Origin of the sequence: Exiguobacterium sp. R-39, assembly GCF_049942815.1 — a bacterium.
Taxonomy (GTDB): Bacteria; Bacillota; Bacilli; order Exiguobacteriales; family Exiguobacteriaceae; genus Exiguobacterium_A.
The window spans coordinates 2,681,549-2,739,219 of record NZ_CP187965.1; the positions used below are offsets into that span (position 1 = coordinate 2,681,549).

The window sequence follows — 57,671 nt, forward strand, 5'->3', positions numbered from 1 at the left end:
GATTTTTTAAGGATCGCTTCCACTTCCGACGCTTTGATCGTCGGCTTCAGACTGTAGAGGAGACTCGCGACACCGGCGACGTGTGGGGCTGCCATCGAAGTTCCGCTCCAAAAGGCAGAGACTCCGTCACTGAGGTAGCTCGGGATATCTTGTCCCGGAGCGACTAAATCCAGTCCCTTGCCATAGTTTGAGAACGACGACCGTTTATCGAACCGGTTCGTCGATCCGACTGAAAACGCATACTGGGACCGGGCCGGATACGACAATTTACTTTGTCCTTCGTTCCCGGAAGCGACGATGACGAGAACCCCTTTTCGCTTCGCATAGGCGAGAGCGTCTTCGATCGCCCGGGATGAGAACCCACCGCCGATACTGATATTGATGACTTTGGCTTTTTGTTTGACGGCATGTAAAATCCCTTTGGCGATATCCGAGTTCAACCCGTAGTTGTCTTTGCCGAGCACTTTGATCGGAATGATCGAAGCCTTGGCATTGATGCCGGACATGCCGTACGTGTTATTGCTGTTCGCAGCGATGATACCAGCGACGTGCGAGCCGTGCCCGTGATCATCGATTGCCTGTTGACGGCGGTTGACGAAATCGTAGCCGAGATCCATCCGGACACGTCCGGCAAAGTCCGCGTACGTCGGATTGATGCCAGTATCGATGACCGCGACGAGCACCGTCGATTGTTTCTTCCCTGCAATCCGCTTCTTCATCACATCGAAGTTGATGTCGGCGCCTTTGACGCCACCTCGTTGTCCTGTATTGTTCAGTGACCACTGATACGATTTGAAGACGTCGCCTCCGAGTCCATGCATGGAGCTGTCGAGCTCGACATACGCAACACTGTTCGATTTTGCGAGTTGCTGTTTCGCCGCCAATGCCTGCATGACCGTCCGGTACGTGAACTTGACGAGGCCAAGTTCGGCATCAATTGTTTCGTGCTTGACGGCTGCCGTTTTCACGGACAGTTGTTGTTTCTGGCTGTTCTCTCCTGTCATCTTGACGACGAGGCTGCTTGACTTCGCAACCGTACCCGATTGACCAATCGATTCCCGAAGCGGGTGCAACCGTTCAAGCTTAAACGGCACGACAAACGACGCATTTTTCTTCCCTTCGATTTCTATGTACTGACGACCACTCCAACTGAGCGGGAAGACGAGCGACTGATCCGTAACTTGATCATATCGTCCGTAAACCAGTTGTCGTTTGTAGTCGGATTGTGATTTATAAACGGTGACGGCTTCTGTCTCGTCGGCAGCAAATTTCAGATGGGTTCCGCCTGTCAGGTAGGTTTTCGTATCGAAATAAAATAATGCTTTTCCTTTACTGTCAAACTTGCCTTTGATATAGGCTTTCTTTGTTTTCGCGTCCAGCGTCGGTAATTTCTTTGCCCCGGTACCTGCTGCTTCTATTTGAGTCGGGATCATCGTCCCGAGAAGACCTGCTACTGTCAATCCTGCGATCCATTTCTTCATTTCTCCACTCCTTCATCCACCTTTTGACCTACAGAACCAGTATAATGGAAAATTTTACGCTAAACACCTAATTTTTACGTTTCGCGTAGATTTTTTTCTGTTTTCAAGTCACTTCACACAAAAGGTGGATCCGGCGTCAACCGGATCCACCTTTTGTTTCATTTAATGTAACTCGTCGCCCGGTCAGCATTCAGACGACCGGAACCATAGGTCGTATCATATCCTTTCGAACCGAGGTCCTTCGCTGATTTTTTGAGGATACTTTCGACGTCCGCTGACTTGATCGTCGGCTTGAAACTGTACAAGACACTGGCGACAGCGGCGACATGCGGCGCGGCCATCGATGTTCCGCTCGCAAAGGCAAGTTCTCCGTCTGCGAGATAACTCGGAATCGCGACACCTGGTGCGACAAGATCGAGTCCCGTTCCGTAGTTCGAGAAGGACGCTTTTTTATCCGTCCGGTCGGTCGCACCGACTGACAGTACATATTTCGAACGAGCCGGATAAGACAATGCCTTTTTTCCAGCATTGCCGGAAGCGGCGACAATCAACACGTTTTTACTTTTCGCATAAGCCAGTGCCGACTCGACCGCCTTGGAAGAGGTATCGCCACCGAGACTGAGGTTAATGACTTTGGCACCTTTTTTCACCGCATGATTGATTCCACTGACCAAGTCCGACGTATAGCCGGCACCGTTCTCATCGAGGACCTTGATCGGAATAATCGAGGCTTTGGCATTAATCCCTGTCATCCCATACGTATTGTCACTTCCGGCTGCAATGATACCGGCGACATGCGACCCATGCCCGTAATCATCCCACGCCGTCTTCGAACGGTTGACGAAATCATAACCAAGATCCATCCGGACTTTCCCCGCAAAATCGGCATAACTCGGATTGATACCGGAATCGATGACCGCAACGAGCGTTGTCGACTGTTTTTTCTTCGCAATCCGTTTCTGCATCGCCGTCAGACCGATATCCGCTCCTTTCAACCCTTTTTTCTGACCGGTGTTCAGGAGCGACCATTGATGATGCTTGAAAGCGTCCGTTCCGAACGCTTGAATCGGCGTATCATATTCGACGTAGGCCGTCGCACTCGACTGCTCAAACTTTTGTTTCGCTAATTTCGCTTCCGCCGCTGAACGATACGTCAATTTTTCTAAACGCAATTCCGGAGCAAAAGCTTCGACAGACTTGGCACCAAGACTGCTGCCGCGTACCATACCCGCTTTTGTCTGGATGATAAGAGCCGTTGTCGTACTCGCTTTCGTTTTAACAGAGGAACTGCTCGTCGCATCAATCGGTTCGTAACGCGAGACACTGAACGGGACGGAATATGTATCGCCCGGGTAACCTTCTAAAATCAAGTACTGCCGTCCACTCCAGCTGAGCGGGAAATACATCGTCTCGTCGTTACGCTGGAAATAACGATTGTAGACGCGTCCCGCATCAATGTCTGCCTTACTTGTAAACATCGTTCCGTAGACATCCCAATCCAGGTCAAATTCAAGATGAGTTCCGTCCTGAACAAAGTCTTTGGCGTCCATGTACCAGATAGCAAATCCGTCTTCATCGAAACGTCCTTTCATCGGCGCTCCGACATAACTGCCGTGGAATGTCGGCAGTGCTTTCGCTTGATTGATTTGTTTGGTACTGACAGTTTTTTGTTTTGCACTGACCATTTTTTGCTCATTCACCGCTTCCCCGTTCATGCTGAATCCGATGAATAAACTGACTACGAGACTTCCTGCGACGATTTTTTTCATTCCTTCACCCTCCAATTGTCTTAGGTCCTTACACCTATATACCCGTAAATTTTGGAATAATGTGGGATATTAAAAATCATTTACCTAATTTATTTATTTTTAAATAAAAAATCCACCACCTCAACAGGTGATGGATTTTTGTTTTACTTCACGATGACTTTGAAGGTTTTAACGACCTTATAATTTCCAACAGTCGTATAGGTAACGCGAATTGATGTTGTTCCTTTAGTGACTGCTTTAACTTGTCCTTTTGTGTTCACCGTCGCGATTTTTTTATTGAGCGAAGCATAGCTGACAGATTTGATTTTATCGGTTGCTGACGCATAACCGATTGTCGTTGTTTGACCTTTTTTCAATGTTTTTTGCGTAGCTTTTAGCTTCACTTCATTGACTTTCGTTTCGATCGGTAATGTAGTCGTCAGGACGAAACCGTCTTTTAACGTCACGGTTGCCGTCACAGTCGTTTTGCCTGATGCTTTACCCACGAGACGTCCCGTAGTATCCACTGTTGCTTTTGACGTGTCCGCTACTTGATAACGAATCGATGATACAGCTGATGACGTATTCAAGACTTTTGTTTTCAGGTTGATACCTTTTCCTTGGTAGACACTTGCTTTCTCGATTGTTGCCGTCGGTGCTTTTGTTGTTTGTGGAACGAAGACACCGAGGTATCCATTTACTTCTGCCGTTCTCATCCCTTTAACCGGAACTGTCAGGATTCCATTTTTGTCTGTGACAAGTTTCGTTTGGGTTACACCACTCGCATCGACAAAGACTTGGTTCGTATGTTGTTTTCCCATATCGACTTTGATTGTCGTGTTAAGTGTTGATTTCTTCCCGATGACTGTCGCAACACCCGTGTTACGGTCTTTACCGAGTCGGACGCTTGAAATCAAATGACTGCCGGCGACTTTTGAAGTGTTCGTTGTATGATATGCCACTTTTTGAGCACCGTATGCATATTGTTTACGGACTTTCAGTAAGTTCGTGATTTCGTCATAGTATGGCGTTTGCTTAGACATATATGAAGCATCCGTCTGATACAAGTCACCGTAGTAAACAGTCGGGACCGTATCTTTGTTCGTCAGCAAGAACGCATATTGTGAGACGACGTTATCGACTGAATACTTTTTCTTTGTGCTTGCGAGTTCTGCATTGTAGATTGCGAGTGCTTGTTTTTCTGTATCTTTATCGTACATTTTTTCAAAGGATTTCGGCTCTTCGCCTGCTTTGTACTGAATACCTGTTTTGATGCCGTACAGATCGAGCATGATCTGGTTGACGCGGTTCTTCTCTTGATCGTGGTTATTAACGAATGACCAGTTAGCTGATACATCTGTTGAAGTCGCTGCACGATTAACAGTTGAACCTGTCACGATGGCACTCAATGGACGTTTCGATGCTTCATTTCCAAGGGCATTCCGCATCGTGAAGTAAAGTGGTGAATCCATGATCAACTGCTCATCGTTATTAGCTTTCATGTATGCTTTTTGCTCTGACTTATAGCTCTCGATGTAGCTTAAATGCTCTTTTTTACCGAAGTGTTCTTTCGCAACTTCTGCTTCCGCTTTTAAAATCGCCGTATCGTAGTGTGACGCTGCATCAATCCGGAATCCGTCGAACTTGTATGTTTCAAGCATCCACTTCATCCAATTCTTTTGTTCTTTGATGACTTCTGTGTTCGAGTTGGCCAAGTCTACGCCAAGCAAGAATTCGTCATTGTTTGTCATTGTCTTGTTATAAGCTTGAAGCGGGAATCCTGTTTCATCTACGAAGAGGAACTGATCCTCGATATCGATGCCCGAGTTATCATTTTGATACGAACGTTCTTCTGTTCCGTATCCGTAAGTTGCTTGTGTCTTCATGTATTCTTCCGTCAACTTCGCAATCGTTCCATTGTCCGCTGACGCGAGGAGTGCTTCTTTTGTCTCGAAACCATTTTCTTTCATATAAGCAAGGTAACCCGGATCCTTCGCGTATTGCGATAACATCGGTTTCCAGTTCTGCGGTGAAACTTCATACCAACCGTCAGCCGCGAGATAAGTATCGACGACATTCAAGTTTTGAGTTTTAGACGCTTCAATCAACCATTCAGGTAAATAGTTTTTCTCATTCTCCGGTCCAAAGTAACGGTACGGTTTACCGTCTTTGTCCGTCATGACACGTCCTGTACCTTGACCTTGAAGCGATGTTCCATTTAAGAAGGTTTTGTTCCACTCTTTGAGGTACCCGTATTTTTCTTGTCCCTGTCCGCCGCCTTTTGTATAGGCGAGGTAAGGTGTCGCGAGCGTTTTTGTTGTCTGTCCGCCCGTGTATGGATTCGTGAATAACTCACCTGAGCTTGTCGCACGACGTACGAAAACAGCTTCCCGCTTGTTTAATCCAAGCATCTGGTTTGGAACCAAGTCCATTTGAACTTTGATGTTATCATCATGCAACATGTCGACCATCATCTCGAGATGACTGGCTTTACCGTATTTCGTTGCCGTTGTCCCGCCTGGTCCTTGTGGGAATTCACCTAAGTCATACCGATCGGCAATAGCATACCCTTCCATGTAGCGCGCCATATCAAACGAACGATACGCAGGCGGCATCCATACATCTGTTACTCCCCATGAGTTTAACAGGTCACCTTTTTTAGCAAGAGTCCGGTACATATTGCTGTCATATGGTTGGTAGAGGCTGAAGCTCTGGAAGATGACATGGTTATCCAATTTCTCACCTGACGTATAAGCTGCTGCTTGTTTTGGTGCTACACCGAAGCTACTTGTTGCTACGAGGGTAGCAAGCAGTCCAGCCGATACTTTTTTGGTATTCTTCATCAATATAAGTCTCCTTTACTATCTGTATTTAATTGATTATTTTTTCCTTTAATTACTAAACAACATCACATAATTTAACATCTTTCTTTCAAGATAACACCTTCTATTTTTCAAAAAAAGTCAATATATTTAACAAAATGCAATCGATTGCACTAATTGTCATAAAAAAGAACACCTTCCATCCATTTCCGGACGAAAGGTGTTCGAGGGAATTAGTTTAATCCGAGAAGAACTGCTTTCTCGTAACCGCCAGTCAAGACTGAGTTGTCGTATGACTGAAGATCTTTGTTGACGACAATGACGTTCGACAACGTTTTGAGTGTACCAGCCGGGACTTTGATTTTAACGATATCAAGTCCGTTCGATACGATGTCATCTGAGTCAGCAAGCGAGATACTTGTTCCGACCGGAAGTGATTTTCCGTTCAGGATGTAGTTCGCTGTGCTTGTCGCATCGTACATACCAGAGTATTGAACGCCCTCTGTGAACTTGATGCGGATGACGTCTTTCTCGTTTTTCTCGTTCGCTGATACTTTAACGATTTCGAACGGCGTCAAGACTGGTTTAACAGGCGTTTTCATGAGTTTGAAGTCATGTGTCGCTGTTGCAACCGTGTTACCGACATCATCAGACAATGATTTGACGACGACTTTCCAGTCTTCGCCGTACCCTTCCATGTCGACGAGTTTTTGCAGGCTCTCGTTTGCTTTGACTTGGAAGTTTTTGTCCGTTGTATCCGTGTACTTGACGACAGATCCGTCGATTGTAACGATTTTTCCATCTTTGTTCTTACCGATGAATTCAACTGTCGTTTTCGGAGGCAAGACGATACCGTCCGCATTGATGAGTGGCGTGTTGTACTCATCGAGGTCACGGATTTTCACCGGCTCGCTCATCATGACAACGAAGTCGTTTGTCATTGGTACGCGGTCGATCGTGTTGATTTCAGCACTCTTCAGGTCCGGCGTGTTGAGCGGCGATCCTTCATAGCTGAGGTCAAGGATTAACGCATCGTTCTTCTCACCGTTCGCTTCGGCCTGGATAGCACCTTTGTCGAGCGTGATGCGGAACTTATCGTTGTAGTAGTTTTCTTTCGTGTTGACTGTATCGTAGATTTCCGTCCAGTCTTTCATCAACTCGATGACAGCTTCGCCCGTCTCTTTGTTATAAGACGTGACATTGACATACTTGCTGAAGTCTTCGTATTTCTTCGTGTTCGAGTTGTAACGCTCAAACTTCAGTTCGTTATCAAGCAATGCAAGGATATTCGCATTTTTGAGGCCTTTGCTGAACATCACGCGGAATTGCTCAGGTGACTCAACAACGACGCCAGCTGTCGGTTTGACTGTGTCAGCCGCAACCGTGAAGTCGAGGTTTTGTGTCGTTCCAATGTTGCTTTCATCTGAAAGTGCTGCGAAGTCCATTGTATCCCAGACTTGAAGCGAGTGTTTACCTGCAGCGAAGTAACCTTCTTTGACACCTGGATAGTTGTCATCGAGCATGATACGGACTGTATCGCGGCGATCGACACCTGTTTTGTTGTCAAATCCGTAATGCGTGACTTTGAAGTACTTCTCTCCGTATTGACCGTCGATTTTGAATTTCGCAGAATCGACCGCTTCAGAGAATTTCACTTCGAGTTGGTTCAGACCGACTGCTTTAACAGATGTTACTTCAGCAGGACGGGCATCCGTCAACTTGAAGCTTGCTTTTGATTTCACTTCTGTATCCGTGCTGCTCGTGATTTTAGCGACGAGCTTAACGACTGCGTTGTCTTGGAGTGGTGTTTCTTTGTCCAGGATCAATTCGAATGCTTTTGGATTCGAAGGAATCGCTTTAACACCGATGACGCGTTTCATGCCGTCAAACTGTTCGATCTGGATGTTGTCGTTTGCGAGGTAATCTTCTTCGTGAAGACCTTGCATGACTTTATCAAGTCCGAATGATTTGAGTAAGAGTTCACGTGAGACTGCTTTATCGAGGAAGACCGTAACGCGATCTGCTTGGTTCGATTCAGCTGCGAGCACGTTAATCATCTCGATCGGAGCCGGAGTAACAGCGATTGTGCTGAACTTGACTTTCGTCTCTCCTGAAATCTTACCGATGAGGTTTTTGTAATCGCCTGCTGCCGTTTCGATGATTTCTGCACGGATCATAGCTTCGAGGTCCGTATTGCTGAACTCTGAAGTGAGGATGACCGTTGCTTTTCCGTCTTGAATTGTCACGCGGTCTTTTGCCAGGGCACCGAATGATGTTGATAATTTCAAGACGATATCGTCTGCATTTTTGTCGACTTCACCAGTTGCTTTGTCCTTGAGTAAGAACGTCACTTCTGTGTTGTCAGCTCCGTTTGCGACGATTGTCGATGCTTTTGGTGAAACTTCCAGCATCCAGAGGTTTTCAACGCCTTGTGTCATGAAGCTCATTGAACCGAGGTCACGAGCGACGCCGCCGATCATGATACCTTTCGCTTCCACTGTGTAGTCTTTATCGTACTCAAGACCTGACACGTCGAGGAGTGCTGATTTTTTGTCCGGGCTGAGGGTAACAGCTGTAACTGTTCCGCCTGCGATTTTGAAGTTTTCGACTGAAGCGCTATCAACCGCGCGTGAGAACGAGACTTCCACTTTTTTGTTGCCGATTGCTTTTGCTGACGTCAACATCGTGTTCGCTACCGTGAAGTCCATTGCTGCTGATTTCACATCGCCGATTTTCACGACATAGCTGTGTGTACCTTCAGGAATTCCGCCTTTCGAAGCCATGAATTTCCCTTTTGAAAGCGTCCCTTTGACGACGATTGGTGCTTTTGACATATCTTTACCTGGGTAAATTAAGAGTTCTGTCATTGCGCCTGTCGCTGCGTACATGACGTCCGCTTTAACAGAAAGTGTCTGATCATCGACGCTTCCCATGACGTTCGTGATGTCAGCTGCTTTGACTTCATAGCTGATTGAACCTGTTACAACAGAGTTCGCACCTTTGTATGAGTAAGCAAGTTTATATTTGCCGGCTTTTGAAGTGTTCGGTGTTTTCAGGTTGAATTTGCTGATCGGGCGTTTAACGATGATACCTGATTTGTAACGGATGCTGATTGTGCTTGGAAGAACAACTTTTCCTCCGACTGCAACTGGTTCGAGGACTGGTTCGAGGACATCAACCGGATAGTTCTGAAGTTCTACTTTGAGGATTGCTTTTTTCGAAGTACCAGAAACTGTTCCATACAAGACTTGGAACTTGTTAATGTACTTTTTCTCGAACTTCACGGTACCGTTCCACTTCACTGAACGCATTTCGTACTTGCCGTTTGTGAGCTTGACTTTGACTTTCGTCGGTAACATCAATTTCTTAACAGCGTACTTATCACCGCCTGCATGTTTCATCAAGATCGGTTCGATGTATTTGACAGAGACCTTCGAAGCCGCGTCAGCAGCAACCGGTGCGACGACAGATGCAGTGACTGCGAGTGCAGCTGCAGCAGCGTACAATTTGTTTGATTTTTTCGTGTAAGCCATGTTTACAATTCCTCCTCTTGTCTTTCAAAACTAAATGCGACAATCCCAACCAGATAACCTACACTTAAAGTAAAATATTTGTAAATATTTACTTTAACCATTCAACTGATTTTCTGTCTTCTTCGGAGGAATACGTTCTGTTTCACACGCCGATCCATCGCCTATACAGTAGACGATCGTCAGTGATCCATTATGTATCCAGTTTGGGATGAACAGAAAAACGTTGTCGAACGCCTCATTCACAAAGCATTCTGTATGTTGTAGGTTCGTACCAAGTCTCACTTCGAGATAAGTGAATCACTCAGCTACAGCTCAAATATACAAAACTCAGAAACTCACGACAATAGGTTTTTTGTAAAAAATAGGTGAATAGTAGTAACTAGTAAAATATATTTACAGGTTGTATATGGAAATTGAAAAACTGGTCATACCTTTTTAAGAGAACGCTTACATTTATATATAATTTCATTTAAGTCAATATTTTTCTGAAATATAATAAAGCCACCACGCTTTTGAACGTGACGGCTTCTCTCTCAGGATATACTCTGATTCGCTTGATCGACTGCCTCTAAAAACGATTCGCGCTGAAACCGGTGATCGGCATCCGCCGTCAGTTCAATCATGTCGCCCAATCGACGCAATTGAATCGGCAGACCACGTCCGATCCATTCGAGTTGCTGCTGGAGATGTCGTCTGGCCCGGTCAATCGTATGTCGTTCTGCTGCTGCGAACTGCCGTAAGTACTGCAAGACGTAACCGAATCCGAATTCAATCGGAATCCGTAATTCGGCGCCCTTGTCCTTGATCCGAATCAAACCTGCTCCATAATGAATCGCCCGTTCCCATTCTTCACTGATTCGTTCGTACCAGTTTCCATTCGTCAGACAATGTGTTTCCAGTGCTCCTTTAGGACCACTCGGCATGACGCTGAAGTAATCGATTTTCATCCGCCTTCTCCTTTTCCACAAAAAATAGAATGAATCCTTGATGGACTCACCCTATATGACAGGTCAAGAAGTGGGATTGTTCGAAAATCATGCGGATAAAAAACACATCATTCAACATCGAAAAAGCTTTTCGAATACGCTATACTGAATACGGGAATGGGAGGAATGCTCGTGGCGATTATCATCTTTTGCCTCGTATGTCTCTTCGCATATCGTATCCGCAAGCTTCCCGAAGCGATTCGGACGATCTTACTCATCCTCGGTTTACTCAGTGGATGGTTCGCGCTGTTTGAGATCATCAGTTATCTAGAAGCGAATCCTTACCTGGCCGCTATCCCGATTGCACTCGGGCTCGGCTACTGGTTTTGGCGCCGCAAGAAAAAACGGACAACCGATTCTTCCTCAGTTTGAGGTCGAGCGGTGTCCGCCTATCGATCACATAAGACCAGTCCGTTTGACGGAACTGGTTTTTTTTGTCGTCACAAGACGGCTGGCGGTCCGAACTTCCCATCATGGTAATCCCGGTACGCCTGACGAATCTCGTCTTCCGTATTCATGACGAACGGTCCGTAGGCAATCGTTTCTTCCCGGATCGGTTCACCCGAATAAATCAGCACCTTCGTCCGACTGACAGCCGTCAACGCGAATGCACTGTCCCCTTGAGCCTGTTCGTCAAACGTCAATGTCGCTGCCATCGTCTTCTTGAGGCGGGTCCCGCTTGTCCCGGCTTCCAGTTCGCCTGCCAGGACATATAGAAAAGCGTTATGATTCGCCGGTAAGACATGCGAATACGTCGCTCCGGGAGCCAGCGAAATCTCACTCATCGTAATCGGCACCAGACTCTCGAGCGGTCCCGTCACGCCGGCAATCGCACCGGAATAGACCCGGACGTGTCCTCCATCGAACGTCACGACCGGTGCCTGTTCCAGCAGGACGTTTTGATACGATGTCGTCGTCTCTTTCAAACGTTTCGGCAGATTGAGCCACAGTTGTAACGTATGAATCAAATCGTCATCAACCGCTTCTTCGGCATGCCGCGCTGCCCAGCCGGCATTCATGTACTGGACGTCCCCGGCGTCTAAAATCGAGTGTCCGCCATGATTATCGATATGTTCAAGCCGGCCATCGATGACATAGGTAATCGTCTGGAAGCCGCGGTGCGGATGATCGGAAAACGTTCCGCGTTTGAACCAATCTTCCGCCATCAGGATAAACGGATCAAACTCGTCCTTCCGCTCCGGTGACAGGACCCAGCCTTGCTGCACATGAGGGTAGCCATTTTGTTGATACGTCACTTGCCAATGGTTCTTAACATCCCGTTTGAACATTTTCCCAACCCCTTCGTTCATTATATTTTCATTGTCGCACAGCCGCGGCCGGAAGCCGAACTCTTCTGCTTATCAGGGCGTTTCCATACAAAAGAAAAACGACTCCGATTGACGGAATCGTTTAACGCTTGAATTAAAGACGTGATGCCTTTTGTTCGAGAATGGCAATCTTCTCTTCGATTTCGAGCAGCTTCAGTTCGTGTTCGAGTTCGAGGCGACGTTTTTTACGTTTTAATTGGCTCAGTTCTTCTGCGACCGACTCCGGTGATGCTTCCGGACGTGGCGGTGCTGACTGATCCATCGACTGACGGAGCGGGTCAAACAGATTCGATTTGGCGAACTTCGCTGCTTCCGGACCAAACAGGTCGTTGATGATCGGCAAGACTTTGTTCATCGCGTTGCCTGGAATCTGTGACTTCTCGTCGACGAGACGTTTGAGTGCCAGTTCATCGACCAAATAGCCTTTACCGTCCTGTTCAGCGTGCAGTTCTCCCGTACGGATCCAGCGGCGGACCGTCTCTTCTGATACGCGTAACAATTCACTGATCTGTTTTGTCGTTAACATCGTTATCCCTCTTTCCCATTCATTTGATACCCTTACTATACACACGTGTGTGCGTGTGTGTCAATTGATACACACATCAAAAAGCCCTCCGAACCGGTGTGGTCCAGAGGGTCGTACTTATCCTGCGCGTCGTAACAATAACCAGAGTCCGACAACAGCCAGTCCTGCTCCTGTCGCAGCATATGGGAACGGTTGATCTTCCCCTGCTTGCGGGAGACGTTCGTTTGACGTCGTGTTCGTTGTTTGTTGATCCGCTACGTTCGTCGCCGGTGCTTCGACCGTCTTGACCGATGTTTTCGTCGGTGTCGGTGTTGGCTTCGGTGCTACGACCGGTTTTGCTTTCACGATTTCCGCGACGAGGAAATACCCCATCGTGTCTTCCGTCAATATGATCGAATCGGTTGTTGCTTTGCGTTCGAACAGTTTCAAGAACTCATCGTATTCCGGGAATTCTTCTTCCTCTTCATCCGCCATGCCGACTGCCAATGCTTTGACGCTGGCTTTCGTCATTTCAAAATCAAACGAATCCATCAAGTCGTCCAGTGAGATGTGGTGCATCGCTTCAACCGTGTATCCGGAAGCGACTTCTGTTTTGACTGTGTACGTACCAGGTGTCAATTCAATCATCAATGCGTCGTCTTTCCCGACTTTCTCCGTATAGACGTCGCTGCCTGTGATTGCATCCGTCACCGTATACGTCGCAGGAAGTGTTTGCTCCGAGTAACCTGGAATCTTGTCGGCGTTCGCATCAAAGAAGTTCGTGACGAGCAATAAGTTTGAAAAATCCATCTCTGCTTCTTCATCATAACCGTATAAACCGGCATCGATTTCTACATTCTCACCGGCTGTCAGTTTAACTTTCGCCATATCATCCTCATCAAGGTCAGAATCGATTGTCGGGTCCGTCCCCTCGTGTTGCGGTGACGTGGAGTAGTATCCGATGTCCATTCCGTAGACGTCGATGTAGTATGTGCCCGGCTTCAGGTCCTTAAACGAATAAAGACCGTCTTTTGTATAGGCTTCGTCGACAACGTCATATTCCCTGTCCAAGAGGTAGACCGGCACATCACTGATGCGCGTTTCTTTGTCTTGACGGATTCCGTCTTCGTTTTCATCGTACCAGATCGTTCCGCTGATCGTTCCTGTCGTCGCGACCGGTTGTTCCGTCTCCGGTTTTGGTTCTTCCTTAACCGGCTCTTCTTTAACTGGTTCTTCTTTAACTGGCTCCTCGGCAGGAGGATCTTCCTTGATTGGTTCTTCTGCCGGTGGTTCTTCCGTCACCGGTTCTTCTGCCGGTGGTTCTTCCGTCACCGGTTCTTCTGCCGGTGGTTCTTTTGGTGTCGGTTCCTCTTTGACTTCACGGCCAAACTCAATCAAGACCGTTTTCGTTTGATCGCCTGAGACGATCTTGACGACTGGTGCCGTCTCTGCTGTAAACGTCACGATCGGTGTTTTCGCGATATCGATGTCTTGCCCTGTCACACCTTCTTCAAAAACCAATGCAGTTTCCGATTCGAGGTTGACGACTCCTTCTCCCGTAAAGGTTAATGTGTAAGGATTCGTTCCCGTTCCTTTGACGTCCCACGTCAATGCTGTTTCAGCTTGTGCCGGTGTGATGACACCCAAAACAAGCAAACAGGCTAGTATGTACATGCCTAATTTTTTCATTCTATTCATTTCGCCCCATTCTTTAAATATGTTCTACCTAGATTTTAAACAATAAAGGAAAAATAAACCACATTAAATCTTAAATTCAATTGTTTTTCATTAAAAAAAGTCGCTTTTGCTCAAAGGAACAAAGCAACCTGGATGGATTTTATCGGTTTTGTTAATCAGATCAATGCTTCACAAGCTGTCGCACAAGCTTCACACGCTGTCGCACATTTTTGGCAATGATCGTGTTCATGTTTGCCGCATTCTTCTGCACATGCTCGGCAAATCTCCACACACGCCGCCGCCAGAGCCGCGATGTTCGGACTGTTTCGGACAATCGCTTGGCTGAGGAGACTACAAATATCGGCACAATCACGATCAAGACGGATACAATCTGCCATATGACCGACATGCGGCTCGTTTAGACAAGCGTTAAAACAGACATTACAGGCTGTGATGCACTTTTGTAATTCGTTTAATGCATCTTGTTGATGTTCAGACATTGTTTTTTCCTCCCTCGATTTTTTTGATTAAGTATTCCTTTTGAGAAATTCCCTCTTTTAGCTATCAAAAACATAAAAAAAGAAGCATACGATAACCGGGAACGATTGGTTATCGTATGCTTCTTTTTTTTATCGCACGACTTCAAGCGGAATTTCAATTCCACGTCCGGCGCCGGCATCGATGATTAAAACCGGCAGACGGTTTTCATCGAAGACTTCTTTTTCAATCGTCGTATCCGAGGTATATGTTCTGATTTCCCCCATTTTTTTCGCCGTAAACGAAACGAATGGGAACGGAATCGACTGATTGGCAACATCCAGTCGAATATCGACCTGTTGGTCATCCAGCCGGATGTCATTTGCCGTCCGAATCGTCAGACGCATCCGATCATTTTCCGTCGCTGAAATCTGAGCCGAGATGTTTTCCGTTTGTCCAGCACGTGTGACAGGATCGATGATGACCGTCGGGGAAGCAGTCTCCACCTCGTCAGCATGCTGACAACCGGTAATGACAAGCAGCGAGATTGCCAAAGGAATCAGCACACGCTTCATCACGGATTCACTTGATTGCGAAAGTCAGTTCAGCAGTACAGGCGACTTCCCCATCGACTGTTGCTGTGGCACGTCCTTTACCAATCGGTCCACGCAGTTTCGTCAGTTCGACTTCCAGTCGGAGCTGGTCACCGGGAACGACCTGACGTTTAAAACGACAATTCTCGATGCCGGCAAAAAAGGCCAGTTTGCCCTGGTTTTGTTCCATCTTCAAAACAGCAAAGGCACCTACTTGCGCCAATGCCTCAACGATCAAAACACCAGGCATGACGTTGTAGTCCGGGAAATGGCCATTGAAGAATTCTTCGTTTGCCGTGACATTTTTAATGCCGACAGCACGTTTTCCTTCTTCGACTTCTAAAATCCGGTCGACGAGTAAAAACGGGTACCGGTGCGGAATCACTTCCTTGATTTGTTCAATCGTATACATATCACACAGCTCCAATCACTGGTTAATTTAAGATTGTGTCCAAAAATCGGTGATGCGGGTCCATGTGTCGAGCTTGAGGACATCCATCGCTTCGCCACCACCAAGTGTCGCATACCCAACCATGGCACCGATCACTAACGCAAGGACAATAAGAAGAACAATGATCAATAAACGAACAAGGATGGGAACGCGGCGTGAAGAATACTGACGCAGCTTTTTACGTTGTTTCGGTTCCTGCTCCTGTTGCTCTTCGTTTTTGATCTGTTGATTACGTTTCAGACGTTCACGGGTCGGTTGGTCCGTTCCGGCTTGATTTTGTACCATCTTGATCACCTTTCATTGGTTCAGTCTAAAGAACAGTATAGCATATTAGTACCTGGTATTAAATAGTTGCAGTTTAGCTACAAAACGGTTCTTTTTTTTAGTGTAACATGCACAAACGATGAACTTGTAAAAAAAGTTCCGTATTTTGTATATAAGGAAGAAACCGAACCGTTCATACTTTTTTTAAAAAACTTTTTCAATTTTCCAATCCAAACAAAAACCAGGTGCGTATGCTGTTCAGAACGATACAGACAACAACTACCAAATACTAACTAGATATCACCCAAATTTGAGAGGATGAGACAAGATGAAAAACACGAAAAAATTCGCAGCAACAGCAATGGCAGCAGCACTCGTATTACCAGGAACGGCAGCATTCGCTTCCGGTGGCGGGGACGACATGAAACATGAGGAGAGCGCGAAGAACGTCACGGTCAAAACAAAAGCCGCTGACCTCCGTGCAACACTCGATCAGTTACTCTCGGAGCACTTCGTGCTTGCTGTCATGGATATGAAAAAACAATATGACGGATCAAAAGATGCGAAATATTATGAAGCCGCTCTTAAACAGAACGCACTCGACATGACACCGGCAATCGCTTCTGTCTATGGCGACGAAGGCGCAAAACAATTCGAAAAAATCTTCGTTGACCACAACAAATACACAACGGATCTCGTCAAAGCCGTAAAAGCCGATGACCAGGACGGCATCAACGCGTCGAAAGCAGAAACAGAAGAGTTCGTCCAGGACCTCTCGAGCTTCCTCGACACTGCAACGGAAGGTAAACTGCCGAAGGCAGCAGCGGAAGAAGTTCTCCGTGCCCATGAAGCGGACGTCTATAAAACATTCCAACAATATGCAGCCGGTGACTACGAAGGATCGTACAACACGTTCCGCGAAGGTTACAGCCGCATGTATGATATCTCAAAAGCACTCTCCGTCGCGATCACAACACAGATGCCTGAGAAGTTCGACAACACGAAAGCAGACACAAAAGCAGCTGACCTCCGGTCAACACTCAACAGCCTCGCAGCTGAGCACGTGGCACTCGCGAACATCAGCATGACAGCCGGTGTCGATCAAGCGAAAGACTACGATGCAGCAAACTGGGCAGAAGACATGCACACAGCTGACTTCAAAGCGGCTATGAAATCGGTCTACGGTCAAGCGGGCGCGGATCAATTCGAGCAAGTTTGGACGAAAAACCACATCGAAGCGCAAGCAAACCTCGTCACAGCAGCGATCAACGACGACAAGAAATTGATGGGTGACGCGCAAGACATGCTTAAAATGTTCTCGAATGACTTCGGTGCGTTTCTCGGAGCGGCAACAGAAGAAAACCTTCCGACAAAAGCAGCACAAGAAGCGGTCTCTGGTCATGAAACATACGTCCAAGATACGTTCATGCAGTATGTCGAAGGCGACTACAAAGGATCAGCTGACACATTCCGTGAGTCGTATGCTTACATGTACGGCGTCGGTGAAAACCTCGGTGAAGCGATCGTCAAACAATCACCTGAGAAATTCATGGATGGTACACCAGGTTCTATGCCGAACACAGGTAACGGCGGCATGAGCGACAACAATACAGCAGGTACGACTGGTGCGATCGCACTCTTCGGTCTCGCACTCGGTGCAGCCGGAATCGTCCTCGCACGCAAACGTCAAAACGCATAAGATTTCGGGTATACTAAAAAGGATAGCGCCTCGGCACTATCCTTTTTCTGTGTAAGAGGCTTTGTCTCGGAAAGGAGTGACGTGTCATGAAAAAATGGTTATTACCGTTCAGCATCCTCTTGATGCTCGTTTCAATCGGTACGTTAATTTTTCTACTGTTTGGAAACACGAATGAACCGGAAACGAATATTACGCAAGGCGATACAAAAACGGACGCTGCGACATCTTCCGAGACAAAGGAAGATCCACTCAAACCGTCCGAAATCTTTAAAAAAGAATTTAAAAATCTCTCTACGAATCAAGTAGAACTGCCAAAGACCCTGACGATTGATTCGCTTAAAGTTAAAACCAACGTGGAACAGGTTGGCCTCGATAAAAAAGGCGCCATGGGGACGCCGAAAAACGAACAGCAAGTCGGGTGGTATAAATTCGGTCCCCGTCCGGGTGATGTCGGAAATGCCGTAATCGACGGACATACCGATACGAAGACCGGTCCCGCCGTCTTTTATCAACTGCACGAACTCAAAAAAGGCGATACGGTCAAAATCAAGGATGAGTCAGGCCGTAATCTCGTCTTCCGGGTCAAAAAACTGGTCGAGTACGGTCATCTCGATGCACCGCTCGAAAAAATCTTCGGGACCTCTGATCAGCGTAACCTGAACTTGATCACGTGTATCGGTACGTACGATGAAAATGAAGGCACGTACGACAATCGGCTCGTCGTCTTTACTGAATTAGATGAGAAGGCATCCGATCCCGTCAAAACACCACCAAAACCAGCGACGAACGTCCGCGTCTCGGGTGGGTTCGTTAACTGGTATGCATCGACTGATGATGAAGTCGTCGCGTATAACATCTATCAGGAACAAAACGAAAAACGGAAAAAGCTTGGTTCGACGGAATCGATCGAACGAAAAGCCTTCCCGTTACCAAAAGATAAGACCGGACGTTTTATCATCACGGCTGTCAACAAAGCCGGGATTGAATCAGAAGAAGCATTCAGTGCCGTTCAAAAATAATCCGACTGACCGACTCCAGCAGCTGCCTGCAGGGGTCGGTCAGTTTTTTGGTTGATTCAGCGGTACACGCAACTGTTTCTCACCCGATTGGGTTTGATAAAGTAAATCAAGATGTCCCGTCGTCAGCTGTTTCTGCTCCGTCCGGATGAACAGGACTCCCATTCGTTCTTCTCCCGCCCGGTACGTGCCGACGAGCGGATGATTTTCATGTAAAATCGATGTTCTTTTCCCGTTCGTCTCATACTTGCCAAGTTTTTTGGACAAATCAATCGGATCGTCCGATTGATTTTGAAGCGTTACGGTCAAAGCCAGTAACCGGTCCGTTCCTGTGCCGACTTGCACTAGTTTTTCTTTTGAAACTATCACCCGTAACAAAGGGGTCGCCCGAATCGTATTGCGTTGCTTCATCGCTAACGTCTCGACCTCCAATCCGCCGAGCGTATACCGGGTACCGACCCGGTTTTCCCGGTCAAATTGTTTCAATTGATCTTCATCCCATTTTTGCATGACAGGAATGGGATTCGGCTTGACCGGTTCAGAGTCTGCTCCCCACCCTGAGACGGGAATGATCCACTTGACGATCACGAAAATGACGCATACCGGTATCAGGACATACAACAGGATTGTTTTCACACCGATTCCTTCTCTCCTACTCTGACGTCAACGTTCTTCCCCTCATTATGTCGGTTTCAATTCAATAATTATACATTTTTTCACAATTATAATAGCAAAAACCCCCGAGCAACTGCTCGAGGGGGCAGACTTCCTTAATAGGTGATGTGCTGCTTGCTCCAGGCAATCGATTCCTTGAACTGGCGAACGAGTTCTTCCGCCGGACTGGTCAAGGAATAGGCAAGTCCATGGACCTTTTCCGACATCTGTTGCAAGACGAGTCCGTCTTCAATCAATTCCTGCAATTGTTCGAGAATCTGACCGTGCGACTGATCGAGACGTTGTTCAATCTCACCAATCGTCAGCGCCCCATCCCGCAGGATATAGATGACACTCGACTTGAGACTATTTTCGAAATTGTGCTGAAACTTTTGGAGGGCCAATAAATCAGCCTGTTCTTCTACGTGACGTTGATCCATCTGACACATACCCCTTTCGTGACACAATCGACTACTCTTTCAGTATGACCGAACTGTCATGAAAATTCAAAGTCAGTCTTTTGTCGTCACGATTGTATTAAACGTCTTATCGTCTTCTGCGATAACCATCTTCTTTTGCGACCGCAGGTGATATAGACGACGGATGTTCAGGATGACGACCTTCATGACCGCGTAGAATGGAACACCGAGCAGGACACCAAAGAATCCGGCGATGTTTCCGGCGACGAGCAGAACGATGATGATTGTCAACGGGTGGACATCAAGCGTTTTCCCTTGGACGAGCGGTGACATGATATGCGAGTCGATCTGTTGGGCGACCGTCATGACGATGACCGCATAGACGGCAAGAATCGGATCCTGGATGAACCCGACGATCAAGGCGGGTACGACGCCGATGACCGGACCGAGGAACGGGATGATGTTCGTCAATGTCGCAAACAACGCGAGCAACAGCGCGTAATCAATTCCGATGATCAAGTAACCAATATAGGCGATGATCCCGACCCCGATACTGACGATGACCTGGCCACGGATGTAACTCATGATCGTTAAATGGACATCATGCAGAATCTTTTTCGTTTCCTTATGGTATTCAAACGGCATCATCTTGACGAGGTTGCCTTTCAACTTATCTCCGTCTAGTAGCATATAGATCAACATGATCGGAATGATAATAACCGTCACGACCGTCGTCGTGATGACGCTGACGACACCGCCGACACCGGTTCCGATATTTTTCAGGAACGATGACGCATATTCCGAGACGCTTCCGGAAAACTTATTAAACAGGTCATCTTGTCCGCTGAGGAAACGTGAGAAGAAGGCACTGTTTTCAAGTTGATCCCGGACATCAACCAGTTGACGCTGAAACTGGGAAGCGAGTGTTGGAATCGAATTGACGAATTCCGTAATCTGATCCGACAACATCGGACCAAAGATGAATCCGAGCGTCGTCAGGATACTAATCAAACCTATCAACACAATGATGACAGCAGGACGCCGTTTCATCCTCTTCTCGAGCAGCTCGACAATCGGCAATAGGACATAATACAGAATACCGGCAATCGCGAGTGGTGGAACGACCATCTGCAATAAAATCGCAATCGGTCGGAACAGGAACGTCACGTGGTTGCCGATCCAGACGATGATCAGCAGTGTCATGATCCACCAGGCACCGCGGTACCATTTGTTCTCAAACATTTTTTGCATCTTGTCACTTCCTTATGATTAAAATGAGGGCTTCTCCTTCATTAGATTCCCTTTATCCCGACTCTTCTAATCCTTATTTTCAAAAAATAGTTGAAGGGTTGTTTATTCGATTTCTTCCATAAAAATTGATTACTTTTTTATTCATTCTACAAATCTAGTAATTAAAATATCTTTTTTGCATCTTTGCGTGTTAAAGTTTGATGAATGCCTGTTTTATTAAGTAAGATAAAAATGCTGGATTAATTCTTTGAACCTTAGAAAATAATATACGGAGGATAAACAAGTGAAATGGATTAATCAAAAAATCGGTCGCCAGTTGATGTTTGCCTTTTATATGGTTTTCATCGCGCTCAGTCTGACATCAGCTATCGTCTATAACTATACAGAACGAAAGATCGACCAGACGAATGCCGCGTTCGATGATTTACGGGAACGCCGAACGAATGCCAATACATTAGCCAACGAATGGACACTTGTGCAGAGCAATGTGAAATCGTATGTGCTGTTCGGTACACCAGAAATACTCGATACGATCAAAGCGAACCAACGGGAAATTAATCGTTTGACGACCTGGTTCGAAAAAAATGCGATTTACGAACAAGGAAAGGAATACGCTATTGCGACCCGAACACTTTACGACGATTACTTCGGGACCGCCCTCCCCTTGTTGACGGAATATGTCACCGGGAAAAAACAAGGTTCAATCGACGAGACATTCCTCGATCCGAAAACACTTGCTTCCTTATCGAATGGTGAAGATTTATTTAATGAGAACGGCACATTAAAAGGATCAAACAGTCAATTGACGACAAATACGGATGCAGCCGGTATCGAGACGTTACTCAGGGACTACTTGACGTTGATTCAAAACAAAGAGACGGAAGCCAAAACGAACCTGCTCGGCGAAATGCGGGTGGCCCAGTTCATCTGGCTGTCGAATCTCGTGGTTCTGATCATCATCTTGTTACTGCTCGTGCGTCCATTCATCAGCCGGGTGACGAAGCAGGTCAATACGTTGTCCCGTGACAGTTCCCTGCTCGCCAGTGGTGAAGATATCAATAACATTCCTTTACCAAAGCGTCATGATGAACTGTATACATTAACGACATCATTTAACCGGATGGCAACATCGATCGCCGACAATAAAGTCCATATGCTGTCGAAAAATGAAGAGCTACAAGCGCAGCAAGAAGAGCTCGTCGCCCAGCAGGAAGAGTTGCAGGCGCAGCAGGAAGAGCTCGAAGAAGCACTCGAAATCACATTGCGCAGCGAAGAGCATCTTAAATACCGCAACGAACTGACGGAGACACTTGCGTCACGCGAGACATTGACGGCGTATCCGGAAATCATCGAAAAGCTCGTCGCCATCACGCACTCGGAAATCGGTGCCCTGCTGTTCCTCGATCAGCATGACGTCCGCTCGACGATTGAGTACGGGATGACGGAAGAGATGGTCGGTCAGCTCGTCAAGGACGATCAGTCCCTGTTCCACCGGGCCCGCGTCCTGAAACGACCGGTCCATTCGTCGAAACAAGTTGCCCACGACAGTCCGTTGCCGTATCCGTACTATATGTATGAGGTCGCCGTTCCGATCCTTGATCCGAATGAAGAACAGATCATCGCCTGTGTCTACCTTGTCCGTTACCGGGATGCGTTCACACCGGAACAGATGGGTGACATCCTGTCGTTCTCGCACCAGTTGTCGCTCTCGCTGATGCGGATGGGGATTTATGAAAAAATGATGCACGAGAAAAATAAGACCGGCCAACTCCTGAACTCGATTCGCGAAGCCGTCGTCTACATTGAACATGAATCAGATGAACTGCTCGTCAATGAACCATTGATGAAACTTTTCCCGGAAGTCCAGACGGAATACCAGGACGAAAGTAATCTCTCGTCGTTCCGCCAGGCGATGTCGGCCCTCTCTGCCATCATCGATGAGCCGGAACCGTTCGAACAGTATATCGAACAAATCGTCGAACAGAATCTGCCGAAAGAGAGTCTTGTCGTCTCGATCCGCTCGCAAAGTGCCTACATCCAGATTTATGCGGAAAAAATCCAGATCAATCAGGTCTGGGTCGGCACGATGCTCGTCTTACGGGATGTCACGAAGGAAACGGAAGCGGACCGGATGAAAGAAGAGTTCGTTTCGACAGTCTCCCATGAACTCCGGACACCGTTGTCCTCAATCTATGGTTTCACGGAACTGATGCTCAACCGGGAAATCGATTCCCTGAAACAACGGAAATACCTGACGACGATCCACTCGGAGACGGGTCGCTTAACGACACTCGTCAATGACTTCCTCGATGTCCAGCGGATGGAGTCGAGCGAACAACGGTATCAGATGGCGACGTTCGATCTCGTCCAGCTCGCAAGCGAACTGATTGATTTCCACGACGCCTCGCACACGACGCACCAGTTGTCCTTTGAAGCGGAAGGTCCAATCATGATTGATGCCGATGCGGAAAAAATCAAACAGTTGCTGAACAACCTGCTCAGTAATGCAATCAAGTATTCACCGGATGGCGGCGATGTCGCCATTCAAATCGAGAACAACGACGGCTTCGCAGAAATTACGATTCGGGACCAGGGAATCGGGATTCCGCAAGAAGCGATGTCGAAGTTGTTCGATAAGTTCTACCGGGTCGACAATTCGGAAACCCGGAAAATCGGTGGAACCGGACTCGGTCTATCGATTTGTAAGGAAATCGTCAAACATCATAACGGGACGATTGATGTCGAATCGACGATTGGTGCCGGATCGACGTTTACGATCCGTTTCCCGATTGCGGTCATCTCGACCATCCTCACGTACGAAGAATAAGCTGACGTGCCTTTGTCATCAGACAGGGGCACGTTTTTTTGTCAGGTTACGGACCGCTGCAGGACGGGTATTGGGAGAAAGAGCTGAAAAACGAAGGGAGTTTTATTGATGGCATTAGGATGGATTGGATTAGGTCATATGGGAGTACCGATGGCGTTACGTCTCAAACGGGCCGGACACCCGGTCAACGTCTATAACCGGACGGTCGAGAAGACAGCGTCCCTCGTCAAAGAAGGGGCCGTCGCACTGAAGTCGCCCCGCGCCGTCGTCGAACAATCGGAGATTATCTTCGTCATGCTGGCGGATGGTCCTGCCATCACTGCAGTCTTTGAACAGGAAGACGGTCTGCTGACAAGTGCGCTGTCGGGGAAGACCCTCGTCAACCTGAGTACCATTTCACCGGAACAATCGACTTCATTTGCGGAACGTGCCGAACAGGCCGGGGCGACGTATATCGAAGCACCGGTCTCAGGATCCGTCGGGGTCGCTGAAGCCGGTCAACTCGTCCTGTTACTCGGCGGAGATGAACAGGCGATCGCCGCATGTCGTCCCTACTTCGACATTCTCGGGAAGGAAAGCATTCACTTCGGAGCACATGGAACCGGGAGTTCAGCAAAACTTGCCATCAATCTACTGCTGGGTCTAGTCGGTGAAGGAGTCGCCGAGACCTTATTGCTCGGCGAACGCGCGGGACTCGACAAAGAAAAGCTTCTCCAGCTGATTGGTGCTTCCGGAATGAACACACCGCTTTTCCAGGGCAAACAAACGATGTACCGGGACGAACAATTCCCGCCTGCGTTCCCGCTTCGCCTGATGGCAAAGGATCTCGGATTGATCACGGAAGAAGCGAAACGATTGACGCTCGACCTGCCACTGGCCACGACGGCAAACAAGCAGTACCAACATGCTTTAGAGGATGGTCACGGTGACGAAGACATGGCGGCGATTTATCTCGCGTTGAAAAAAAACTAACAGCATCTACTGAGATCATCAGTACGCACAGAAAAGAGGGGGACGGATTTTTAACATCCGGCCCCCTCTTTCATCTATCCAAATATACAATTTCCGCTTATTTCAGCGACGTCACGATGCCCATCATCTGGTCCGATGTCGTCAGGGCTTTTGAATTGAACTGATAGGCCCGCTGAATCTGCGTCAAGTTCGTCATCTCCGTCGCCATATCGACATTCGAGGTCTCAAGTGTTCCGACCGTCAACGGATTCACGGTTGTCGTGTTCTGGTATTGTCCCGTCGCGGTAAAGAGTCCGCCTCCGACATCCGTTAATTCCCCGTGGTTCGGAATATCAGCGACGCCAATCCGGGCGAGTACACGCCGTTCCCCGTTCAGGACACCGGTGATGTTGCCATCCTTGTTCAGTTCAATCGAAGTCGCATTGTCCGGGAACGTGATTGGTTCGTTCGCCTGATTGATGACCGATCGTCCGGCATCATCCGTCAACAAGACTTGACCGTTTGCCTGCGGTGACAATTCAAAATTGCCGTCGCGTGTAAATTTCGTCACGCCGTCCGCATCAATCACGCCAAAGAAATGATGGGGATTGCTGAGGGCCGCATCCAGCTTGCGCCCGGTATTTTGGAACGTCCCGGTTGCGAAGCGTGTCGCTTCATTGGCGACGTATCCGCCGACACCGAGTCGGAGACCAGCAGGTGTCGTCAGCGGTCCGGTCGTCAGTCCCGCCGGTTGGTTATTCAGATTCCGGACGAGCAGTTCATTGAACTGGGAATCCCGTCGTTTGTATCCGTTCGTATTGGCGTTCGCCAAATTATGCCCCGTCGTATCAAGCTGTTTTTGAAGCTGAGCCATCGTACTGGCCGATGTATAAAGTGATTGCATGAATTTCCTCCTTGATTAACGGACGCGTCCGATTTCCGAGACTGCTCTTTCAGCGGTCCGGTCATAGGCCTGGATGACTTTCTGATTGGCTTCGAATTGACGGAGACCGGCGTTCATCTCTGTCATCGTCTGTTCGACTTCGACATTCCCGAGTTCGAGCACTCCTTGATCGACTTTGACGGCACCGGCGTTTAACGCGTCCGGCGAACGGAACAGACCGTTCCCGGTCCGTTCAAGCGTCTCCGGCTGATTCGTCACGACAAGACCGAGGTTACCGATGGCTTGACCGTTCCCGTCCGTGACGGCACCGTCCGCACTGACAACAAAATCTTCATTGACGACGTTCAGCGGTTGACCGTCTTCACCGAGGACAAGATCATTTTCCGTCGTCCGCAGGAGACCGTCCTGTCCGACGGCGAACTGACCGTTCGTCGTATAGAGTGTCTCTTCTTCACCGGTCGCAGGATCGGCATGCCGGATCGTAAACAGGGCTGCTCCTTCAAGCGAACTGATTTGAATATCCGTTGCGTTACCTGTCTCTGTAATCGAGCCGAGAGCGAAGTTCGGTGTCGCGGCCTGCATGAAAACACCGGTCGCAAGTTTCCCGACTGTCCCGCGAGAGCGGACACCGGATTGTTCGTTGACGCCCGACTGCTGGATCATCATCTCCGGAAAGGTCCGGAGGGACGCCTGATCGGCCCGGAAGCCCGGCGTCCGCGCGTTGGCCAGGTTATTACTTAACATTTCTTGTTGCCGTTGTAACGCCTGCATCGCACCAGACGCCGTATACATTCCTCGTAACATATGTGTTGGCTCCTCATTGACTTATTGTTCAATTCTGTTCCTTAAGTATATCGGTCAATTTTTTGGAAATTCGATGTTTTTTTCAAAATAAGGCAATGAATCTCGTAGATGCATCGAAAGGCCTACCCCTGTTGTTCAAAAACATTTGCTTATTTTTCAACAGACACGATATGTCTAAATTCCATAAATTGTTATAATCGACCTATAACGACACTAATGAGGTGAGTTCATGCCTTTCTTCAAAAAGAAGAACACAGAATCCTTCATCAACGGCTCCTTGGATTTTAAACAATTGGTCGACGCGACCCACTTTCTCGAAAATCATCCGGATGCGGTCTATATCTTGAATTTAGAAGGAGAAATCGTCTCTTACAATCAAAAACTGTCCCTGCTTCTCGGCTATGGTGGGAAACAACTTCACCATCAACATTTCAATGAGTTCATCACACCGACCGAAGCGAAGCGGAGTACGCCGCTTAAACAACGGATTTTGACGGATATCATCCATCTGAAAACACTGATTGAACCGCTCGCCGTGACCGAACTCGAGAACGGACTGTTTCACTACTCGGCCGACTATAAAATCCGCGCCCAGTCGGGACAAATCATGAAGGTGCTCGAAACATCCGAACAACTGAAGCTGGATAAATTCTTCATGTTATCCTGACGTTGCTACATCAAAAAGGCGGTCCCGATGCAGAATCAGAACCGCCCTTTCGTATGCTTTAAGAATGTTTTTTACTGAGGACAGCCGTTTGCGTCCGTTCGAGCACCGCGTTCGTGATGACAATCAGACCAGTGAACAGGAACAACGCTTCAAAGCCGAAATGACCGGCAATCTGGCCACCGGCAAGTGGTCCGAGGAAGTTCCCCATGAACTGGGCCGACTGGTTATATCCGAAAATCCGACCCGACGCATTCGCCGGCGTATGTTTCCGGAGAAGCGCCTGGACCGACGGCATCAAAGCGGCAGTCGCAAAGCCGATACCCATCCGTAAAATGATCAATTGACTCGTATCCGTAACGAATGCTTGCGGAATCAGGAAGGCGGCGAAAATCAGTAAGGCGAAGAACAAGACGCGTTCCGCCCCAATTTTATCCGACAGCCGACCGAGCCGCTGCGCGGCAATCAAGGCCGCAATCCCTGGAGCCGACGCGACGATACCGGACAGTAAGGCCAATCGTTCCGTACCAGGACTAAGTTCCCGGACGTACAGCGATAGAATCGGACTGATCGATTGTGCTGCGAACTGAATCAAAAACGTCGTCAAAAAGAGACTTAAAATCAGTTCCGGATGACGTAACGACTGGATGATTTGTTTCGCTGACGCCATCTGCTTTGTCTGAAGCGGCACGAATTCTTCTTTGACGAAGAAATACGTGACGAGGAACGTCAGGAAGAGCGGAATGCTCGTAAAGAGAAAAACGGGTCGAAGCCCAATCATATCGGCAAGGAATCCTCCAATCAGAGGTCCGAGTAATCCACCGGCAATCCCACCGGTCGATAATGTACCGAGCGCCCAGCCACTTTTCTCTTTTGGGGTTTGTGACGCAATCAAGGTTATTCCGGCAGAGATGAATCCGGAGACGGCTCCCATGACGAGTCGTAAGAAAACGAGTTGATACACATCTTGAACGAAGCTGATTAAGAACATGACGATCGACATACCGAGACTTGCCCGCAGTAACATCAACTTCCGGCCTTTTTTATCGGCCAAACGTCCCCAAATCGGTGAGACGATTGCTGCGACGAGGAAAGTTGCACCAAACGCTACGCCGGACCAGGTCGTGATTTCCTGGCGTCCGTGGACACCAAGTTCTTCAATGAATAAGGGCAAAAACGGTAAGACTAAACTTAACGCGGCAGCAGTCAAAAAACTACCGATCCATACGACGACTAAATTTCGTTTCCACAATGGCATTGTGGCATCACTTCCTTTTTAATGGTAATTCCGTTTCAATTCAACAACTTCTAATATACACTTCACAAAGTGAAATGTCTAGGATTTGAACTGATTCTTAGGACTCTCGTACTTTCGGCTTATATCCAAATTGCACCGGACAACCGATAATAAGATAACTTAAGTATAGGGAGTGAACGATATGAAACGCCTCATCATCAGTTTGATTTGTCTTACGATGGCCGCTACACTTCTACCTGCCAGAACCGAAGCGGCCGTTACCGTAACGCGTCATACCGTAATGTGGTCCATTCCTGAAGCGAAACAAATTTCAACGAAAGTCACACAGCTGGCAAACAGACAGATGAAACGTGTCTACCTGCATGTCGCTGTCGAGGGTGACCGAACTCTCTACCGCACATTCGTTGAAAAAGCCCATCTTGCCGGGATCGAAGTCTATTTCTTGTTCGGTCAGCCTGCATGGATTACGAATGAAGGGACGACGAACCGGCCGAACGTCGAAGATCCGTTAGCCTGGATCAATGTCTATCTTCAAGAAACAATGGAACGTCCCGATGGCATCAGTGTCGATCTCGAGCCTTATGCCTTACCGGCCTGGGAAACGGATCAAGCAGCCGTTATCTCCTCTTATCAACGTCTGTTGACAGCTTTTCACGATGTCAGTGCGTCGAAACGTCTTCCGTTGCAACTGTTCCTGCCGTTTTGGTTCCATACCGTTCCGGATGCTTCCGGACAACCGCTTAGCGAATGGGCAATGGAACTGGCCGACGAAGTCACTTTAATGAGTTACCGGACCGTCTACGGCGGCGGAAACGGTCTCGCTGCGATTACGATGACCGACGCGCTCTACGCCGCCAGTCATCAACATCGTCTGTCGTATGCTCTGGAATTCACGGAACTGCCGGACACACCAAGTATCACGTTTTACGGACAAACGCGGACCGCCCTCAATCAGCTCGTCAATCAAACGATGAACAGTTCACTGCCGCCAAGTGCGATCGTCTATCATGATTTTGATGCGTATCAGGCCTTCATGCGCAGTACGCAGTGATTTTTACTTTTCGCTCCATTAAAAAAAGGTTCATTTCCATTTTGGAATGAACCTTTTTGATTCGTCTTATTTCCCTAAATGATCAAGCATGATCCCTGTCCCGCGTGCAACGCATAACATCGGATCTTCTGCGATCAAGACCGGAAGTCCAAGCTCTTTCGCCAGCAACTGGTCGATGCCGTCAAGTAATGCTCCGCCACCCGTCAGGATGATCCCGCGGTCGATGATGTCTGCCGCAAGTTCCGGTGGTGTTTTCTCGAGGACACGTTTTGTTGCTTCAACGATTTCCATTGCGGCTTCCGCCAATGCTTCATGCATCTCCTGCGATGAAATCGTGATGTTGTCCGGGAGTCCTGTCACGAGATTCCGGCCACGAATGTCCATCTCTTCCTGACGCCCCTCATCTGAAACGGTCGCGACCGTCATCTTGACGTTTTGAGCCGTCCGTTCCCCGATGATGAGTTTATGGTTATCTTTGATCGCACGGATGATGTCGTGGTCAAACCGATCCCCTGCTACTTTGATCGTTTCACCGCAGACGATATCGCCCATCGATAGGACCGCGACATCTGTCGTCCCGCCACCGATATCAATGACCATGTGTCCGGCCGGCATCCAAATGTCCATACCCGCTCCGACGGCTGCGACTTTTGGTTCCACTTCAAGGAAAACTGTTTTCGCGCCTGATTTTTCACCTGCTTGACGAATCGCTTTCGCTTCGACCGTCGTGATGCTGGCCGGTGTACAAATCAACATCCGGACTCCGCCGAACATACTTCTCACTTCAATTTTATCGATGAAGTGACGTAACATCGCTTCCGTCATCTCGAAATCAGCGATGACCCCATCGCGTAATGGACGGATGGCAACGATGTTACCCGGTGTTCGGCCGACCATTTGGTGGGCTTCCGTTCCGACCGCATGAATTTTGCCTGTTACTTTATCAATAGCGACGACTGACGGCTCGTCGAGTACGATTCCCTTACCTTTTACGTGAATGACGACATTCGCCGTCCCTAAGTCAATTCCGATATCCTTTGTCAAAAACATCTCGCGTGATCTCCTTTATCCACTGGCTATTATTCCAAAATTTAGAACGTCGCTTGGACGTCTAACCCATTTATGTATACATACCTTTCAATTCTAGCACAGGGAAACAAAAAGAGACGACTTTCTTTTTGAGAAAGTCGTCAAGAATGTATTGGAATGAAATAATAGCTTAAAGCTTCGTCGCTGCTGTCTCTTCGATGGCGACTGTTTCTTCCGTGATGCGTTCGACATCTGCGCCGAGTGCTTGTAATTTAAGATGGAAATCAACGTATCCGCGATCGATGTGATGCAAGGCACCAACACGTGTTTCGCCTTCTGCAATCAATCCTGCCGTGACAAGTGCTGCCCCTGAACGAAGGTCCGTTGAAAGGACTTCTGCGCCTTGAAGCTGGATGCCGCCTGTGATGATGGATGAACGTCCTTCGATCTTGATGTCAGCGTTCATACGACGGAATTCTTCGACGTGCATGAAACGGTTTTCGAAGACTGTTTCCGTGATGACAGAAGTGCCTTCTGCTTTTAAGACCAACGCCATCATTTGCGCTTGAACGTCTGTCGGGAAACCAGGGTGTGGCATCGTTTTGACATCAATCGCAACGAGTTTCTTCGGTCCGACGACACGAAGTCCTTCTTCTGTGTCTGAGATTTTAACACCCATCTCTTCCATTTTCGAGATCAATGGACGAAGGTGTTCACGCTCAGCACCAATGACTTCAACGTCACCTTCCGTGATGGCAGCTGCAATCATGAATGTACCGGCTTCGATCCGGTCTGGAATGACATAGTGGTTGCCACCGTGAAGTTTTTCGACACCTTCGATGCGAATCGTCTCTGTACCGGCACCGCGGACTTTTGCGCCCATTGCGTTCAGGAAGTTTGCGAGATCGACGATTTCCGGTTCTTTCGCGACGTTTTCGATGACTGTCGTACCTTCAGCAAGTGTCGCTGCCATCATGATGTTTTCTGTTGCACCGACTGACGGGAAGTCGAGGTAGATTTTTGCACCTTGCAGGCGACCGTCAACGTGTGCTTCAACGAATCCGTTGCCGATGATTGTTTTTGCGCCCATCGCTTCGAATCCTTTTAAGTGAAGATCGATTGGACGTGAACCAATCGCACAGCCACCCGGCATGGCGACACGTGCACGACCGAGACGCGCAAGGAGTGGTCCCATGACAAGAATTGACGCACGCATCTTCCGAACGTATTCAAGTGGTGCTTCGTCTTTCAATTCTGCTTCTGCATTGACCGAGACTGTGTTTGCTTCAGCATCGAATGTTACTTCTGCGTTCAAGTTCCGTAAGACGTTATTGATGGTATAGACGTCTGCCAAACGGGGAACGTTTTGAAGGACCGATGTACCTTCTGAAGCCAGCAATGTTGCGACCAATGTTTTCAAGACTGCATTTTTGGCACCTTCTACTTTTACCGTTCCAGCTAATTTACGTCCGCCACGGACAACGATTTTTTCCATTACTCATACTCCTCTGCTTTCGTTTCTGTTCTATTATGTTCAATTCGCGATTGGTGTGCATCATAGTTGAAGACCAACGCATGATAGAAGAGAAACACCCTATAGTTAATCTCTCATTCCAAATCCAACACGACTTTTCAGCTTTACAATGGTTACGTTTCTTCATTATAAGAATACTATCCTGTTCCATACTAAATCAGATTGATGATTTAGGGTTTACAACGAAGTTACAAGTTCACCCGACTAAGAACTGGAGACGCTGTGCGAATCCTGAATAGTCGAGCAAAAAGCGAGCGATCAGCGAACCGAGCGCAACGGCAAGCAACACACGTAAGACGACAGCCTGTGGTCCTTTCGGATGCTGCAGGAACTTCTCCCACTTGACTGGAAGGAGTGCCCACCAGGCGAAGACAATCGCCGTTAAATAAACGAGCATACTGATTAATGCACTTAAACCGATTGACGTCACTGCTACTGCACCTCTTCTGTTAAGGTTTTTCCAACCTTACCATGATTTCATACAATGAATGATTGCGCAAACAAAAAGGCACAAGATAATTTATTTTATCCTATAAAATATATTATGAAAAGATGATTATGGAAAATTCCACATAATAAGATTGAAAAATGTGTGAAGAGGACACATATATGTCCTTTTACTTTTTTTAGCGTTGTTAAACCTGAATCACCCAACAGATTTGTGAAAGCGATTGTCCTGCAGGAAATCATTGACCTCTCCTCAAAAAAAGACCCGGCTTCCATGACGGAAACCGGGTCTTTTAACTTGGATCAATCGCGACCGTACTCTTTTAGGTTGAGACGGTTGATTGCGCGTTTCAATGAAAGCTCAGCGCGTTTGAACTCAAGATCTGATAATTTCGTGTCCTGGAGGCGACGTTCTGCCCGGACTTTCGCAGCCGAGGCACGGTCGTAGTCGACCTTATCCGCTGCTTCAGCCGTTTCAGCAAGAACCGTCACTGTATCCTGGCGCACTTCCATAAAGCCACCGCTGATAGCGATCAACGTGCGTCCGCCATCTTCGTGGCGCAACTTCAAGATGCTGATGTCGAGTGGTGTTACGAGTGGTACGTGGTGCGGGAGAACCCCGATCTCACCAGATATCGTTTTCGCAACGACCATACGGACATCGCCATCATACACTTCGCCATCCGGGGTGACGATATTGACATGAAGTGTGTTCATCTCAAGTCCCCCTTATGCTTTGTCACTTAGACAAGCGTCTTCGCTTTTTCAATCGCATCTTCGATCGGACCGACGAGACGGAATGCTTCTTCCGTCAAATCATCGTGTTTCCCACCGAGGATTTCTTTGAAGCCGCGGATCGTGTCCTTAACCGGGACGTACGATCCTTTTTGTCCTGTGAACTGCTCAGCTACGTGGAAGTTCTGCGACAAGAAGAACTGGATACGACGCGCACGGTGTACAGTCAATTTGTCTTCTTCAGACAACTCGTCCATACCGAGGATCGCGATGATATCCTGAAGTTCTTTGTAACGCTGAAGTGTTTCCTGAACTTGACGAGCTACGCCGTAATGCTCTTCGCCGACGATTTCCGGTGAAAGGGCACGTGATGTAGAAGCAAGTGGATCCACGGCAGGATAGATACCCATCTCAGAGAGACGGCGCTCAAGGTTCGTCGTTGCATCCAAGTGGGCAAACGTCGTTGCAGGAGCCGGGTCAGTATAGTCATCGGCTGGTACATAAACCGCTTGGATTGATGTAACCGAACCTTTGTTTGTTGACGTGATACGCTCTTGAAGCATACCCATCTCTGTAGCAAGTGTCGGCTGGTAACCAACGGCAGATGGCATACGACCGAGAAGGGCCGATACTTCTGAACCTGCTTGTGTGTAACGGAAGATGTTATCAACGAAGAGAAGAACGTCTTGTCCCTGCTCATCACGGAAGTATTCCGCCATTGTCAAACCAGTCAAGGCAACACGAAGACGTGCGCCCGGCGGCTCGTTCATCTGACCGAAGACCATCGCTGTTTGTTTGATAACGCCTGAATCCGTCATCTCGTGGTACAAGTCATTACCTTCACGCGTCCGCTCACCAACACCTGCGAATACCGAGATACCGCTGTGCTCTTGCGCGATGTTGTTGATCAGTTCCTGGATGAGGACGGTCTTACCTACACCGGCACCACCGAAGAGACCGATCTTACCACCCTTGATGTAAGGAGCGAGTAAGTCAACGACTTTAATTCCTGTTTCGAGGATTTCAACTTTTGTTGAAAGGTTATCAAACGTCGGTGCTTTTTTGTGGATCGGAAGACGTTCCACGCTTGCATCGAGTTCTTTTTCATCAATTGGGTTACCGAGTACGTTGAAGACGCGACCAAGCGTTGCTTCTCCGACAGGTACCGAGATTGGAGCACCAGTGTCCAGTACTTCCACTCCACGGCGTACACCATCCGTAGAATCCATCGCAATGGTACGGACGACGTCGTCACCAAGGTGCAAGGCGACCTCAAGCGTCAAGTCGATAGCCACTTCTTCTACTGTTTGCGGCGTATATTGAATACGAAGCGCGTTGTAGATCTTCGGCAAGTGTCCGTCGAACTTAACGTCGATGACAGGTCCCATGACCGCGACGACGCGGCCTTTTAAACCGAGTTCGTTCATCGTGTTTCCTCCTAGCTATCATTACGCCGAGTGGATTACTGCTGGGCAGCGGCTCCACTGACGATCTCTGTGATTTCTTGCGTGATTGCAGCTTGTCGAGCCCGGTTGTAGACGAGAGTCAATCGACCGATCAAGTCATCTGCGTTATCTGTCGCACTTTGCATTGCTGTCATACGTGACGCATGTTCTGCTACTTTCGCGTCAAGAAGCGCACCGAAAATCAAGCTCTCCGCATAACGCGGAAGGAGTTCAGCCAGGATTTGTTCCTCGCTTGGCTCGTACTCATAAGTCGTCGAAGACGAAGCTTCGATTTCTCCGAGCGGGAGAAGGGTTTCGACTTTCACTTCCTGGCTGATGACAGACATGAAGTGGTTGTAGCACAGCTTGAGTTCGTCGATTTCGCCGAGCGTGAACGCACTCACTGTACGCTTCACGATTTCTGCGACATCGACATACGAAGGAGAATCGTTTAGTCCTGTGATCGCATCCGTGACCGTGATTCCGCGTGAACGGAAGAACTGGACACCGACTTTACCGACCACGAACAAGACGTAACTGTCCGTAGTATGCTTTTCATTGATTTCCCGGTAGACTTCACGCAGCACGTTGGCGTTATATGCACCAGCTAAGCCGCGATCCGATGTGATGACGATATATCCTGTCTTTTTGACAGGACGTTTTTCGAGCATCGGATGGCTAGCACCTGTCGTGCCATTCGCAATGGTTCCGAGCACTTCCTGCATTTTCAGCATGTAAGGCTGGAACTTCGCGCTATGTGCTTGAGCGCGGTTCAGTTTCGACGCCGAAACCATGTTCATCGCTTTCGTGATCTGTTTCGTACTTTTCGTCGAGTTGATCCGCATTTGTATCTCGCGCAACGATGCCATTTCGATTCACCACCTTGTTAGTATCAAGAGTGTTCCGCCGAGTCTAAGAGAAATCCCTTAGACAGTCGGCTGGAACGTTTTCTTAAATTCTGAGATTGCAGTAACGATTTCTTCGTCAGCTGGAAGGTTACCTGTTTTACGGATCTCGTCGCAAAGTTGTTTGCGGTTTTGATCGAGCCAGAGGTTGAGTTCCTTTTCAAAACGACGAATATCTGAAACGGCAACATCATCAAGGTGACCACGAGTCAAGGCATAGATGATGATGACTTGCTTATCGACAGTCAACGGTTGGTTAAGGTCCTGTTTCAGAACCTCTACTGTCCGCTCACCACGGTTAAGCTTCGATTGTGTCGCTTTATCAAGGTCAGATCCGAACTGTGAAAAGGCTTCGAGCTCACGGTAAGAAGCGAGGTCAAGACGGAGCGTACCCGCTACCTTCTTCATCGCTTTCACTTGAGCCGAACCACCTACACGCGATACCGAGAGACCCGGGTTGATCGCTGGACGGACACCTGAGAAGAAGAGATCCGATTGAAGGAAGATTTGACCATCCGTGATCGAGATAACATTTGTCGGGATGTAAGCCGAGATATCCGACGCTTGTGTCTCGATGAATGGAAGAGCTGTTAAGCTACCTGCACCAAGTCCGTCGTTCAATTTCGCTGCACGCTCAAGGAGACGTGAGTGAAGGTAGAAGACATCACCCGGGTAGGCTTCGCGGCCTGGTGGACGCTTCAGAAGAAGCGAAAGCTCACGGTATGCCGCTGCTTGTTTTGAAAGATCATCATAGATGACAAGAACGTGCTTGCCGAGATCCATGAAGTGTTCACCCATCGCTACACCAGCGAATGGTGCGAGGTAAAGAAGTGGCGCCGGCTGTGAAGCTGCTGCCGAAACGACGATTGTGTAATCAAGTGCACCGTTTTTACGGAGTGTTTCAACAACACCACGGACTGTTGATTCTTTTTGTCCGATTGCGACGTAGATACAGATCATGTTTTCTTCTTTTTGGTTGATGATCGTATCGATGGCGATTGACGTTTTACCCGTCTGACGGTCACCGATGATCAACTCACGTTGTCCACGACCGATTGGAACGAGGGCATCGATTGCCTTGATTCCCGTCTGAAGTGGTTCGTGAACCGATTTACGTGCCATAACACCAGAAGCTTTACGCTCGATCGGGTTATAGTGTTCTGTTTCGATTGGACCAAGACCATCGATTGGCATACCAAGCGGGTTGACGACACGTCCGAGGAGTGCGTCTCCTGTTGGTACTTCCATGATGCGGCCCGTACGGCGAACAGAGTCGCCTTCTTTGATTTCAAGATAGTCACCAAGAATGATGATACCGACGTTGCCTTCTTCTAAGTTTTGCGCCAAGCCCATTGTGCCGTTAGCGAATTCTACGAGCTCTCCCGACATGACGTTGTCGAGTCCGTGTGCACGAGCGATACCATCACCGATTTGGATGACTGTACCTGTCTCGTTCACTTCCATCGTAGAACCGTACTGCGCGATACGCGCTTTAAGCAGGGCGCTGATTTCTTCAGCTCTAATGCTCATGCGTTTCACCCCTATTTTCTTACGCTTTTAACAGCTCACGCTCAAGTCGCGTTAGTTTCGTTTCGATCGTGCCATCATATGTCGTGTAACCGATTTGAACACGAAGTCCGCCGATTACGTTCGTATCAACAACATTTTCTACTTCAAGCGTTTTTCCTGATTTTTGGCCAAACGTTTCCTTCACGTTCGTGAGTTCTTCGTCCGACAGTTTGTATGCACTTGTCACGATTGCTGTTGCAACGTTACGGTGCTCATTCAACAACGCGATGAAATGCTCCGGCAATGACAATACTTCCGGTGCCCGGTCGTTTTCGACCATGACGAGGATCGTATTTAAGACAATCGTATTGAAGCCTGTGAAGCTCGTATGAAGGACTTGCTTCAGCTCTTCTGCAGAAATCGACGGGTTTCCTAAAACCGATGCGAGCTCTGGTGTTGCGTGGAGCACTTCGCCGAGCGTTCGCACATCAGCTTCTGCTTGTTCGAGCACATGGTGCTCAAGTGCAAGATCGAAGAGCGCTTTTGCGTAGCGTCCCGCTACGTGGTCACGCATTAGTTCGTGCCCTTAGTGTCAGCGAGGAATTGGTCGACGAGTGCACGTTGTGCCGCTTCGTCTGTCGCAAGCTGTGTTTTCATGACGTGGCGTGCTGCAGCGATTGCTTGAAGAGCAACATCGTTCTTCAAAGCAGCTTGTGCTTCAGCGCGTTCACGTTCGATTGCACGGCGAGCTTCTTCCTTGCTCAATTCTGTTTCGACACGTGCCTGCTCCATCGCACGTGCTTGTTCCGCCTCAGCTTGACGGCGTGATGCTTCTAACAGGTCACGTGCTTCCGTACGTGCCTTGTTGAGTTCTGCTTGTTGTTGTTCTACGTAGACTTCAGCGTCTTTCCGGCTTTTTTCAGCCGAATTGATCTCGCTAGCCACATGCTCTTCCCGCGCTTTCATCATGTTGACGAGCGGGCCCCATGCGAATTTCTTCAAGAGGATGAGGAGCAAGAGGAAAACGACGATCGTGACGATCATGTTAGCAAGTAAGAGGTGACTACCTTCGCCGCCTGCTTCTGCCGCAAGATACGTGAGATTCATTCGATTACACTCCCCTCGTGGTTGGTCCTACTTCTAATATCTACATAAGGGAGCCGCAGCCCCCATGACGGTTCACTCTAGTGGAACGAATAACGCCCTATGTAGCTCAGTTCTTGGTACGTAAAATTAAATACGGATTAAGAGTTGAGGAGAAGGAAACCGACCGCTACACCGATGATTGGAAGTGCCTCAACGAGACCGATACCGATGAACATTGTTTGACGAAGTTCGTTTTTGAGTTCTGGCTGACGTGCTTGTCCTAATACTGTACCGTTTACGATAAGACCGTTACCGATACCTGCGCCGAGTGCGCCGAGTCCGATGATGATCGCTGTTGCAATAAGTTCCATTATGAATTGCCTCCCTAGATTGTGTTCGAAATTTGGTCGTGCGATTATCGGAAAAGCAGATGCTTTACCTTCGAATTAATGGTCGTGCGCTGCCTTATGCCCGATGTAAACCATCGTTAAGATAAGGAAGATATACGCTTGGATTGCTCCGATGAAGAGTGAGAATCCTTGCCAGATCAACATTGGGATCGCTGACAGGATGACACCGACTGGTCCGAGGAATTGGAAATCGTTCGTTCCAGAGATGATACCGATCGAGAGAATGATACCAATCATGATCTCACCCGCGAAGATGTTACCGTAAAGACGAAGACCAAGTGTCAACGTGTTTGCGAATTCTTCGATGATGGTAATAATAAACATCGGCGTCATAAACGTTTTCGCATACGAGCCGAAGCCGCGCATTTTCACACCGTAATAATGGCTCATGACCACTACCATAGATGAAAGTGCAAGTGTCACATACGGATCTGCAGTTGGTGAGTTGAACCAAATGTAGTGACCCGTCACAACGTTAAAGGGAAGACCCATTAAGTTGGACACGATGATGAACAGGAACAGTGTCATTCCGAAAGTTAGGAAGCGACCCCCTGTTTTCCAGTCCATCGTGCTGCTGATGATTCCGCGAACGAACTCGAGGAACATCTCCATCACGTTTTGAGCACCGGTCGGCTTCATCACAAGACGTCGCGTACCGGCCACGGCAATCAGGAAAACGAGAGCAGCTGCAATCAGCACTGTGATCAAGTTTGTCCAGCTACCGTACAGAACGAAGTCGCCCCAGAGTGGGATTTCGTAAAGTGGCATTTCGTGGTTCATTTGATTATTCACCTCTTTTCCCGCTTAAGTTCGTGAGTAAAATACTCACAAAATTGTATGACGTGGCCGGCGAGAAGGCCTATTACCACCGCAGTTAATGACAATTCGGCTTCATACTTCAAGCCGATCATCACACAGAGTACCGCGACCGCCATGCGTGATACGGTCCCTCGAGACATCGGCTTGCGCCCACGCTCGATTACACGATACATTCGATCGACGCTTAATCGTTGCAGCGTCAAGATCATGAAGCTACCTGCCCCACCCAGCGCCAGTCCATAAATCACCGGATCACTCGGATAACCGACAAGTAACAGAACGGCAAGGATTCCATAGTAGAGTCCAAACCATCGTAAGTACGCACGATACAACGCATCTTGAAGGATGATATTCATGTCTTGTCTCCTAACAAGTGCCTGATCATTGCGATCATGCAGAGAATTCCGATGAAAATCCCGATGAACACTGCAAACGTCGCGCCCATCTTTTGCCACCAGTCCTGCTGTTCCCCATAGTTCCCAACAAGAAAGCCGATGACGATCGGTGCGGCTAGTGCCGTCGAAATTTGCGAGGCCATGACCATACTCGTCGCGAGCCCTTTTTGGCGCACTAGAGACGACCCCCTTTTCCCAGTTGTGAGTTCTTTTTCTTTCCCACAATTTGCGGATTTTCATACTAGTCAAGAATACAATGAGAACCATTTCATAGTCAAATGAATTCACAATTAAAATGGACCGTCGAAACCATTGTATATCAACAATTGATAAGGTTTTCACAGAGGTCTCCCCCGGCACTCTTTTCACGAAGATGTGAAGAAAATATGTAGTACTATCAACGTTTATCGAGATGGTTCACTAGGTGAACAAAACCATTGAACAGTAACGTTATATCGTCTTTCGTAATGAGAAACAAGTCGTCTAAATTTGATTTGTGTCGATTTTGTGAAAAAACATTTTTTCTTCACAATTGTAAACGCTTCCGTTTCGGGACACGAAAACCCCTCTGACATCTGTTTGTAACAAAGCCCGCAGACGATTTCCAATTCGTTTCGTGTGTGCCTTGTCACAGCTTAAAAATTCACGGATGATTTGCTGCTTTCAAGGTCATAGTGCAGCTGTTTTTTTACAAAAATCATATATTTAGTTCTTCCATTTGAGTGGAACCACTGCTCGTTTACTCGTTGATTATGATTTGAAAATGATTGTCTACATATGGTAAAAAGAAGTGACATGAACAAATCAAAAGGATGTGAAGAGAATGGAAACCGAACGCTTTCGAGTTCAGTGCGGGGACTGCTTCGGATTGTGTTGTACGGCACTCGCTTTTTCCGCCTCAAGCGATTTTGGTCACAACAAACCGGAAGCGACACCATGCCGGAATTTAGATGCTGATTACCGTTGCGGGATTCATGACCGTTTGCGCCCGAGCGGGTATAAAGGATGTACCGTTTATGACTGCTTTGGTGCCGGACAACAGATTTCGCAAGTGACATTTTCCGGCGTGTACGATGAGACGACAAAACCGGTCATGTACGCCCTGTATCCGAAGATGGTCCATCTGCAGGAAATGATGTGGTACCTGACAGACGGCATCCGGCCAGCCACCCGCTCGATTCATCATCTGCTAGAAAATAAGCTGGCTGAACTGGATGCAATGACCGGTTCTTCTCCGGACGAGCTTGCGGCACTCGATCTCGATCAGGTACGGGCAACATTGCTACCGCTCCTTGCAAAAATCGAAGGACTGGTTCAAACACCGTTTTCAGGGACGAGCAGACGCCCACTTCCCCGCGACTGGATTGGGAAAAATCTTGCAGGACAGGACTTTTCCGGCATAAGTGTCCGCGGACAGTTTTTGCTCGCGACGAACTTATCGAACAGCCGGTTGCGTGGCGTCAACTTCCTCGGTGCCGACCTGCGTGACTGTCAGTTGGCAGGAGCCGATCTGACCGACGCGCTGTTTTTGACGCAAGCGCAGGTCAATGCGGCGCAAGGCAATACGAAGACACGCCTTCCGGAACGGTTGCTCCGCCCTTCGCACTGGGCGTAAGGGAACAATGGGGTATTAATTATTGTCCAAAAGAAGTGCCGTCTCTTTCCCAAAGATAATGCGTCATTCTATCGTCACAGGTGTTCCGCCCTCTTCCTCATTCGCTTTCCGCAGGCGAGACACAAGCCAGCTTTCCTGCACCTGTGGTCAGGAAACCGGGTCTTGTTTGTCTCTGACAGCGCAAAAAACGCGCTTTTCCCTGCAGGAGTCGCATGAAATGAGGACGTTCACTCGGACTGTTGACACATCGTTCGTACGTCCATCTTTGGAACAGATGATCTGTTGGATTCCATAAAAGGACCGGTGCCTCCGTTTGTGACGGGGACATCGGTCCTTTGCTGTATGTCTAAACTTTCGTCAGTTTTCGACTTTAAACGGCTCAAACTCCGCATCCTGATTAAAATGTTCCAGAATCGCCGCTGCAATCCGTTCGGAAGCATGACCATCTCCGTAAGGATTTGAAGCCTGGGCCATCTTGTTATACGCTGCTTCGTCCTCGAGCAACTCACTCGCGAGACGATAGATTGTTTCTTCATCCGTTCCGGCCAGCTTCAGCGTTCCCGCTTTAACGCCTTCCGGACGTTCGGTCGTATCGCGTAAGACAAGAACCGGCACACCGAGTGACGGAGCTTCTTCCTGGACGCCGCCGGAATCCGTCAAGATAAGGTGCGCCCGGCTCGCAAAGTTATGGAAGTCAAAGACGTCGAGCGGCGGAATCAAGGTGATGCGGTCGTGTCCTCCGAATACGTCACTCGCCGCCTCCTGGACGACAGGATTCAAGTGAACCGGATACACGACATGAATGTCCGGATGGTCGTCGACAAGACGCCGGATCGCCCGGAACATCTGGTGCATCTTCGCACCTAAATTTTCCCGCCGGTGCGCCGTCATCAGGACAAGTCGCTTCGAACCGATCTTTTCTAGAACGGGATGCATATAATCTGTCTGGACCGTCGTTTGCAGGGCATCGATCGCCGTATTCCCGGTCACGAAAACGCCCGCGTGTCTGTTTTCCGACGCCAGATTCACTGCCGCCTGCTCGGTCGGTGCAAAATGCAGATCGGCCAGCGTCGAGGTCAGTTGCCGGTTCACTTCTTCCGGGAACGGTGAGTACTTATTGTATGTACGGAGTCCGGCTTCGACATGTCCCACGGCGATTTGATTGTAGTAGGCAGCGAGACTGCCGACGAACGTCGTCGTCGTGTCGCCATGGACAAGGACGAGATCCGGTTTGACTTCCTTCATGACAGCATCGAGTCCCTCGAGACCGCGTGTCGTGATATCGACCAAGGTCTGCCGCGCTTTCATGATGTTCAAATCGTGATCCGGTGTAATCTCGAACAGCTCCAATACTTGATCGAGCATCTCCCGGTGTTGGGCCGTAATCGTGACATGGACGTCAAACGCAGGATTGTTCTTTAAGACGTTGACGAGCGGTGCCATTTTGATGGCTTCCGGTCGCGTGCCGAAAATCGGCATGACTTTGATGGGCATACAGACTTCCTCCTTCTTGCTTCTGCTCCTATTAAAACATATTCCATGTCACGTGCGCAGTTCACACCTGTGGCAACTCGTACAAAAAAAGGCGCTCCCTTCACAGGAAGCGCCTTTCAGTCTGCTGATTATTTCGTACCAAACAGACGGTCACCCGCATCCCCGAGTCCAGGAACGATGTAACCATGGTCATTCAATTTCTCATCGAGTGCCGCGAGATAAATGTCGACATCCGGATGTTCTTCCTGAATGCGTTTGACGCCTTCAGGTGCCGCACAGAGGCAAGCCAGCTTAATGCTTTGTGCACCCTGTTTTTTCAAAGAGGAGATTGCGTCAGCAGCAGAACCGCCGGTCGCAAGCATTGGATCGACGACGACGAAATCACGTTCTGCGACGTCTGTCGGTAATTTGAGATAGTATTCCGTCGGCTCAAGTGTTTCCGGATCACGGTAAAGACCGATATGTCCTACTTTGACGTTCGGCATCATGCGAAGCATGCCGTCCACCATCCCAAGACCTGCACGAAGAATCGGAACGATTCCCAGTTTCTTACCCTCGATCATTTTTTGCGTCGTTTTCGTGACCGGTGTCTCGATTTCAACGTCAGTAAGTGGAAGATCACGCGTGAGTTCATATGCCATCAATGAAGCCACTTCGTCGACAAGCTCCCGGAATTGTTTCGTTCCTGTTTCGACTTTACGCATGATCGTCATCTTGTGCTGAATCAATGGGTGATCAAATACATGTACTTTACTCATTGTTTTGCATCTCCTCTCCATTCTCTTTTCGCATTGTACTCCAAAAAGCGACTGCTTGGGAACTGTTTTCTTCGAATCAATCTCCCAGCGTACTCTTCCCTTGAAGGATTGCCTTCGCAGCATATGACCATTCGTTGTCCGGTTGTTTCGCTAACTCCTGTAATGTCGTTTTGTAATTACCAATTTTATTTTTTTGTTCGTAAACAGCCTGCATCCATAAGACATCACTCATGTAACCGGATTCCGGAAAATCATTCCGGTAGGCCAGGTAGTCACTTTGTTTCGTTTCTTTCAGCTTTCCGGCTGCAATCAATTTGTAGAAACGCGCCATACCGGCTGTTTCTTTATTCGTCAGGACCTTTCCGGTCAACAATTGGTTCGCCGTTTCATACTCTTTGGACTGAACGGAAGAAACTGCCTCCTGAAGGGCCTGCTCAGGATCCTTCGTTGACGCCTGCGGCTCCTCTTGTTCCGTTTCTTTCGATTGATCGGCTTTGGTTTTTTTTGTTTCCGTCTTTTTTTCTTCAGATGCCGCCAGCTTCTCATTTTTTTGTTTCAGCTGTTCGACTTCTTTTTCTAAAGACGCAAGCTTTTGTTCAACGTTCGTTTGTTCGGAAGTTTTTTTAGACGGAGCTTCCTCGGAAAAATCAACTTGCGTAATGCCGACTGCTAATAGGCCGGCTACGACTAGTCCACCTAACCACAACGGATTGCTCCGAAGATTTTTTTTCCATGACTTCAGTTGCGAATGATTTTGTACAACAGAAGGATATGCCGAAAAACGTTTTCGGGCCAATCGTTTCCCACCGATTTTTCCCGCAATCGCCAATCGGTAACGGTAAATCTCTGCCGGTAACGGAAGAGGTTTCCACTGCATGAACCGTGCATCGGCCTGTTCATAAAAACCGGCTTGTTCCATGATGACAATGGCTTTAAAATCTTCAACCAATCGTTTATAGTCACGTTTTGATAAACTTTTATCTTCCAACCATTTCGTAATGTGTGCCGTATTAATCGTCTCTAGTTCCGATCGTATGAATTTAGATAAGTCCATCGTTTAAATCCACCCTTAAATTATTCGTGTTCAGTTCAGTATATCAAAAATACTGCTCCAACTTTTATTTTTCGTGCGAAAACAAAAGTCAGAGCAGTATCCCGTTTTAATTGATTTCTTGAATCTGGCCATCTTCCATCCGTAAGACACGGTCACAATACGTCAGCATCCGTTCGTCATGGGTGATGACGATGACCGTCTTGCCGTGCTCATGTGCCTGTCGCTGCAACAACTCCATCACCTGTCGGGCATTCGTATAATCAAGACTCGCCGTCGGTTCATCCGCCAGAACGAGACGCGGATCATTGACAAGCGCCCGGGCAATCGCCACCCGTTGCCGTTCTCCACCGGATAAAGCGTGCGGCAAGTGATGACGTCTCTCACGTAATCCGAACACTTCCAGCTGAGCTGCTGCATCAATCGTTCGTCCGGCTTCTTCCGCAACGAGCTCCAGTTGTTCCGCTGCTGTTAAGAAGGGTACAAGATGGGATTCCTGAAAAATAAAGCCGATTGCCTCAAGGCGCATCCGGCGCCGTCCTTCATCCGACGTATCTCCAAGCGGACTTCCATCAAATTGAATCAGACCGGCGGATGGTGTCTGCAACAGCCCCAGCAATTGGAGTAACGTACTTTTCCCGCTGCCGCTCGGTCCGACAAGCGCAATCAATTCTCCTTCCCGGGCTTCGAACGAGACGTGTTGCAACACCTTCATCGCACCATATGTTTGTTCGACATCTGTCAGCTTAATCATCCTGTCATTCCTCCAATCGCATCAGCCGGTTCCAGTTTTCTCAAAGCACGCAACGGAATCAGACCGCCCAGCAAAGCCATCAGGATAATCAGCCCACCATACAGCAGACTGGTCGTCCATTCAAACCGGAATGGTAAATCGTCCGGCAACAATTGTCCGACCGTCCAAGTCAAAAGCAGACTGACTGAAAACGAGATGACCGTCAGCAGGAAAACCTGTAGGACGAGTCCTTGCCCAATCGTCCGCGTCCGAATCCCGATTGCCTTCAAGATACCAAGTTGTTTCATTTTTTGCATCGTCAAGATGTAAAAGAAAGCCGTCAAAATCAACGAACCGATGATGATGAGTGCGAGCCGCATCATTTGGAACGAGTTTTGTTCCGCCGCGTAACCCGGCACTTGTTCGACGATTTGCTGTTTCGTATACGTCGCAAGCTTTGTTTTAATCGAATCCCGGCTGATGAATGCCGAGACATAACTCGAGTCCATCTTTTTTTGCCAGGCATCCCATGTCGAAATCGTCATCCAGACGACCGGTGCATGGCTGTAGCGTCCGTCGTTGACCGTACCGACGATTTCAAACGTCTGTTTCGTCCGGAAGTCCGTGACCGAATCGCCGACTTTCGTGCCGCTCTGTTCGGCGTACTGTCGATCGACCAGGACTTGACCGTCCTTTAAGTCCGCTAATTGCTGCGGTCCGTAACGCGTATCACTCGGAGAAGCAAACACCGTCACATCTTCTTTTGTCCCATTTTTCTTTTCAAGCACCATGTTTTGCACACCTAATGCTTCCGTCGCCACCGGTTGATCCGTCCGTTCCAAAAAGGATCGTGTCAGCTGCCCTTCCGCATCTTTACTCAAGGCAACCTGCTCGATCGGCAAGTTGCGGACAACCGCTCCATTGTCATAAGCCAGTCCGTCGGCCAGTCCGGAAATCATTAAAATCAACAAGACGATCAACGTCGTCACGATTGCCATCAAGAAGAAGCGTTGTCGCATCCGAATCAATTCACGCCATCCCATCTTCATCTTTCATCCCTCCTGTTTGTACGTTACAGGTTTGATTGTAGAGGTGAAAGATGAACGGAACATGAACGACTCAGTCCTGACTTACAAAAGTCAGCACAATCGTCGTTCCCGCATCCGGAATCGACTCGATTCGAATCTGTCCATCCAATTGATCCATCGTTTCCTTGACGATTGCCAGTCCGAGACCGGTTCCGCTCGTCCCGCGTGACGCATCACCTTGATAAAATCGTTCGAAGGCATGAGCGATTACTTGCTCCGTCATGCCCGGTCCTTGATCTTTGATCTGAACGATGACGGAATCCGCTTGTGTGTCGACTTGAATCGTAATCAAGTCGCCTTCCCCCGAGACATGTAAGGCATTTCGAATCAGATTTTGAAAAATCTGTTCCAGCGCCAATTCGTCTGCACGAATCACCGGATCATCCGATGCATCGAGTGCGACGGCCACTCCACGTTCGTCCAACTGATAACGAAGTGTCTCCAGTGTCGCCTGAATCGACTGGATGAGCTGAATCGGCTGGCGTCTCAGCGGACGCCCCTCGTCAAGCCGGGCCAAGGTCAGTAATTGACGGGTCAATTCGGCCATTCGTGTCGCTTCCTGTCCGATTGTCCTTAATTTCGACCGGTCTTCGGGTCGCACAGACCGGTCGAGTTGTCCGGCGTATCCTCTGATTGTCGTCAGTGGTGATTGGAATTCATGTGAGACATTGGCGACGAATGCTTTTCGTTCGGCGTCCGACTTGGCAACGGCCTGCGCCATCTCGTCGAACCGTCGCGATAATTCCCCGATTTCATCTTGCCCGGTCGTCGCGACCGAAATCGAGTAATCCCCCGTCGTCATCCGTTCCGTCGCCGTCGTCAATCGTTTGATCGGACGCACCAGGTAACGGATCGAAAAGACGAGCAGCAGGAAGCTGAGCAGGACGAGTAACGCCAGGAACGCACCGACGAACAGATGCAACTCACGAATCTGCCGGCTTAAGTCCGGACGAATGAACACGGCATCCGTCCCCGTATCCGTTTCTAAGGACGTTCCGTACGTATTGATGACTTCATTATCAAACAATCCAAGCAGGAACAAATGGAACGGGTAGTCCCGCATCCCTTGATAGACCTGTCCTTCTTGCACTGATTGAATGACAGCAGGTGCGATTGTCTCATTACGGAACGGATTCCCGTACCGCTTGACCTGTCCGGATTCCGACACGACATAAAGTTGAAAGCCGGTCGCACTGAGCATCTCGTAAAACGAATCGACACGCCGGTCCCCGTGTCGTTCGTAATAAGCGAACGATGTCTCGACCGCCTCTTCTACCTTCTGACTGTAAGAAGCTTGCCACACGGTGTAATACAAGACATTACTGATCAATAAGGCAATCAATGCGGAGACGAGCAGAACCAGACAGACGAGCCCGACAATTTTCACATACAACGATTTCATGCCGTCGCCTCCAACCGGTATCCGAGACCGCGGACAGTCTGGATTTTGATTGCGTCCGTCTCCTGCAGTCGTTTGCGCAGTCGCTTGATATGGACGTCAACCGTCCGGTCGTCCCCCATGAAGTCGAGTCCCCAGACGTGTTCGATCAATTCTTCCCGGCTGAAGACCCGTCCCGGAAAGTTGGCCAATTGGTGCAACAATTCGAACTCACGGCGGGGAATCGTCAACCGGGTCGTTCCGATCGTCAGCTGCTGGCTCTGTTTATCAATCGTAACCTCACCAAATTGTATGATGGGGACAACGGCTTTTTGATACCGCCGGGCAACGGCATGCAGACGGAAAACCAGTTCTTCCGGATCAAAGGGTTTCGTGATGTAATCATCCGCTCCCGATGAAAAACCGTCACGTTTATCGGTCAGTTCTCCGAGAGCTGTCAGCATCAAAATCGGAATTTCATGACTTTCCCGCAACAAGGTACACAATTCAAAACCGGTTCGTCCCGGCACCATCACGTCCAGCACGGCTGCTTCGAACAGTTGGTCGTCCATCCATCGGGCCGCTTCGTTCCCGTCCGCCGTCGCGACAATCTGATGGCCGTCCGCTTCAAGTGTCTCCCGGACAAGTCGCTGAATATGCAGATCATCTTCCACGACTAAAATCTTCATCATCCTTCACTTCCTTTCCGATTAGCTAAAGGTCATCAAAAAAAAACCACCCCGCACTTCTCATCAATCGAAAAGGTCGAGGTGGTGATTGTACGCTTAAAACTTAACCGCGTTCCGGGTAAAGCGGGAAACGACCTGTCAATGCCAGAACTTGCTTGTGGGCACTTGTCAGTGTTTCTTGATCTTCCGGGTTTTTCAGAACGAGTTCAATCAGCTCTGCGATTTGTTTCATCTCGGCTTCTTTGAATCCACGCGACGTCATCGCTGCCGTCCCGATTCGGATTCCGCTCGTGACGAACGGGCTCGCCGGATCAAACGGAATCGTGTTTTTGTTGACCGTGATGCCGGCTTCGTCCAAAGCATGCTCCGCAAGCTTGCCCGTGATGCCTAGCGGTTGGAGATCAACGAGAAGCAGGTGGTTGTCGGTACCGCCAGAGACGATCCGCAGTCCACGTGCCGTCAACTCTTCGCCGAGGACTTTCGCATTGGCCACGACTTGCTCGATGTACTCCTTGAAGTCAGGTGCTAATGCTTCCGCAAAGGCAACGGCTTTCGCTGCGATGACGTGCATGAGCGGTCCGCCTTGGATTCCCGGGAAAATCGATTTATCGATGGCTTTGGCATGTTCTTCCTTACAAAGAATCATCCCGCCGCGTGGTCCGCGAAGTGTCTTGTGCGTCGTCGTCGTGACGAAATGCGCATGTTCGACCGGATTCGGATGGAGACCTGCCGCGACGAGTCCCGCGATGTGCGCCATGTCGACCATCAAGTAGGCACCGACACTGTCCGCGATTTCACGGAATCGTTTGAAGTCGATGACGCGCGGATAAGCCGATGCTCCCGCGACGATCAGTTTTGGTTTGTGTTCTTCCGCAAGCTTCGCGACGACATCGTAATCGATCATCTCTGTTTCTGGATCGACTCCGTACTCAACGAAGTTGTATTGAACACCGGAGAAATTCACAGGACTACCGTGTGTCAGGTGACCACCATGGGAGAGGTTCATCCCGAGGACCGTGTCGCCCTGATCGAGAATCGTGAAGTAGACCGCCATGTTGGCCTGGGCACCTGAGTGCGGCTGAACATTGACATGTTCTGCTCCAAAGATGGCCTTCGCACGATCACGTGCCAAGTTTTCCGCTAAATCGACGAACTCACAACCGCCGTAATAGCGACGACCCGGATAACCTTCTGCGTATTTGTTCGTCAGCACGCTGCCTTGAGCTTCCATGACCGCTTGTGAGACAAAGTTTTCTGACGCAATCAACTCGATATTATCGCGTTGACGCCCTAATTCCTTGCGCATAGCCGAAAAGAGTTCCTCATCTTGCTGTTTCAGATACGTTAGTGGTGTTTGTTCCATCTGAATTCCCCCATTCATTTCGATAGACCTATCTTAACACGAATAATCACTTGCGGGCACCCTCTAAAAATCCATTAAAAAAGCAAGGGGAGTGCAACCCCTTGCGCAAATCATTCGTATTTAGCACGCGCGCCACCAATTAGTTTTGGTCGCGTGACGGCAGCTGTCACATGTGCCTCACCGATTTCGCGGTGCGGCAGACGGACCGGAATCGCCACTTGCTTCAAGTGCATCCCGATGAATGTGTCTCCGATATCGATCCCGGCATCGGCCTGGATCGCTTCGACGACGACCGGTGCCGAAAAACGTTGATAGGCGACACTCGCCATCGAACCGCCTGCTTCCGGAACCGGAACGACCGTCACCGCTTCCAGTCCGAGCCGTTCGACGATTTGCCGCTCCAGCGTCAAGGCACGATTGATATGTTCGCAACCTTGAAACGCCAGATCGACTTGATGCGAACGACGGAACGTATCAAAGACATCGAACAACGCTTCTGCGACTTCGGGCGAACCCGCCTTACCGATTTGTTTGCCGATGACTTCGCTTGTCGAACACCCGATGACGAGTAGTTTCCCTTTTAACGGGAATCGTTCATTCAGTTCCGTCAACGACGCTTCGAGATCTTGTTTGATTTGTTCCAGATCCATTTACTTCACCTCATAATCTGAGATTTTGCAGACGCGGTTTTCGTGACGTCCGCCTTCGAACTCCGTCTCAAGCCAGATTTTCGCGATGTCACGCGCAAGACCCGGTCCGATGACACGTTCGCCCATCGTCAAGATATTCGAGTTGTTATGCTGACGTGTCGCTTTGGCGCTGAACGTATCATGGACGAGGGCTGCCCGGATGCCTTTGACTTTGTTCGCAGCGATACCGATTCCGATACCTGTCCCGCAAATTAAAATCCCGCGGTCGAATTCACCGTTCGCGACCGCTTCCGCGACCGGAATCGCGACGTCCGGATAATCGATTGATTCAGACGAATACGTTCCGAAGTCCGTATAATCAATTCCGAGCTCCTGTAAGAGTTCATTCAGTTCCGCTTTTAACTTAAAACCACCATGGTCTGCTCCGATTGCTACTTTCATCGTTAACTATTCCCCCGTTTGTTTAGGTTGTTTTTTCGGAAGCTTCCGGTTGTCCGGTGCTTTTCTTCCGTTTCCGTTCTGCGTCAATTTTAACACAAGACGGTTGACGAGGGGTTCGAGTTCATTTCGGACCTGGCGGTAAACGTTCATCGATCCGCCGTACGGATCATTGATATCCCGTTCAAGGCCGGTCACGTACTCGTACAGCGTAAACGTCCGGTCTTTCAGTTCCGGGTACCGTTCGCCGACTTCCTGTTTATGGCTGCGTGTCATCGTCAAGATGATATCCGACCAACGCCCGAGGACGTCGTCAAATACTTGCGTATAGTGTTCAAGTTCAATGCCGCGCTCACGTAAAACCTGCAATGCGTTTTCAGAAGCATCGAATCCTTGCATCGAACGCAGACCGGCGGAACGGACATCAAATTCTTGATCGGCCACTTTTGACCGTAATAATGCCATTGCCATCGGACTGCGGCATGTGTTTCCTGTACAGATAAACAATACACGACGTGTGCTCATCTCAGTATCCTCCTTCTTTACGGGCGAATGATCCGACCACCTGCTGCCTTGTGGAGCCGATTTCGGACTGCCAGCCCAACCCCTTCTTCTGATAGATCCCGTACAAAAATCTGATCTACTGTCGTCTGATCAAATCGCCGTAAACAATCGTAAAGACGTTGCGCAGCTGTTTCCATCGTCGTTCCGAGGAAACAACGGACATCGGCTTCGATGTCTTCTCCGTCAAAGAGAATGACGCCTGTCTTTTGTCCGGTTTGGCGTGCTTCATCGATGAGTTGCTGCAGGAATGAGAGGTCACCCGCTACAACGGATAACGTTGCTTCCGGTGCATAGTGCGTGTACTTCATGCCTGGTGCCTTCGGTGTCTGGTCTTTCATCGATAAGGCAGGATCAAGTGACACGTCCCCGATGATCGATTCGATCTGTTCCCGCGTCACACCACCCGGCCGTAAAATCACCGGTGGATTCACGGTACAGTCGATGACCGTCGATTCGACACCGATTCCGGTCTCCCCGCCGTCAACGATTGCGGCGATGCGGCCCGAGAGGTCATGTGCGACATGCGCAGATGACGTCGGTGAAGGTTTTCCGGAACGGTTGGCACTTGGTGCTGCCAGACCCAACCCGGTCGCTTCGATTAACTCAAGCGCCAGCGGATGGTCCGGCATCCGTAATCCGATCGTATCCAGTCCTGCGGTGACGAGTGAGGATGCACGTCCGTTTGATTCTAAAATGATCGTCAAGGCACCCGGCCAAAACGTATCCATCAATTGAGTCGCGACATCCGGAATATGAGTGACGAACTGCTTTGCCTGTTCAATGGATGCGACATGGACAATCAACGGATTGTCGGAAGGTCGACCCTTCGCGGCGAAAATTCGCCGAACGGCCGTTTCGCTCGTCGCATCCCCTGCGAGACCATAGACCGTCTCCGTCGGAATCGCGACGACTTCACCTTCTTGTAATAGTCGTACCGCTTCACTTAATGTCTTCTGCTGAATCATTTCCGTCTTCACTCTGGACAATCCTTTCGTTCCGCATACACGATACGGTCTTTACCGTTTATATCTTTTAAAATACCCGTTTCTACAGTTGGATAACGTTTTTTTAACATCATTTGCACTTCATCGCCCTGATTATGTCCGATTTCGAACGCAATCAAACGAAAATCATCGCGCAGGATCCGACTGCTGTCTTCAATCAGGCGGCGGTAGAACACGAGTCCGTCTTTCCCGCCAAACAACGCGAGGTGGGGCTCATGGTCAAACACGACGTCACTGAGCAATTCATCTTCTTCAATATAAGGGGGATTCGAGACTAACACCCGGACTGACCGGTCAGCAAGCGGTGCCAGCAAATCCCCTTCCAAAAAGGTGACCTCTCCGCCAAGCATCTGTTGATTTTCTTTGGCAACCGCAATCGCCTCCGCCGAAATATCGACCGTCGTGACCGGTTGTTTCAGTTCAAGGGCAAGCGTCAGACAAATCGCTCCGCTGCCGGTTCCGATATCGACGATTTCACCGGGTTTGAATGTTTCTCCTTGCAGGCGTCCCGTCACGAATTCAATCAATTCTTCCGTCTCCGGCCGCGGAATCAAAACAGCGGGTGACACGCGGAAGTCGCGTCCGTAAAACGGCTGGTATCCGATCAAATGCTGGACCGGGACACCATTTAAATGGGCCAGTAAATATTCACTGAACAACAGGTCCTGTTCCGGCTCAAGTTCGTCCGACAAACGGATCAACAATCCGGTCCGGTCGACCTGTAAAACGTGCATAAGTAACCATTCGGCACTCGAGGCCTCGCGTCCTGCCGTCACGAGCATCGTTTGTGCCTGATTCAGACGTTTTGCGATTCGCATCAGTTCGCCGCCTCCGATGCCCGGGCCTGATACTCCATGACGAGAGTATCGATGACTTCATCCATCTCACCTTGCAGAATCCGGTCAAGTTTTTGAATCGTCAAACCGATCCGGTGATCAGTGACACGGTTTTGGGCAAAGTTATACGTCCGGATCCGCTCTGACCGGTCACCCGTTCCGACCGCTGATTTCCGCTTTTCATCGTACTCGGCCTGCTGCTCGCGTTGAATCTTATCGTAAACACGTGCCCGCAGCACCTTCATCGCTTTTTCTTTATTTTTAATTTGTGACTTTTCATCCTGACAGCTGGCGACGATTCCCGTCGGTACGTGAGTGACCCGGACAGCCGACTGGGTCGTGTTGACCGATTGTCCGCCCGGTCCGCTCGATGTGAACGTATCGACGCGGACATCTTTGTCGTGAATCTCGACTTCGACATCTTCTGCTTCCGGCAAGACGGCAACGGTTGCGGTCGATGTATGAATCCGTCCGCCCGACTCGGTTGACGGGACACGCTGGACTCGGTGGGCGCCGTTCTCATACTTTAGCTTCGAATACGCACCCGTTCCTTTGACGATGAAGATGATTTCCTTGTAGCCGCCAAGCTCCGTATAGCTGGCATCGATGATCTCAATTTTCCAGCTCTGTTTTTCAGCGAACTTCGAATACATTTTAAAGAGATCGCCGGCAAATAACGCCGCTTCATCGCCCCCTGCCGCACCGCGGATTTCGACGATGACGTTTTTATCGTCGTTCGGGTCTTTCGGCAGGAGCAGAGCTTTCAGCTTCGTCTCGAGTTCCTTGATTTCCGGCTCGAGCACGGCGACTTCCTCTTTCGCGAGATCGCGCATCTCCGGGTCTGTCAACATATGACGCGCCTCCTGGTAGGCTTCCATCTTATCGCGGTAGACGCGGTAGACTTCAACGGTCGGTGCCAGTTGCGACTGCTCCTTCGACACCTCACGCAATTGATTCGTATCTTTAATGATGGCAGGGTCCGCCAACAGGTCATTTAATTTTTCATAACGGTCTTCCAACGCACTTAATCGCTCTAACATTCTCGGTCATCCTTCCTGATGATTCTTCTGTCGTCAGTATAGCAAATATTTAGAGTCGCGTTACGCCGGAGCAACATTTCTTCCTTATTAGCAGCGTTTCCCGTCACTCCTTTTTTTACTCCACTTGACGTCCTGGATGGATTTTCCTATAATTAGTGTACTAATTGAATTAATACACTTAAGGAGGTAATCGAATGTTTACGGTTGACCCTAAAAGTTCGTTGCCGATTTACGAGCAACTGGTCGCCCAAATCATCCGTGCGGTTGCCCGCGGACTTCTCCGGTCCGGTGAACAGATGCCGTCGGTCCGTGAACTGGCGAGCACGTTACTCGTCAATCCGAATACCGTTTCCCGTGCCTATCAGGAACTCGAAAGCCGTAACTTCATCGTCACGATGCGCGGCAAAGGTTCCTTTATTTCCGATTTACCGATCGAACAGGTCAAACAGGCTGCGATTCAACCACATGTGCAGACACTGTGCAGCGTAGCCGATGAATTATCGATATCCAATGCAGATCTTTATCAACTACTTATCCAAACAAGGGAGGATTCCTCATGTTGACCGTGTCTCACCTGACCAAACAGATTGATTCCAAAATGATTTACGAAAACGCCTCGTTCACGTTGCCAGCCGGAACGATTACAGCACTGATCGGACGAAACGGTGCCGGCAAGACGACGTTACTGAAAACACTCGTCGGAGCACTTGAGCCGTCCCGCGGAAAAGTCGAATGGAACCAACAATCCATCCATCACGTTCCATCAGCCCGGCAACATCTGTTTTTAGTTCCGGATTCAATCGGCGTCTACCGTCAGATGACACTCGGGGAATTGATCGGCTTTTACAATGCGTTTTATCCGAATTTCGAACGGACTTTTATTGAAAACTATTGCCGGTCGTTGAATCTCGATCGTGGACGCCGTGTCACCTCACTCTCAAAAGGTCAGGCCCAGCTGTTTTTACTGCAGCTTGCTTTCGCAACCAACGCACCGGTCCTGTTACTCGATGAACCGACGGACGGACTCGACCGGATCAATAAACGAAATTACTTAAAACAGCTTGTGACCTTGCTTGCCGAACGTCAAACCGCCGTCCTGATCGCGTCCCATCAGTTAGAGGAACTCGATTCACTGGCCGACCGGATCATGACGATCGAACAACACCTCGTCAAAGAACCGCAAACACTCGAAGATGCGAAATCGAGCATGCAGAAATGGCAACTCGCCTATGAGACGGTCCCGGATTTCCACCATAACGATGTTCACGTCCTGTCACAAACCGGCCGGGTCGTGACGCTGATCGTCCGCTCGGAAGCCGGTGCCGCTTACGTCGACAAGACAAATCCGTTACTGAGAGATGTGTTACCTGTCCAACTCGAAGATTACTTTTTAGGAACGTTCGGAGGCGATCAACATGTATAAACAACTGATCCGTTATCATATCAAGCAGGGCATCTGGCCACTCGCTTCTCTTTTCCTGCTCGCTGTCTTCAGTTACGGCTTCGGCAGTTACACGGTCATCGATAACTTCGGTACATACGGTGGAGCAGAAAACGAAATCATCCAATCCGTCCTCGTCAGTCCGAGTTTTGCCGGATTCGGCGCGATTCTGATGGCGGTCTTCGCGATTTTAATCCTCGGAAAAGAGCGTGGAAGCGGCCGGAGCTTAATGCTTCACGCTTTGCCGGTCAATAAAAAAACGCTCTACTGGATCAAATGGAGTCTTGGTGTCGCCATCCTGCTGATTTTGCCGATCATCGGTTTCTTCGTCAGCTGGCTGATTTTACAAGGAATCGGCGGCATTCATCCGTTTGACTACGTCAGCCTGTCTGACCTGACGCTCGATTTTGTCTCGTATTTTCTATTCGATCTCGTCGTCTTCAGTATCTTTTTACTCGCGGGAACGATTGCCGGCGACGTCATCGGCCAATTATTACTCGGATTGTTCTTCCTGTTTTTAAACTACCTGACCTTTTTTGCGATCGCCGCCATCACGACACTCGGATTTGGTCTCGCCGATGAGGAGGCTTCGTTGTTCGATTTCCTGACGACGACGGCTTCACCGTTCACCTTGTTGTTCCAAGACGAACAGTTGATCAGCGCCCTCGTATTCAACCTGGTCTTGCTGGTCCTCTTAATCAGTTGCGGCAGTCTGCTTTATGTCAGAAGCGAAAACGAACGCCTTGGCCGTTTCACGGTTTTCCCGAAGATCCATCCGCTGTTGATCATCGTTTTCTCCGTCTATACGACCATTTTGCTCGCAGCTGTCATCGGTGTGATCTCGTCTGAAAATCAATTTCTCTACTGGCTTGCCGTCGCGATTCTCGCCTGGCCTGCTTTTAGTTCGTACCGCCGGATGATTGGGTGGAAACGTTGATTCCGTGCTACACTATCCCCAACACTTTGGATAAAGGACGGAATCGATGATGCCAAAATATCTTCAGATTTATCAGCAATTGGTCGACCAGATTCAGGGCGGGACGTTACCGGCCGAAACCAAACTTCCTTCGGAAACGGAATTGATGCAGGAATTCGGTGCCAGCCGCGGCACGGTCCGCAAAGCAATCGATGCCTTGCAGGACAAGGGCTTCGTCCGTAAACACCAGGGAAAAGGAGTCTTCGTACTCAGTCAGGATGCGATTGCCTTTCAGTTCAACGGCATCGTCAGCTTTTCTGAAGCAAACCGGCAAATCGGCGAACATGACGTCAAGACCGATGTCATTTCCTGTGAACTGCTCGAAGCGACCGAGGAACTGGCCCAGTTGTTCCATGTCACACCCGGTACGTCGCTCACGCAGGTCAAACGGGTCCGGTCGATTGACGGGGAGCGGGTCATCTTTGATATCAACCTGTTCGTGACGTCCCTTGTCCCCGGTTTGACGAAAGAAATTGCCGGTGCGTCGATTTATGCGTATATCGAACAGACACTCGGACGGCAGATCAGTTATGCCAAACGAAAAATCGAGGCCCAACCCGCGACGGTGGAAGATCAGCAGTATCTGGATCTCGAGGGCACCACCCACGTCATCGTCATTACGAATGATACGTATTATTACGAGGGTCAGCATTTTGAACGGACACAGTCGCGTCACCGGCTCGATAAGTTTCAGTTTACGGATATTGCCCGCCGCTAAGGACTCTAAACTCAGAGTCCTTTTTTTGTTTTTTTGAACGAAACGTTCATTCTTCCATTTGAATGTTATATTATAAAAATGTGAACCAAATTTTAGGTTTCTTTTTATATTTTTTAACTGGAGGTTTTGCCATTGTCATTTAAGAAAGGACTACAGAC

58 protein-coding genes (2 of these 58 running past the window's edge) are annotated in these 57,671 nt (G+C 48.9%); 13 read left to right on the plus strand and 45 right to left on the minus strand.

The genetic code is table 11. The features are described from left to right. The 5 genes from ACP26N_RS13975 to ACP26N_RS13995 form a co-directional block, all read right to left on the minus strand. Positions 1-1,481, minus strand: partial view of a S8 family peptidase gene (locus ACP26N_RS13975; protein ID WP_426354177.1) — the 5' portion only. It extends 88 nt beyond the left edge of the window; 1,481 of the gene's 1,569 nt are visible here — the first part of the coding sequence; the start codon lies at positions 1,479-1,481; the stop codon falls past the left edge of the window. Positions 1,482-1,639: 158 nt separating this feature from the next. Beyond that, complete coding sequence (locus tag ACP26N_RS13980) at positions 1,640-3,250, minus strand: S8 family peptidase (protein ID WP_426354179.1); 1,611 nt, start codon at positions 3,248-3,250, stop codon at positions 1,640-1,642. A gap of 143 nt (positions 3,251-3,393) precedes the next feature. Further along, entirely contained in the window at positions 3,394-6,072 is a 2,679-nt protein-coding gene (locus tag ACP26N_RS13985; RefSeq protein WP_426354181.1) for a glycoside hydrolase family 70 protein, read from the minus strand. A 212-nt stretch (positions 6,073-6,284) separates the two neighbouring features. Next, a complete protein-coding gene (locus tag ACP26N_RS13990; protein WP_426354183.1) occupies positions 6,285-9,584 on the minus strand; it encodes a hypothetical protein in 3,300 nt (1,099 codons plus the stop codon). A gap of 533 nt (positions 9,585-10,117) precedes the next feature. Further along, positions 10,118-10,531: a hypothetical protein gene (locus ACP26N_RS13995; protein ID WP_214853429.1), complete on the minus strand. Its 414-nt coding sequence runs from the start codon at positions 10,529-10,531 to the stop codon at positions 10,118-10,120. 165 nt (positions 10,532-10,696) lie between these two features. Between ACP26N_RS13995 and ACP26N_RS14000 the strand changes: the two genes are divergently transcribed. Further along, the gene (locus ACP26N_RS14000) at positions 10,697-10,942 is read left to right on the plus strand and encodes a hypothetical protein (protein ID WP_251138607.1); all 246 of its coding nucleotides are present in this window, start codon (positions 10,697-10,699) and stop codon (positions 10,940-10,942) included. A gap of 68 nt (positions 10,943-11,010) precedes the next feature. Here ACP26N_RS14000 and ACP26N_RS14005 read toward each other — a convergent pair whose 3' ends face one another. From ACP26N_RS14005 to ACP26N_RS14035, 7 genes are all read right to left on the minus strand, one after another. Next, positions 11,011-11,859 (minus strand): pirin family protein, encoded by an 849-nt coding sequence (locus ACP26N_RS14005; protein WP_426354185.1) that lies wholly within the window; start codon positions 11,857-11,859, stop codon positions 11,011-11,013. A 133-nt stretch (positions 11,860-11,992) separates the two neighbouring features. Then, entirely contained in the window at positions 11,993-12,424 is a 432-nt protein-coding gene (locus ACP26N_RS14010) for a helix-turn-helix domain-containing protein (protein WP_426354186.1), read from the minus strand. A 117-nt stretch (positions 12,425-12,541) separates the two neighbouring features. After that, a complete protein-coding gene (locus ACP26N_RS14015; protein ID WP_426354188.1) occupies positions 12,542-14,101 on the minus strand; it encodes an SdrD B-like domain-containing protein in 1,560 nt (519 codons plus the stop codon). A gap of 155 nt (positions 14,102-14,256) precedes the next feature. After that, positions 14,257-14,580: a four-helix bundle copper-binding protein gene (locus ACP26N_RS14020; RefSeq protein WP_426354190.1), complete on the minus strand. Its 324-nt coding sequence runs from the start codon at positions 14,578-14,580 to the stop codon at positions 14,257-14,259. A 129-nt stretch (positions 14,581-14,709) separates the two neighbouring features. Then, positions 14,710-15,132, minus strand: a complete 423-nt coding sequence (locus ACP26N_RS14025; protein WP_188004782.1) for a hypothetical protein — start codon at positions 15,130-15,132, stop codon at positions 14,710-14,712. Positions 15,133-15,139: 7 nt separating this feature from the next. Beyond that, a complete protein-coding gene (fabZ, locus tag ACP26N_RS14030) occupies positions 15,140-15,562 on the minus strand; it encodes a 3-hydroxyacyl-ACP dehydratase FabZ (protein ID WP_012371522.1) in 423 nt (140 codons plus the stop codon). A 27-nt stretch (positions 15,563-15,589) separates the two neighbouring features. Further along, entirely contained in the window at positions 15,590-15,886 is a 297-nt protein-coding gene (locus ACP26N_RS14035; protein ID WP_131502383.1) for a DNA-directed RNA polymerase subunit beta, read from the minus strand. Positions 15,887-16,193: 307 nt separating this feature from the next. Between ACP26N_RS14035 and ACP26N_RS14040 the strand changes: the two genes are divergently transcribed. Both ACP26N_RS14040 and ACP26N_RS14045 read left to right on the plus strand, forming a co-directional pair. Next, positions 16,194-17,564, plus strand: a complete 1,371-nt coding sequence (locus ACP26N_RS14040; RefSeq protein WP_188005036.1) for a copper amine oxidase — start codon at positions 16,194-16,196, stop codon at positions 17,562-17,564. An 86-nt stretch (positions 17,565-17,650) separates the two neighbouring features. After that, the gene (locus ACP26N_RS14045) at positions 17,651-18,583 is read left to right on the plus strand and encodes a sortase domain-bontaining protein (RefSeq protein ID WP_426354192.1); all 933 of its coding nucleotides are present in this window, start codon (positions 17,651-17,653) and stop codon (positions 18,581-18,583) included. A 39-nt stretch (positions 18,584-18,622) separates the two neighbouring features. Here the strand turns inward: ACP26N_RS14045 and ACP26N_RS14050 are convergent, their stop codons facing one another. From ACP26N_RS14050 to ACP26N_RS14060, 3 genes are all read right to left on the minus strand, one after another. Then, positions 18,623-19,216 (minus strand): hypothetical protein, encoded by a 594-nt coding sequence (locus ACP26N_RS14050; RefSeq protein WP_426354194.1) that lies wholly within the window; start codon positions 19,214-19,216, stop codon positions 18,623-18,625. Between the two features lie 134 nt (positions 19,217-19,350). Further along, positions 19,351-19,674 carry a winged helix-turn-helix transcriptional regulator gene (locus tag ACP26N_RS14055; protein ID WP_131502387.1) on the minus strand — a complete coding sequence of 108 codons (324 nt, stop codon included), beginning with the start codon at positions 19,672-19,674 and terminating at the stop codon, positions 19,351-19,353. Positions 19,675-19,746: 72 nt separating this feature from the next. Then, positions 19,747-20,904, minus strand: coding sequence for an AI-2E family transporter (locus tag ACP26N_RS14060; RefSeq protein WP_131502388.1), 1,158 nt, complete (start codon positions 20,902-20,904; stop codon positions 19,747-19,749). A 283-nt stretch (positions 20,905-21,187) separates the two neighbouring features. On the opposite strand from ACP26N_RS14060, the gene ACP26N_RS14065 reads away from it, so the two are divergent. Both ACP26N_RS14065 and ACP26N_RS14070 read left to right on the plus strand, forming a co-directional pair. Continuing rightward, positions 21,188-23,731 (plus strand): HAMP domain-containing sensor histidine kinase, encoded by a 2,544-nt coding sequence (locus ACP26N_RS14065; protein WP_426354197.1) that lies wholly within the window; start codon positions 21,188-21,190, stop codon positions 23,729-23,731. Positions 23,732-23,839: 108 nt separating this feature from the next. Further along, positions 23,840-24,703 carry an NAD(P)-dependent oxidoreductase gene (locus tag ACP26N_RS14070; protein ID WP_426354199.1) on the plus strand — a complete coding sequence of 288 codons (864 nt, stop codon included), beginning with the start codon at positions 23,840-23,842 and terminating at the stop codon, positions 24,701-24,703. A gap of 97 nt (positions 24,704-24,800) precedes the next feature. Here ACP26N_RS14070 and ACP26N_RS14075 read toward each other — a convergent pair whose 3' ends face one another. Together ACP26N_RS14075 and ACP26N_RS14080 are read right to left on the minus strand one after the other, a co-directional pair. Continuing rightward, positions 24,801-25,586 carry a flagellar hook-basal body protein gene (locus tag ACP26N_RS14075; protein ID WP_131972091.1) on the minus strand — a complete coding sequence of 262 codons (786 nt, stop codon included), beginning with the start codon at positions 25,584-25,586 and terminating at the stop codon, positions 24,801-24,803. Positions 25,587-25,601: 15 nt separating this feature from the next. Then, positions 25,602-26,390, minus strand: coding sequence for a flagellar hook-basal body protein (locus tag ACP26N_RS14080; protein WP_131502392.1), 789 nt, complete (start codon positions 26,388-26,390; stop codon positions 25,602-25,604). Between the two features lie 229 nt (positions 26,391-26,619). On the opposite strand from ACP26N_RS14080, the gene ACP26N_RS14085 reads away from it, so the two are divergent. Continuing rightward, positions 26,620-27,057, plus strand: coding sequence for a PAS domain-containing protein (locus ACP26N_RS14085; RefSeq protein WP_426354202.1), 438 nt, complete (start codon positions 26,620-26,622; stop codon positions 27,055-27,057). A gap of 58 nt (positions 27,058-27,115) precedes the next feature. Here ACP26N_RS14085 and ACP26N_RS14090 read toward each other — a convergent pair whose 3' ends face one another. Then, positions 27,116-28,312: a multidrug efflux MFS transporter gene (locus ACP26N_RS14090; RefSeq protein WP_131502393.1), complete on the minus strand. Its 1,197-nt coding sequence runs from the start codon at positions 28,310-28,312 to the stop codon at positions 27,116-27,118. 181 nt (positions 28,313-28,493) lie between these two features. On the opposite strand from ACP26N_RS14090, the gene ACP26N_RS14095 reads away from it, so the two are divergent. Then, positions 28,494-29,363 (plus strand): hypothetical protein, encoded by an 870-nt coding sequence (locus ACP26N_RS14095; protein ID WP_131502394.1) that lies wholly within the window; start codon positions 28,494-28,496, stop codon positions 29,361-29,363. Between the two features lie 66 nt (positions 29,364-29,429). On the opposite strand, the gene mreB is transcribed toward ACP26N_RS14095, so the two are convergent. The 13 genes from mreB to ACP26N_RS14160 form a co-directional block, all read right to left on the minus strand. Then, positions 29,430-30,413 (minus strand): rod shape-determining protein MreB, encoded by a 984-nt coding sequence (mreB, locus tag ACP26N_RS14100; RefSeq protein WP_026827353.1) that lies wholly within the window; start codon positions 30,411-30,413, stop codon positions 29,430-29,432. Between the two features lie 169 nt (positions 30,414-30,582). Next, complete coding sequence (gene murA / locus ACP26N_RS14105; protein WP_114597338.1) at positions 30,583-31,887, minus strand: UDP-N-acetylglucosamine 1-carboxyvinyltransferase; 1,305 nt, start codon at positions 31,885-31,887, stop codon at positions 30,583-30,585. A 235-nt stretch (positions 31,888-32,122) separates the two neighbouring features. After that, positions 32,123-32,356, minus strand: coding sequence for a DUF1146 family protein (locus ACP26N_RS14110; RefSeq protein ID WP_012371538.1), 234 nt, complete (start codon positions 32,354-32,356; stop codon positions 32,123-32,125). A gap of 320 nt (positions 32,357-32,676) precedes the next feature. Then, positions 32,677-33,090, minus strand: coding sequence for a F0F1 ATP synthase subunit epsilon (locus ACP26N_RS14115; RefSeq protein ID WP_012371539.1), 414 nt, complete (start codon positions 33,088-33,090; stop codon positions 32,677-32,679). Positions 33,091-33,116: 26 nt separating this feature from the next. After that, on the minus strand, positions 33,117-34,535 hold the full coding sequence (gene atpD / locus ACP26N_RS14120) for a F0F1 ATP synthase subunit beta (protein ID WP_114597335.1): 1,419 nt from the start codon (positions 34,533-34,535) through the stop codon (positions 33,117-33,119). Positions 34,536-34,570: 35 nt separating this feature from the next. Further along, positions 34,571-35,422, minus strand: coding sequence for an ATP synthase F1 subunit gamma (gene atpG, locus ACP26N_RS14125; protein WP_012371541.1), 852 nt, complete (start codon positions 35,420-35,422; stop codon positions 34,571-34,573). A 57-nt stretch (positions 35,423-35,479) separates the two neighbouring features. Continuing rightward, positions 35,480-36,988, minus strand: coding sequence for a F0F1 ATP synthase subunit alpha (gene atpA / locus ACP26N_RS14130; RefSeq protein ID WP_012371542.1), 1,509 nt, complete (start codon positions 36,986-36,988; stop codon positions 35,480-35,482). 19 nt (positions 36,989-37,007) lie between these two features. Beyond that, positions 37,008-37,541, minus strand: a complete 534-nt coding sequence (locus ACP26N_RS14135; protein ID WP_131502395.1) for a F0F1 ATP synthase subunit delta — start codon at positions 37,539-37,541, stop codon at positions 37,008-37,010. Further along, complete coding sequence (gene atpF, locus ACP26N_RS14140; RefSeq protein WP_131502396.1) at positions 37,541-38,074, minus strand: F0F1 ATP synthase subunit B; 534 nt, start codon at positions 38,072-38,074, stop codon at positions 37,541-37,543. Before atpF ends, ACP26N_RS14135 begins: the two co-directional genes overlap by 1 nt. A 137-nt stretch (positions 38,075-38,211) precedes the next feature. After that, positions 38,212-38,424, minus strand: coding sequence for a F0F1 ATP synthase subunit C (gene atpE / locus ACP26N_RS14145; protein WP_012371545.1), 213 nt, complete (start codon positions 38,422-38,424; stop codon positions 38,212-38,214). A 75-nt stretch (positions 38,425-38,499) separates the two neighbouring features. Then, positions 38,500-39,243, minus strand: coding sequence for a F0F1 ATP synthase subunit A (atpB, locus tag ACP26N_RS14150; protein WP_026827347.1), 744 nt, complete (start codon positions 39,241-39,243; stop codon positions 38,500-38,502). 8 nt (positions 39,244-39,251) lie between these two features. Then, on the minus strand, positions 39,252-39,638 hold the full coding sequence (locus tag ACP26N_RS14155) for an ATP synthase subunit I (protein WP_012371547.1): 387 nt from the start codon (positions 39,636-39,638) through the stop codon (positions 39,252-39,254). Beyond that, on the minus strand, positions 39,635-39,853 hold the full coding sequence (locus tag ACP26N_RS14160; RefSeq protein ID WP_012371548.1) for an AtpZ/AtpI family protein: 219 nt from the start codon (positions 39,851-39,853) through the stop codon (positions 39,635-39,637). The genes ACP26N_RS14155 and ACP26N_RS14160 overlap by 4 nt, the downstream gene beginning before the upstream one ends. A 647-nt stretch (positions 39,854-40,500) precedes the next feature. Here ACP26N_RS14160 and ACP26N_RS14165 point away from each other — a divergent pair. Beyond that, entirely contained in the window at positions 40,501-41,292 is a 792-nt protein-coding gene (locus tag ACP26N_RS14165) for a pentapeptide repeat-containing protein (RefSeq protein ID WP_214855906.1), read from the plus strand. A 357-nt stretch (positions 41,293-41,649) separates the two neighbouring features. Here ACP26N_RS14165 and wecB read toward each other — a convergent pair whose 3' ends face one another. From wecB to prfA, 14 genes are all read right to left on the minus strand, one after another. Beyond that, positions 41,650-42,786, minus strand: a complete 1,137-nt coding sequence (gene wecB, locus ACP26N_RS14170; protein WP_426354209.1) for a non-hydrolyzing UDP-N-acetylglucosamine 2-epimerase — start codon at positions 42,784-42,786, stop codon at positions 41,650-41,652. Positions 42,787-42,914: 128 nt separating this feature from the next. Then, positions 42,915-43,544, minus strand: a complete 630-nt coding sequence (upp, locus tag ACP26N_RS14175) for a uracil phosphoribosyltransferase (protein WP_012371551.1) — start codon at positions 43,542-43,544, stop codon at positions 42,915-42,917. A 76-nt stretch (positions 43,545-43,620) separates the two neighbouring features. Next, positions 43,621-44,598 (minus strand): hypothetical protein, encoded by a 978-nt coding sequence (locus ACP26N_RS14180; RefSeq protein WP_214855900.1) that lies wholly within the window; start codon positions 44,596-44,598, stop codon positions 43,621-43,623. Between the two features lie 106 nt (positions 44,599-44,704). Continuing rightward, entirely contained in the window at positions 44,705-45,349 is a 645-nt protein-coding gene (locus tag ACP26N_RS14185; RefSeq protein WP_131502400.1) for an ABC transporter ATP-binding protein, read from the minus strand. Further along, the gene (locus tag ACP26N_RS14190) at positions 45,346-46,377 is read right to left on the minus strand and encodes an ABC transporter permease (protein WP_426354212.1); all 1,032 of its coding nucleotides are present in this window, start codon (positions 46,375-46,377) and stop codon (positions 45,346-45,348) included. The genes ACP26N_RS14185 and ACP26N_RS14190 overlap by 4 nt, the downstream gene beginning before the upstream one ends. Positions 46,378-46,447: 70 nt before the next feature. Further along, a complete protein-coding gene (locus ACP26N_RS14195) occupies positions 46,448-47,818 on the minus strand; it encodes a HAMP domain-containing sensor histidine kinase (protein ID WP_426354214.1) in 1,371 nt (456 codons plus the stop codon). Then, a complete protein-coding gene (locus ACP26N_RS14200; RefSeq protein WP_255508384.1) occupies positions 47,815-48,486 on the minus strand; it encodes a response regulator transcription factor in 672 nt (223 codons plus the stop codon). The genes ACP26N_RS14195 and ACP26N_RS14200 overlap by 4 nt, the downstream gene beginning before the upstream one ends. Positions 48,487-48,586: 100 nt before the next feature. After that, positions 48,587-49,846 carry a serine hydroxymethyltransferase gene (gene glyA, locus ACP26N_RS14205; RefSeq protein ID WP_131502403.1) on the minus strand — a complete coding sequence of 420 codons (1,260 nt, stop codon included), beginning with the start codon at positions 49,844-49,846 and terminating at the stop codon, positions 48,587-48,589. 110 nt (positions 49,847-49,956) lie between these two features. Then, positions 49,957-50,496, minus strand: a complete 540-nt coding sequence (locus tag ACP26N_RS14210) for a TIGR01440 family protein (RefSeq protein ID WP_131502404.1) — start codon at positions 50,494-50,496, stop codon at positions 49,957-49,959. Then, positions 50,497-50,937: a ribose 5-phosphate isomerase B gene (gene rpiB, locus ACP26N_RS14215; RefSeq protein WP_012371559.1), complete on the minus strand. Its 441-nt coding sequence runs from the start codon at positions 50,935-50,937 to the stop codon at positions 50,497-50,499. A gap of 6 nt (positions 50,938-50,943) precedes the next feature. Next, positions 50,944-51,459 (minus strand): low molecular weight protein arginine phosphatase, encoded by a 516-nt coding sequence (locus ACP26N_RS14220; RefSeq protein ID WP_012371560.1) that lies wholly within the window; start codon positions 51,457-51,459, stop codon positions 50,944-50,946. 17 nt (positions 51,460-51,476) lie between these two features. After that, positions 51,477-52,475, minus strand: coding sequence for an L-threonylcarbamoyladenylate synthase (locus ACP26N_RS14225; RefSeq protein ID WP_426354216.1), 999 nt, complete (start codon positions 52,473-52,475; stop codon positions 51,477-51,479). Then, positions 52,472-53,320, minus strand: a complete 849-nt coding sequence (gene prmC, locus ACP26N_RS14230) for a peptide chain release factor N(5)-glutamine methyltransferase (protein WP_426354217.1) — start codon at positions 53,318-53,320, stop codon at positions 52,472-52,474. Before prmC ends, ACP26N_RS14225 begins: the two co-directional genes overlap by 4 nt. Then, positions 53,320-54,378, minus strand: coding sequence for a peptide chain release factor 1 (prfA, locus tag ACP26N_RS14235; RefSeq protein WP_131502407.1), 1,059 nt, complete (start codon positions 54,376-54,378; stop codon positions 53,320-53,322). Before prfA ends, prmC begins: the two co-directional genes overlap by 1 nt. Before the next feature lie 194 nt (positions 54,379-54,572). On the opposite strand from prfA, the gene ACP26N_RS14240 reads away from it, so the two are divergent. The 5 genes from ACP26N_RS14240 to ACP26N_RS14260 all read left to right on the plus strand — a co-directional run. Next, entirely contained in the window at positions 54,573-54,941 is a 369-nt protein-coding gene (locus tag ACP26N_RS14240; RefSeq protein ID WP_114597321.1) for a GntR family transcriptional regulator, read from the plus strand. Further along, positions 54,935-55,801 carry an ATP-binding cassette domain-containing protein gene (locus ACP26N_RS14245; RefSeq protein WP_131502408.1) on the plus strand — a complete coding sequence of 289 codons (867 nt, stop codon included), beginning with the start codon at positions 54,935-54,937 and terminating at the stop codon, positions 55,799-55,801. Before ACP26N_RS14240 ends, ACP26N_RS14245 begins: the two co-directional genes overlap by 7 nt. Then, positions 55,794-56,756 (plus strand): hypothetical protein, encoded by a 963-nt coding sequence (locus tag ACP26N_RS14250; RefSeq protein ID WP_131972077.1) that lies wholly within the window; start codon positions 55,794-55,796, stop codon positions 56,754-56,756. The genes ACP26N_RS14245 and ACP26N_RS14250 overlap by 8 nt, the downstream gene beginning before the upstream one ends. Before the next feature lie 46 nt (positions 56,757-56,802). Next, positions 56,803-57,513 carry a trehalose operon repressor gene (gene treR / locus ACP26N_RS14255; protein WP_131502410.1) on the plus strand — a complete coding sequence of 237 codons (711 nt, stop codon included), beginning with the start codon at positions 56,803-56,805 and terminating at the stop codon, positions 57,511-57,513. 132 nt (positions 57,514-57,645) lie between these two features. After that, positions 57,646-57,671 carry the 5' portion of an EAL domain-containing protein gene (locus ACP26N_RS14260; RefSeq protein ID WP_426354219.1) on the plus strand. Its footprint extends 2,761 nt past the window's final position, so 26 of the gene's 2,787 nt are visible here — the first part of the coding sequence; its start codon is at positions 57,646-57,648; its stop codon lies off the right edge, out of view.

Excerpts from the sequence above, each read along its gene's own strand:
- ACP26N_RS13980 (WP_426354179.1), bottom strand. The coding sequence starts at position 3,250 with ATGAAAAAAATCGTCGCAGGAAGTCTCGTAGTCAGTTTATTCATCGGA.
- ACP26N_RS13985 (WP_426354181.1), bottom strand. The coding sequence starts at position 6,072 with ATGAAGAATACCAAAAAAGTATCGGCTGGACTGCTTGCTACCCTCGTA.
- ACP26N_RS13990 (WP_426354183.1), bottom strand. The coding sequence starts at position 9,584 with ATGGCTTACACGAAAAAATCAAACAAATTGTACGCTGCTGCAGCTGCA.
- ACP26N_RS13995 (WP_214853429.1), bottom strand. The coding sequence starts at position 10,531 with ATGAAAATCGATTACTTCAGCGTCATGCCGAGTGGTCCTAAAGGAGCA.
- ACP26N_RS14000 (WP_251138607.1), top strand. The coding sequence starts at position 10,697 with ATGCTCGTGGCGATTATCATCTTTTGCCTCGTATGTCTCTTCGCATAT.
- ACP26N_RS14005 (WP_426354185.1), bottom strand. The coding sequence starts at position 11,859 with ATGTTCAAACGGGATGTTAAGAACCATTGGCAAGTGACGTATCAACAA.
- ACP26N_RS14010 (WP_426354186.1), bottom strand. The coding sequence starts at position 12,424 with ATGTTAACGACAAAACAGATCAGTGAATTGTTACGCGTATCAGAAGAG.
- ACP26N_RS14015 (WP_426354188.1), bottom strand. The coding sequence starts at position 14,101 with ATGAATAGAATGAAAAAATTAGGCATGTACATACTAGCCTGTTTGCTT.
- ACP26N_RS14020 (WP_426354190.1), bottom strand. The coding sequence starts at position 14,580 with ATGTCTGAACATCAACAAGATGCATTAAACGAATTACAAAAGTGCATC.
- ACP26N_RS14025 (WP_188004782.1), bottom strand. The coding sequence starts at position 15,132 with ATGAAGCGTGTGCTGATTCCTTTGGCAATCTCGCTGCTTGTCATTACC.
- fabZ (WP_012371522.1), bottom strand. The coding sequence starts at position 15,562 with ATGTATACGATTGAACAAATCAAGGAAGTGATTCCGCACCGGTACCCG.
- ACP26N_RS14035 (WP_131502383.1), bottom strand. The coding sequence starts at position 15,886 with ATGGTACAAAATCAAGCCGGAACGGACCAACCGACCCGTGAACGTCTG.
- ACP26N_RS14040 (WP_188005036.1), top strand. The coding sequence starts at position 16,194 with ATGAAAAACACGAAAAAATTCGCAGCAACAGCAATGGCAGCAGCACTC.
- ACP26N_RS14045 (WP_426354192.1), top strand. The coding sequence starts at position 17,651 with ATGAAAAAATGGTTATTACCGTTCAGCATCCTCTTGATGCTCGTTTCA.
- ACP26N_RS14055 (WP_131502387.1), bottom strand. The coding sequence starts at position 19,674 with ATGGATCAACGTCACGTAGAAGAACAGGCTGATTTATTGGCCCTCCAA.
- ACP26N_RS14060 (WP_131502388.1), bottom strand. The coding sequence starts at position 20,904 with ATGCAAAAAATGTTTGAGAACAAATGGTACCGCGGTGCCTGGTGGATC.
- ACP26N_RS14070 (WP_426354199.1), top strand. The coding sequence starts at position 23,840 with ATGGCATTAGGATGGATTGGATTAGGTCATATGGGAGTACCGATGGCG.
- ACP26N_RS14075 (WP_131972091.1), bottom strand. The coding sequence starts at position 25,586 with ATGCAATCACTTTATACATCGGCCAGTACGATGGCTCAGCTTCAAAAA.
- ACP26N_RS14080 (WP_131502392.1), bottom strand. The coding sequence starts at position 26,390 with ATGTTACGAGGAATGTATACGGCGTCTGGTGCGATGCAGGCGTTACAA.
- ACP26N_RS14085 (WP_426354202.1), top strand. The coding sequence starts at position 26,620 with ATGCCTTTCTTCAAAAAGAAGAACACAGAATCCTTCATCAACGGCTCC.
- ACP26N_RS14090 (WP_131502393.1), bottom strand. The coding sequence starts at position 28,312 with ATGCCATTGTGGAAACGAAATTTAGTCGTCGTATGGATCGGTAGTTTT.
- ACP26N_RS14095 (WP_131502394.1), top strand. The coding sequence starts at position 28,494 with ATGAAACGCCTCATCATCAGTTTGATTTGTCTTACGATGGCCGCTACA.
- mreB (WP_026827353.1), bottom strand. The coding sequence starts at position 30,413 with ATGTTTTTGACAAAGGATATCGGAATTGACTTAGGGACGGCGAATGTC.
- murA (WP_114597338.1), bottom strand. The coding sequence starts at position 31,887 with ATGGAAAAAATCGTTGTCCGTGGCGGACGTAAATTAGCTGGAACGGTA.
- ACP26N_RS14115 (WP_012371539.1), bottom strand. The coding sequence starts at position 33,090 with ATGAACACACTTCATGTCAATATCGTCACCCCGGATGGCGAAGTGTAT.
- atpD (WP_114597335.1), bottom strand. The coding sequence starts at position 34,535 with ATGAACGAACTCGGTTTAAAAGGCCGCGTCGTCGCGGTCATGGGACCT.
- atpG (WP_012371541.1), bottom strand. The coding sequence starts at position 35,422 with ATGGCATCGTTGCGCGAGATACAAATGCGGATCAACTCGACGAAAAGT.
- atpA (WP_012371542.1), bottom strand. The coding sequence starts at position 36,988 with ATGAGCATTAGAGCTGAAGAAATCAGCGCCCTGCTTAAAGCGCGTATC.
- ACP26N_RS14135 (WP_131502395.1), bottom strand. The coding sequence starts at position 37,541 with ATGCGTGACCACGTAGCGGGACGCTACGCAAAAGCGCTCTTCGATCTT.
- atpF (WP_131502396.1), bottom strand. The coding sequence starts at position 38,074 with ATGAATCTCACGTATCTTGCGGCAGAAGCAGGCGGCGAAGGTAGTCAC.
- atpE (WP_012371545.1), bottom strand. The coding sequence starts at position 38,424 with ATGGAACTTATTGCAACAGCGATCATCATCGGACTCGGCGCACTCGGC.
- atpB (WP_026827347.1), bottom strand. The coding sequence starts at position 39,243 with ATGAACCACGAAATGCCACTTTACGAAATCCCACTCTGGGGCGACTTC.
- ACP26N_RS14155 (WP_012371547.1), bottom strand. The coding sequence starts at position 39,638 with ATGAATATCATCCTTCAAGATGCGTTGTATCGTGCGTACTTACGATGG.
- ACP26N_RS14165 (WP_214855906.1), top strand. The coding sequence starts at position 40,501 with ATGGAAACCGAACGCTTTCGAGTTCAGTGCGGGGACTGCTTCGGATTG.
- wecB (WP_426354209.1), bottom strand. The coding sequence starts at position 42,786 with ATGCCCATCAAAGTCATGCCGATTTTCGGCACGCGACCGGAAGCCATC.
- upp (WP_012371551.1), bottom strand. The coding sequence starts at position 43,544 with ATGAGTAAAGTACATGTATTTGATCACCCATTGATTCAGCACAAGATG.
- ACP26N_RS14180 (WP_214855900.1), bottom strand. The coding sequence starts at position 44,598 with ATGGACTTATCTAAATTCATACGATCGGAACTAGAGACGATTAATACG.
- ACP26N_RS14185 (WP_131502400.1), bottom strand. The coding sequence starts at position 45,349 with ATGATTAAGCTGACAGATGTCGAACAAACATATGGTGCGATGAAGGTG.
- ACP26N_RS14190 (WP_426354212.1), bottom strand. The coding sequence starts at position 46,377 with ATGAAGATGGGATGGCGTGAATTGATTCGGATGCGACAACGCTTCTTC.
- ACP26N_RS14195 (WP_426354214.1), bottom strand. The coding sequence starts at position 47,818 with ATGAAATCGTTGTATGTGAAAATTGTCGGGCTCGTCTGTCTGGTTCTG.
- ACP26N_RS14200 (WP_255508384.1), bottom strand. The coding sequence starts at position 48,486 with ATGATGAAGATTTTAGTCGTGGAAGATGATCTGCATATTCAGCGACTT.
- glyA (WP_131502403.1), bottom strand. The coding sequence starts at position 49,846 with ATGGAACAAACACCACTAACGTATCTGAAACAGCAAGATGAGGAACTC.
- ACP26N_RS14210 (WP_131502404.1), bottom strand. The coding sequence starts at position 50,496 with ATGGATCTGGAACAAATCAAACAAGATCTCGAAGCGTCGTTGACGGAA.
- rpiB (WP_012371559.1), bottom strand. The coding sequence starts at position 50,937 with ATGAAAGTAGCAATCGGAGCAGACCATGGTGGTTTTAAGTTAAAAGCG.
- ACP26N_RS14220 (WP_012371560.1), bottom strand. The coding sequence starts at position 51,459 with ATGAGCACACGTCGTGTATTGTTTATCTGTACAGGAAACACATGCCGC.
- prmC (WP_426354217.1), bottom strand. The coding sequence starts at position 53,320 with ATGCGAATCGCAAAACGTCTGAATCAGGCACAAACGATGCTCGTGACG.
- prfA (WP_131502407.1), bottom strand. The coding sequence starts at position 54,378 with ATGTTAGAGCGATTAAGTGCGTTGGAAGACCGTTATGAAAAATTAAAT.
- ACP26N_RS14240 (WP_114597321.1), top strand. The coding sequence starts at position 54,573 with ATGTTTACGGTTGACCCTAAAAGTTCGTTGCCGATTTACGAGCAACTG.
- ACP26N_RS14245 (WP_131502408.1), top strand. The coding sequence starts at position 54,935 with ATGTTGACCGTGTCTCACCTGACCAAACAGATTGATTCCAAAATGATT.
- ACP26N_RS14250 (WP_131972077.1), top strand. The coding sequence starts at position 55,794 with ATGTATAAACAACTGATCCGTTATCATATCAAGCAGGGCATCTGGCCA.
- treR (WP_131502410.1), top strand. The coding sequence starts at position 56,803 with ATGATGCCAAAATATCTTCAGATTTATCAGCAATTGGTCGACCAGATT.